The sequence below is a fragment of the Neobacillus oceani genome (assembly GCF_046237595.1).
GTDB lineage: Bacteria > Bacillota > Bacilli > Bacillales > Cytobacillaceae > Bacillus_D > Bacillus_D oceani.
Map to the genome: position 1 here is coordinate 4,148,198 of NZ_CP143543.1, position 57,671 is coordinate 4,205,868.

The window sequence follows — 57,671 nt, forward strand, 5'->3', positions numbered from 1 at the left end:
ATTGTTAACGAAATCCCTGGTACATCAAGTTTACACAGGGAATTTTTATTCAAAAAAAGCGATGACACACTTCGCAACTTTATTCACAAATTGTACATTGGAAAATCACTTTGGGGTGTTAGATACTACCTTTAGAGAGGTTAATATGGAAATAAAAGTAGATAGAAAATCAAACAGAAAAACGGAAAGGGTGAAACAGCGTGGCCTTTTGGAGAAAATCCAAACAGACAGAGACTAGCCCTGAGACAGAGACAAGGGAAGGGAATAAGAAAGTCGGCCTTATACGCAGATTATGGCGCAAATTTAGAAATATAGATTGGAAGAACCCGGTTAACCGCTGGAAGCTAGGCTTCGCCCTCTTGTTCGGGCTAATCGCGATGAGCGGAACGGCGTACGGGGCAATTGCCTTTACGTCAAATCCGGCTTTTTGCGCCAGCTGCCACGAGATGGCGCCGGAATACCAGACATTCAAAGCAAGCGCCCACAGCGAGATCAAATGTACGCAGTGCCACATCGAGCCTGGCGCGAAGAATATGGTCCTTCATAAGATCGAATCGTTGAAGGAAGTTTACTACCATGTTGTTGGTCCACCAGACCCGATTGTACAGACCAAACCGGTCATGAAGGTAAACTGCGGACAATGCCACTCGGATAACCGCCTCGTCACCGCAACCGGTGACCTGAAGGTGAACCATAACAAGCATATTAAAAAAGACATTCCTTGTATTACTTGCCACGCTGGAGTTGCGCACGCGAAAGTGGTCGACCGGGGAATCAACGGTTCCGAAACGTACGACCACTGGACAGAGAAAAACATTAAAAAACTGATGACGAAAGAATACACAAACCCGAACATGGGAACGTGCATTGATTGCCATGACAAGGTGAACAAAGGCCAAGAGCCTTGGAAGGAAATCGCCTACAGCCTGCCGGTCAACACCCACGGAGCTGAAAAGGGCAAAGACATTGGGTCCGAAACAGCAACCGCCGAGCCCCACGAAGCGGATGTAATCGGAGTACAGGGCAGCCATGAAGTAACCAAGAAAACACAGGATATCATCCTTCAGGCAATTGGAAAGCAAAAAGATGGCGTTAAGATTTCAATGGATTGCTTTACATGCCACAAGGAAGTCGCCATTCCAAAGAGCCACGAAAAAGTGAAATGGAACGAAAGCCATGGCGGCACCGCCTTTAAAGAGCTTAATGAATGTGTCAACTGCCACCAGGATTCAAAATGGATCCGCGACATTGCCAAGCAGGACATCCTGACCTTAATTAAGGATGACGGCGTTAAAGAAAAATACGTACCGGATATCACGGTCGTTAAAGACAAATCCCGTGCCAGCGCCTTCTGCTCCGCATGCCACGGAAACCGCCCGCCAGGCCACCTAGACAGCGATCAATGGCTCACAGCACACGCACCAAAAGCAGGAACCAAAGAAGCAAAAGCCCGTTGCTATGTATGCCACGACAAAGAAAAGCCTGCGGAAGGAACAAAGTCAACCGCGCCAACGGACGTATATTGCCAGTACTGCCACAGAACCGGCTTCAAGAGTGAAAAAGGCGTATAGCCATTAAATCATGTGCGGCCCTGGATTCAGATTACAGGGCCGCTCAAATAACCGTAATACTGAAACTGGAGGGACAGTCTTATGGAAGAAGAAAAGATTGATCAGGAACTCCCGGCCCCTCCCCGTTTTCGCAATACGTTTTTCAAAATCGCAACGTTAACCCTGCTGTTTCTGGTCCTTTTTTTCACCATAGGATTTGTAGGGCTCGAAACATCATCAAGCTCCGAATTCTGCTCATCCTGCCATGAAATGAAACCGGAGTACTACACCTGGAAGGCCTCCTCCCACGGTGAAGTGGATTGCGTAAACTGCCATATCGAACCTGGGGTCGAGAATTTAGCAAAAGCAAAAGGCAACGGACTCGTCGAACTTTACAAAAAACAGACACAAACATACACGGCACCGATTCGAATGCCAAAGGACATACCAGACAAGTCATGTGAACGATGTCACAATGTGTATAAACGTGACGTCACTCCATCCGGGGATCTCATCATCCCCCATGATAAGCATAAAAATGAAGGCATTGAGTGTATTCAATGCCATAGCGGGGTTGCTCATGCAAAGATAGCTGACCGGAAAATGACATTTAAAACGGATTATGCTAAATGGGACGAGTCAGTTGGTAAGTCAGCGATGGAAGATGTTTCATGGACTAAACCTGATATGGACACTTGTATGTCGTGTCACGAATCAAGAGAAATCACTCTTGAATGTGCAGCTTGTCATACTAGTGGAATGTATCCTGAATCTCATAAAAAAGCTGATTTCAAAACATCTAATCATGGAACCCTTGCTAAGAAAGATTTAAGTACTTGTAATAACTGTCATAAGTATATGTCAAAGGATGAAATAAAAGGGTTTGAAGAAGCGCCAGCGCATACACAGTATTTGAATAAAGGTAGCACAGCAAATTCTAAAATCAAACCACAAGATTATGCGAAAACTAACACTTACTGTCGTGATTGCCACTCAAAAAAACCTGAAAGTCATAAAAGAGGTTTTGTTAGTAAACATGGTGATTATGCAAAAAGCAACGAAACAAGGTGCTTGGCCTGTCATGATTATCAAAAAACAGGGACACATAGAATTACAAATACTACTTGTAACAGTTGTCATCCTTCCAGCCATGGTAATGACTTTAGAATAACCCACCCTGTTGATGTCCCAGTTGGTCAAAAATTAAACAACACTTGTTACCAATGCCATTCTAAAAGAACTTGTACGGCTTGCCATCGAAATTAATAGCAAGTAAGAAGGAGGGTTCTTATGCAAACAGAAACTGAAAACAATCAAAGCACTACTTCCCAAGAGCCTGTAACAAAAAATAACGAAAAAATCAAATTATGGAAGGCACTTCTAGCCCTTGTTCTTACCCTTGGTATCAGCCTTGGAGCAGGTTATATCATAAGTGATAAGTACTTATGGAAGGATATTGATACTGAACAGCTTCAAAAGAAACTGGATTACAGTTTACAGGAAGTAGATGCAAAACCTAATGATCCGGAGAAAAGGGTTCAATTAGGCTTTACTTATTTTTTAATGGAAAACTATGACAAGGCTTTAGAAGAATTTAAAACAGCTATAAGCCTTGATAAAAATTATTATCCTAGTTATCTCAATATGGCAATTGTTTATGATAAGCAGGATCAATCACAAAAATCTTTAGAAATGGCCAATAAAGCCACAAAACTCGCACCCAAAGATTATAAAGGCCATCTACTAAAAGGTATTAGTTACAGGAAATTAAAAATGTTTGATAAATCCACCGCTTCATTAGAAGAAGCGTTGGCACTAATGCCATCTAATGCTGATATTATTTATGAAATTGGCCAAGTAGCTGAGGCACAAGGGAATAAAAAAGAAGCAGAACAGATTTATAAAGATGCTTTAGCATTTGACCCATTATATAAGCCAGCGATAAAAGCCCTAGAAAGGGTATCTTCAAAAGAAAGTAAGTAATAAAACAAGGGGTGAATTTGCCTTGAAAAAGAAAACGTTATATAAGCTTATGGGAAGTATTGTCTTTCTCTCAACAATTCTTTTTGGTGCGATATATTATTTGGGGTTGCAATACAAGGTGGAAAAGATGGCAGCTGTGGTAGATCAGAATGGACCGCCAATCTTTACTCAACTTATCCACGGGGACTTTAGTAATCCTCTAGACAAACCCATGGATGCAGCCAGAATAGGTGAGTTTTTATATGTAACAGATACCAACCATAAACAAGTTCAGGTTTTTGATTTATCAGGAACATCGGTATTTCGTTTTGGTAAGCAAGGCGAATCAGAGGGTCAATTTATGTTCCCATATGGAATTTCCGGAGATAAAAATGAAAAGGTTTATGTAGCAGATTTATATACAGGTAAGATTTCAATTTTCGACTCAAAAGGGAAGTTCCTTAAGCATTTTGAAGAGCAAGATAAAAAAAATAAGGTAATTGAAGCTCCAGCAGGCTTAAGAATAATTGATGAAAAATTATATGTTACAGACATTAAAAAAAGTAAATTATTTGTTTTTACGTTAGATGGTAAAAAGGAAATGGAAATTGCAACTGGCGCTAACCCGGAAGACAAATTAGCAGCACCTAATGCTGTGGCTTTGGACGAAGAAAATATCTATGTTTCTGATTCCGGCAACCAGCGTGTAATAAAATATGATTTAAAAGGTAAGTATGTAGCAACTATTAATGGGTCTAAGGATGGAAAAGGAAATTCTATATTTGTTAATCCAAGAGGGGTTGGAGTGGATAATAGAGGAATCCTTTATGTTGTAAATAACTTGGCATCCAGTGTCTCTGGTTTTGATAGCGAAGGTACTCGGGTCTTTGAATTTGGAAGTATGGGTGAAGAGAATGAACAATTTTATTTACCCAACGGATTGAGTATTGACCAAAACGGAACAATTTATATTACGGACACAGTAAACCAACGAATAGCAGTATATCATTAAGTCATTATGCTCATAAAGGAGGTGATGCTCTTAATTTAGAAGATATAAGAATTAGAGTTTCATAGAAGTTAAAAAGCAGAAAGAGAAAAACAGGGAGGTTTTTCAATTGAGTAAGGCAAAATTAAGCTTTTCTTTCTTACTATCTTTAGTGTTAGTGGGAATGCTGAGCATCGTGGCCTTTGCCGCAGCTCCAACTGCTCCGACAGAGCTAAAATTCACATCGCCCACTAAAGATTCAGTAACATTAACTTGGAAACAAGTAGATGATGCAACTGGTTATAAGATTTACTGGGATGGTTCTACAACTGGAGAAGATGCCACAGGAACAACTTATACTAAAACCGGGCTTGAAAAAGCAATAACTTACAATGTAGAAGTTACTGCAGTAAATGCAGATGGGGAATCTCCTAAAACCGCTATGAAAGTTGTTTTGCATAACGGTACTGTTCCAACAAAAGATTTGACTAAACCTGATAATGACTTACCTAATGCTCATAAAACTGGTGAAGGAACTCTTATTAAAAACCCAGATCGTCAAATGAAAAATGATAAGACAACCAATGGAGCTCATAAACTTCACGGTTCTTATCAGAATAACACTAACTCCTGTGCAAGCTGTCACCAAACGCACACAGCTGCTTCTTCCAAAAGCTTGTTGTTTAAAAATGGTGCATACAATACTTGTACTGCATGTCACGACGGGACATTAGGATTCTATAATGTATTTGGAACTTCAAATGCAGAGGACATGGGTGCTGGTACATTTGGTGGTACACATGATGGCAATATGTCAGTCCATATGTCTACTGGTGCGTTAGAAATCAGTGCAGCGCCTGGTTCCAATTCAAAAGCGACTGGGGCGACTTGGACAGGTGAATTCACTTGTGCAAGTTGTCATGACCCACACGGATCTTTCTCTAGTCGCCTATTGAAAAACAGCCCGAACGGAATGTCTAGTGTTGAAAGAACAGCTGTAGTTGATGGGGCTGGAAAACCTAGTACTGTTTATGGGAATAAACTGATGAATGTCCCAGTTCAAAAAACCCCTCCGACTGGTACTATTAATGCCCAAAGCTTAAATGATTACTTCTTTAAGGATATTACAATTACAGAAGCTGACATTGCCCCTGGTGCCTATTATGAAAATACTGGCCTTAAAAAAGATGACCGTGTTCTTCAGCTACAAAGGTACCTTGGTGGTGCTTGGAAGAATGCGCCTGGTGTTTATTTGTCAAAAACTGGTGTGGACAACACCTCTTCCTGGCCTAAGATGTACGACGGTGCAACTCCAGTTACTGTAAGTAAGGATCAAGCAACTGCTGGAGATTATTGGTTCAACAATTCAAAAGCATATTTCAAAGTACCTGAAGGTAAAACTATCACTAAAATTAGTGATATTCAGAAAGCATATACTGTTGATCTATTCGAAGTAACGACAGATAAGTTAGGTCAAGCAATTCCTTCCGTTGGTGGAGTTCAACCTACAAGGACTTTAAATGGTTACCTGACAACAGGTGGGAAAGGTGTGCAATTTAACGAGTGGTGCGGATCTTGCCACGTTGATTACTTTACCCAGACAAAAGTTGATACTGGTATAGATAAGAACTACAATCACCATACCATGAGCGATAGCTATAACTGCGCTCGCTGTCACTATGCCCACGGAACTGATGCTAAAATCATGTCAGATGCACTCGGTAGAACCTATGAAACTCTACAAAATCCAGGAGGCTTCACAGCTGATCAGGCTAAGGAATATTTGAAGGATGTAAACGCATCTTCTGCTTTGAAACGCTATACTAACATGGCAGTATGTTATGGATGTCATACTTCTTCAAAATCTTCAGGGTTAATTAATAACAACGATTTTAATAATATCCATTCTCCAAATGGATTTATTACTGATAGCAATGAATTCAAAGGCAATAAATTAATACCAACACCATAACTAATTCACCAATAGCCCCACTGTTGTTGAATTGGGTGTCAAAAATATTGGTTAAAACAGCTCACGTTTGTGGGCTGTTTTTTACTCTTCTCTAAATATTTTCAATTGACAGTTCCCCAAGCAAAACAACATGAAATTTTCCTTGCTCTTAAATAGTTTTGTAGGATTTCGGAAAGCCAAACTAAAAAATAAAAAATAGATTACAAGAAATGGGATTTTCTCAAAGTATATATGCTGGCCCTTTTTTGAAGAGGTTCATATATGACTATTTTTTGTAAGACAAAAGGTAGTAATGTAAAAGATGAACCTTGATTTATCCCTACCATTCCGAATTTATTCATATATGAATATTCATTGAATTATTACCATATTCACTAGTGCCATCTCAACAATGGGATTATAATGTAAATGTAGACAATTCCAAGATTTTGCATCTTTTGAAGAAATGAGGGGTACTAAATGGATAATAAAGGACTCCTGCATAAAACTGCCTTCAACCTAATAACTATAATCGTTTTATGTATATTTTTGATCCTTCCGCCACAATTACCCAAAAGTTCAGTTGTCCTGGCTCAAACTCCACAAGGAACCGAACCCTTGGTTACTATTTTTACACCAAAAACCGATACTGTCATTAACACAAAGGAGATAACGGTTTCCGGCACTGTTGAAAATTTTGGTTCAGTTACATCTGTAAGTATTTTTAGCGAAAATGAATCCATCGGTGCAACGGATTCAATAATAGATAATACCTGGAAAGTTACAGTTCCTTTGAAAACCGGGGCAAATAATATTTATGCTATAGCAACGGGCTCAGAAGGAACGCTTTCTCCCCCTTCTCAAACAATCAAGGTTTTTGTTGATATAACTGAACCCAAGATTGAATTCTTAAATCAAAAAGAAGGCTCCTTTTCCAATACCAGTTCAATAGAAATGGCTACTGAACCAGGTTCAAGTGTCCAAATCTGCCTTGATTGTACAGAGAGCACAGATGGCGAACTAGAAGGCAATTGGATTCTGGTCCCAGAAAACCCGAGCAATTCTGGAACTTTTGTTTATCAGGATTCTCAAATGAGTCAAGGAAAACATACTGTATTCGCCAAGGCGATTGACCGGGCGGGCAATTTAGGGACTCCTGTAAGCATTAGCTTTATATTAGATACACTACGGCCGGTCATTTTACCGAGCAGTCTGGAACCTAAACCGAATATGTCGCAAGTCGCAGTCGATAAAAATACTACAAAATTTAAGTTTAAGATTTTGGATGCCAACGCAATTAACGAACTGGAATTACAGAAAAGCCTAACACTGACAAAAAGCGGATCCTCTACACCGATTCCGGTTATTTTCGTTGGTTACACGGAAGCTACTAAGGAAGTAATATTCGAACTTACTCAGCCTTTAAAAACAAGTACAAAATATCATATTTCAATTAATCCATCCGGTGTACTGGATCCTGCTGGGAATCGAGCTTTCCCACGAATATGGTCTTTTACGACGGAAAGTATTTCTTTTGCAGAAACTAATAGAAAAGTTTATGAGGTTGCTTATAATAATAAAACGATTCATCGTGAAAGCCCGCATGGAATCTTTTCAGGCAATTTCAATACATGCGCGAATTGTCATAGCACACATGCTGCCAGTAATCTAAAGCTTTTAGACCAGAAGAAAAACAGCGAAAATGATAATCGAGATTTAACAGTTGACCTATATTGTATGGCATGTCACGACGGAACGGTTGCGCCTTTACCGGAGAATAACCAAAGTACCCATTCGCATAATCCTGGAATTAGTATGGACGGAACATTAACGGGAAGTTCCTGTTCCAGCTGTCATAATCCACATTCCGAGTGGTCGACTGCCAATCCGAATCTAACTCAAGGGCATTTTATTTATAAACATGATGACATGGTGCCCCAGCCAGGAAAGCCATCGGTTGAAATAAGCAGCAAATCCCAGCTTTGTGAAACTTGCCATGATACCAAGACAGCCGAAAAACTTGGTGACCCAAGGGTAGAATACCAACTATTTGAATATAAAAATGCAAACACGGCAATAGGAGTTTATGAAGATTACGGCCTCTGCCTCCGATGCCATAATCCGGATTATCAAAGCATTAATAATGACACCGCCAAAGCTGCTAACATTGCCCAGTATTATAGTAATTTAACTCAACAGGTTAAGGCTGATTATGAAGAAATTAACGGAGAATCGTCCTTCATTAAAAGGACTATTTCTCCCGCTGAGCTTGTTTTTTCCGGACATACGATTAAAGCACTGGATGGAAGTCCATTGGCTGGCCATATACCTTGCGCGGACTGTCATGATACACACGGTTCTTCAAATATTAAGCAGCTTAAAACAACAATTGGACATGAAAACAAGCAGCCTTTTGCTGTTGAAACCGGCGATTGGACTCCGGCAGTAGAAAGAGATTTCTGCTTCAAATGCCATAATGGCATTACAGCTATATATGGAGTTAAAGGAAAAATACCTGATCCCGAAACGTCGGATGGTCATTTGAAATCAGAAGCGAACAAAGATATACCGTGTTCCAAGTGCCACGGAATAGGGAAAGATGCAAAAGAAAAAGCCATGAATGCCGCTCATGCACCGAGACAGGCTATGCCGGCCTTAAGTAAACTTGAGGTGAACAATCAGGATTTAAGCCCAATCTTTTCCCCTTACAGCCTTAACTATACGGTAAAGGTGGATAATTCAATTTCAACCATAACTATTATTGGAGAATCCAAGGATTCCAATGATACTGTCAGCGGGATCGGTAATAAGGCATTAAACGTGGGGTTAAACAATTTCACAGTGACGGTAAAATCACCAGAAGGAAAAGAAACATCTTATACAATAACTGTCAAACGCGCCGCTCCCAAGACATAAGTAAAAGCAACCCGACAAATTTCGGGTTGCTTTTATTCTTTTCCCGGGAAATATTTGCTGAAACTTGCCGTATTAGCTCTCTTTTTCCTACTTAGCGACATTAGTTGTAAAAGGAAATCCTACAGGTATGTCGATTTTTTCACACACAAAGTCTGCATACCAAAAAACCGAAAAGGTTCCTTCCCCTTTTCGGTTTTTCTATTTATCCAAGAAATATCGCCCCATACAAAAGGCTTCCGGCAATGACATAAGCCGGATGGACATTTATTTTTTCCATCAGGACAAGGCTGGCCGCTGCGAGGAATACCGTGTGCAAAAGGCCCGGCCCCTGGTAAGATTCAATAAAAAAGTCATATGCCATGACGGCTAGCAAAGCGGCGATGACCGGCCGGACGATGATGGTCATGCGTTTTACTTTTGGCGATTCCTTGTGTTTCATGAGCAGACTAAGCAGCCCAATCATCAGTACCAACGATGGGGCGACGCTGGCGAAAACTCCGACAGCCGCGCCTAGTGTGCCGCCCATCTCATAGCCTATGTAGCCAGCCATTTTGGTTGCGATTGGCCCAGGGAGCGCGTTCCCCATTGCGAGAACTTCGGAAAATTCGCTGGTTGTCATCCAGCCATAGCGGTCAACAACTTCGGTTTCAATCAATGGAATAGTCGATGGCCCGCCGCCGTATCCAAGAATTCCAGGAATGAAAAACGCCCAGAATATCTGCAGATAAATCACGGTGTACCTCCCTCCTTCTTGTCCCTTTTCAGCAAGGCACCGAGAAGCAGGGCAAAAATGATGATGGCCGGATGGACACCGAGTGCTTCAAGAAGGACAAAGCTTCCTACCAGCAACATAATCGTCCAGACGTTTCCAAGGGTTGAGCCTAGTGATTTTTTAATAAAATCCCATGTCATCGTCAAGAGCATGACGGCGACCACCGGGACGACCGCGCTAGCCGCCCCCTGGACCCATGGCTGATCCTTGAAAGCATTCAGCCCGGTTAGGAGCAGAATCATTAAAATGATGGTCGGGACGATCGTTGCCAAGACGGCATTCAGCATCCCTGTATATCCCGCAATCCGGTATCCGATGTAACCCGCGAGTTTTGTTGCGATTGGCCCCGGAAGTGCGTTTGCGAGGGCGAGGACATCGCCAAACTCCTCGCTGTCCATCCATTTGTAGCGGGACACGACTTCTTTTTGGACGAGAGGGATGGATGAAGGTCCCCCGCCGTATCCGAGCATGCCAACCCGGAAAAAGGCCATGAATAAATCAGCTTGTTTCATTCAACGTTCATCTCATTTCTGTTGTGTAGACGGTTCCTGTGTTTTCATGTATTCAAGAACATCGAGGTCGATGTAGCCTTCCTCCTGTTCCCGCATTTCAAAGTTTTCAGTGTGCAAATAGGCTGTTAGCGCTTTAAGTGTTTCCTGTTTACCGGCAATGTTTGTTTTAAAATAACCAAGGCGCCCTAAATGCTGAACAAGCTCGGTTTCAACGTCGCCTGTAATCGGTACGATCCGCTCCGGCTTGGAAGGTGCGAAATAAAGCTGCTGGAGGCCGTAAATACGGATCAGTTCCTTAATTGGTTCTGGATGGTCGTCGACCCGGAGATCAACGTAACGGTCATTGAAAGCGCCGTAACCTCCCCGCTCCTTGACGACGTAGAGAGCGGCGGACTGTTGGCCTCTGGAATCCCCTCCTGCCGCCTGGCCCGCGTCCAGTGCCGCCAAAAGGCGTTCGGCAAGGGTTCCCTTCGTCTCCATGAATGCCGCGGCCATTTGTGAAACGGTTGTTTCATCGACAAGTATGTTCCCCTGGGCCGCAAAATGGGGCCCAGTTACGCCCCCTGCCCACTTGTAGCACTGAGAGCCTGTAAAAGTCGCGGCATTGCCTTGGGCATCAATAAGGCCAACCTGGCGCATTTCCCGTTCCCTGTCTTCCTCAAGGATGATTTGCAGCGTTTCTTCCGCTGTTTTCCCAGCGGCCATAAGCTCGAGTGCCTTGGGGCCATACGTTGTGTTGGCGTACGACTGGGTTGCAACCGCGCCGACACCGGCTTTCGCCCACGGCACCACCGCGCCCACTCCGAGAAATTTTGATTGGACGGCTATCCCCCATTCTTTTTCAACTGGATCGAACCCGACAATGGAAAAGGTCATGTAAACGTCCCCCTTCGTATGTATTGTACATCTAATACCCTACATTTCGATACTCTAAATGAAAATCCTTTACATTTTTAAAAAGAGCTCCCGGTTACGGTTTTAGTTAAAAAATCCGGCTCCCGAAACGGGAACCGGATTGCATTTTTTAATGGGCTTCAATCAAACCGTAGCGGCCGTCGTGGCGCTTGTAAACTACGTTGGTTTGGTTCGTTTCAGCGTTCGTGAAGACGTAGAAGTTATGGCCAAGCATGTTCATCTGAAGGATGGCCTCTTCACTGTCCATTGGCTTTAGTTCAAATCGCTTTGTACGGACTACCTCAAGTTCTTCATCCTCGAACTCGGATGAATCGGATCCCTGTACAGTTGCGAACAGCGCGGCGAAATCGCCTTTTTCACGGAATTTACGGTTTACTTTCGTTTTATGCTTACGGATTTGGCGTTCCAATTTATCGGTAATCAAGTCGACCGCTGCATACATGTCTTCATGGCTCTCTTCGGCGCGGAGGACTAGATGCGGCATCGGAATGGTCACTTCCACTTTGGAAGTTTTGTCTTGGTAAACTTTTAGATTTACGTTTACATTTGAATCCGGGGCCTCAGTAAAGTACCTATCCAGTTTGGAAATCTTTTTTTCCACATACTCGCGAATTGCTGGAGTTACTTCAATGTTTTCACCACGAATGTTGTAATTCATAATGAAACTCCTCCTTTTGTTAAGACTATGTAAATATACTTCTCTCTTACCCTATGAGAATCCTGCTAAAACAGAACAAAAAGTTTGTCGAAAATTTTACAATTGCCCTAAGGATATAGTGACAACCTTCTTTTTTCACAAAAACATACGTTATTTTGCTTTACCAGTTGGTTTTGGAGCTTGTCGCAAAATGGAGATTCGTGTCATCCTCTGGCAATCGTTAGAGAGGATATTTCCCCAGCCCCCGCTTCCTTCAGCAGTTTAGCCGCATGGCGGAGAGTCGAACCCGTTGTGTAAATATCATCAATGAGAAGGATTTTTTTCGAGTTGAGTATTGGAGTTTCCACGAGGCGGAAAACCTGCGGGATATGGATCCGCGCTTCCCGGGATTTCTTCGATTGCTTTTCACCGTGGGTCCTTGCAAGCAAAAGCTCATATGGCAGCCCTGCTTCCCTTACGATCGCCTCCGCCTGGTTAAAGCCCCGCTCATACTGTCTTTCTGGGCTTAACGGGATTGGCACAACAATATCCGGCTTCCACTTTCTGATTTCCTTAGCGGCCAATTCGCTGAACGCCCTTGCCAGGATGTAATCACCCCGGTACTTAAACCGTGCAATGACTTCCTTTAGAAAATCATTGTATACGTAAAGCGAACGGTTCCGGGTAAGCAGCCCCGTCCACTCATCATCCTGTTCCCAGCGGTGGCAGTCACCGCAAAGCTCTCCGACCCTGAACCTCTCGTCGTATCCGGAAAACGGGCGCCCGCAAATGCCGCATTGGCTTCCGTCCACTCTTTGTAGGCGTTTCGTGCATGGCTCGCAAACTATGTATTCCTTCACTTGCGCAAATAGGTTAGTCCATGATTCCTCTTCATCGGTTTCATTCCCGCACAGCAGGCAGCGGTTTGTTGTAAAAAGCATTTAAGCCCTCCTCTATCAATTCCCGGGTTCATTTTCGTATTTCCGGAGCGGCCAATCGGCTGAAAGGCCATGCCAGGATTTTTGCGTAAGGATAAATTCCAGTAGCCAGTTATTAATCAAGCAGACCCTTGGCTTTCCCCTCCCTGTTCATCGCGAGTATTTGCTTTCGGGAATCGACCATCGCATTTGTTTTTCCAAAATGAAAGAATGTTACGACACCGGTTGGGTGCTTTGCGCTCCTTCCTGCCCGCCCGGCGATTTGGACGAGGGCGCTTTCGGCAAAAATGCGGTCCTCAGCACCAATGACTGCGACATCAATGTTTGCGAGTGTGACGCCGCGCTCAAGGATGGTGGTAGTCAGGAGGATGGGCGTTTCTCCGTTCCGCATTCTCTGAACCTTATCTTTTCGGTCAGGGTCCCCGGCGTGGACAGATTCGATTCCTTTATGAAGTTTTTGTAAAATCGGCAAAGCGGCCTGCATCAATTCGATATTCGGGAAAAAGATGAGTGCCTGCTTGCCTACCTTGATTCTTTCGTTGACCCATCTTGCGCATTCTTTTGGCAGCTGATTTTTTTGAAGCTGTTTCCGCCAGTTGCCGCACCAGGAAAATTCGGGGACGGGAAGAGGATGCCGATGGAACCTCGCCGGTATTGTTACGTATGGGCGTTTCCCGGACCGGCATTCCGCCTGCCACTTTGTGCTCGGGGTGGCGGTAAGATAAATGATGGAGGAGACCGGCTTTCTTGCCCTTTTAGCGGCATATTGGAGCGATTCATCCATTGTGTACGGGAATGCATCAACTTCATCAAGGATCATCGTTTCAAACGCATGGCGGAACCGGAGCAGCTGGTGGGTCGTCGCAATCGTCAGCTGGGCACATGTGTGGCGCTCCTCGGTTCCACCGTACAAGGAAGCGATTTTTATGGAAGGAAAGGCCTCCTTAAGGCGGGGAGTGAGTTCGAGGACGACGTCAGTCCTTGGGGTGGCGATACAGGCCCGTTTACCGCTTGCGATCGCTGCTTCAATCGCCGGAAACAGTACCTCAGTTTTCCCCGCTCCACAAACAGCCCAGACTAGGACACTAGTATTCTCGTGGACGGCTTCTGCAGCCCTGGTTGCTGCGACGAGCTGGCCATCGGAAAGAGTCCCATCCCAATCGAGAATTTTCCCAGTGGCTTGAAAAACTGATGGCGGTCCCGACCAGCCAATCAGCGGGGTGCAATCACTGATCCGCCCCATCATGATGCACTTCCTACAATACCTGCAAACTTCCCCGCACCGGGAACATGCAAATGATGCGAACAGCTGGGGATCCTTGTTCCCACACCGGAAGCAATGAGGTTTTTTTCTAATATATTCGATTCCTTTCGAATAAGTTAGGATGCCATTTTCATAGTGATCCTGGATTTCTTCAAGTGGCAGTTCGATATCGTCGAAGAGAAGCTGTTTTCCGGCGAGGAGTTCCTGTAGGTTTGGGTTCGGGGTAAAATCGGGGTTGAGCGGTGGATGCGGGATGGTTTGCAGTTGGGAGATCCGTTGGGTGCCAGGAGGAAAATGCGGCTGTTCTTCTTTTGGGTAGATAGGGACAATTTTGCCTTGTAAAATTTCAAATCTCATACTGCTCTTCCTCTCCAAAGTTCATATTGGCAGGTACCAATGAAGTAGGAGCAAAATAAACTCTCCCTTTCCCTTCCCCACTCCATGTCAGTTGGCTGTTTGTTAAAATGCGATATGCCACGCGCCTCGACTTAATCTCAAGAAAAGTGCGCAGCTGCTTATTTGTAATGGATGGACGAAAGATGAGAAAGTAATCCTTTAATTTCTGTAAGTGTGCATCCTGTGAACCATTGCCACAGTGGCAGCAAATCCACCTTGCATTCACAAACACCATTTTCCCGTTGCATTTTTGGCAAAGAACCCCTTTCAAAATATCCCTCTCCATTAAGCGGTAAATTTCTAATATATTCTGTTGTTCGGGGCTATGAAGTTTAAGAAGAAAATTGCAAACTTCTTCGATTTCAGAGGTTTGGATAACATCATCAGTATAATAGTCATCCAACTCAATGATTTTCTGGACAAGGCTGGAAGCATGGCAAACTCGCTTCTTCGTTTTTACGTCTGATTTTAAAATCGTTTTAGGGCTGGCAACAGAAACTATATAATCGAAAGGCAAATTGGGGATTAACTTTAATAAAATCGCTTTGAGCTGCAGGAGAATATTCTTCGCTTGGGTGATCGGGTCTTCAAAGGCCTCTTCCGTATCACCGTTAATCCGGATCAGTTGGTCAAATACACCATCAAAAAATAAGATTCCTTTAATATTTTTCGATTCAATTACTAGGCAATATCTCGTGGTTAAAATGAGGGAATCGATTTGAAAAAAGCTTCCTTGGAACGGGATTCGGAGGTCATTCAGAATGTAGTATTTGTTTTGATGGGGAAGTAATCGGAGGTAGTAATCAATCTGGGTTTCTCCCCAGTAACCTGCTTTTCGCCGATAATAGTCGTTTTCAATTACCGGATACGCTGGATTTTTAGGAGAAATGTTCCTGAGGAGGGCTTCATCCTTGAGGATGCGAAGGGGGATTGTTCTTTCTTTTACTTTCAAAAAATTCCACTCCTTTTTGGTTGTAATTTGGTGATTTCTCTATGAATGGTCGCTTTCCCTTCCTGAATTGCAGGGAATATTTGAACATTCTTTGAACACCGTTGGAAACAGCTGATTATACTGGGCGTATCTAGCAACTTGCTAGCGGTTTCTAGCTTTTATGAACCAGTTTTGGCAGTTTATGAACCGCGTTGAACGTTTTATGAACCAGTTACAGATTTTATGAACCAATCGAGCGGTTTTTTGAACCGGATTTCCTAATTTATGAACCGAGACCTGTTAATCTGACAAAGACTCATGAAAGTAAAAAATCCACCCAGCTCCACCTGGGTGGCTGGCGGTTGACTTACTTGCCACGCATCCTAATTTCAGTACCAACATGATAGCGGCCTCTAGCTTTTATGAACCAGTTTTGGCAGTTTATGAACCGCGTTGGACGGTTTATGAACCGGTTTCGGATTTTATGAACCAATCGAGCGGTTTTATGAACCGGATTCCCAATTTATGAACCGAGACCTGTTAATCTCACAAAGACTCCTGAAAGTGAACAAGCCACCCTGCTTCGCCAGGATGGCTGGAGGCTAGCTTACTTACCGCCGTTCCTTATTTTAGTATCAACATGATAACGGCATCTAGCTTTTATGAACCGCGTTGAACGTTTTATGAACCGGTTTCGAATTTTATGAACCAATTAAGCGGTTTTATGAACCGGATTCCCAATTTATGAACCGAGACCTGTTAATCTCACAAAGACTCATGAAAGTGAAAAAGCCACCCAGCTCCGCCTGGGTGGCTGGCGGTTGACTTACTTGCCGCGCTTCCTAATTTCAGTATAAACATGATAGCAGCCTCTAGCTTATATGAACCAGGTTTGGCAGTTTATGAACCGCGTTGAACGTTTTATGAACCGGTTTCGGATTTTATGAACCAATCAAGCGGTTTTTTGAACCGGATTCACAATTTATGAACCGAGACCTGTTATTCTCCAAATGACTCAAAAATAAAGAAGCCACCCTGCTTCACCCAGGGTGGCTACAAAACTACATACTAAAATCCCTATTTCTTGTACCAACCCATTCCCATCGCACCTTCTCCAAGATGGGTACCAATAACGGCGCCGAAATAACTGACCATGAACTCGACGTGGGGGAAGGCCGTTTCAAGTTCGGCTTTCCATTCGAGGGCTTCATCCTCGCGGTTGGCGTGGATGATAACTGCTCTGTATTGGCCGCCTTCAGCGACGGATTCGCCGAGCAGATCAACAATCCGGTTCATTGCCCGTTTTCGGGTTCGGATTTTTTCAAAAGGAACGATTTTTTTGTCCTCGAAATGTAAGAGCGGTTTGACCTGGAGCAGGCCACCGATGAACGCCTGGGCACTGGACAGGCGGCCGCCGCGCTGGAGATGGGAGAGGTCATCGACCATGAAATAGGCGCGGACGGATTGCTTCATTTCTCCAAGCCTGGCGAGAATGGCATCCGGTTCTTCGCTGCGCTGTGCCATTTCAGCCGCCTCAAGGACATAGAATCCCTGTACCATGCAGCTGATTTCTGAATCGAACGGGTAAAGCTTCGCCCCTTCGACCATACCGCCCGCTGTTACGGCACCCTGGTACGTACCGCTGATTCCGCTCGACAAATGGATACTGATGATCGCATCGTATTCACGGGCAAGCCGTTCATACAGCTCGACAAACTGTCCGATCGGCGGCTGGGAAGTCGTTGGTAATTCCTTTGTTTTGACCTCCTCGTAAAATTCGGCCGCTCCCAATTCGACCTCTTCCTGATACGCTTCTTCACCGAAAATGACATTCAACGGAACCATGTATATATTCAATTTTTCCCGCACGTCACGGGGTATGTAGGCTGTGCTATCTGTTACGACTGCCGTTTTCATTGTTTACCATCCTTATCCAATCTTCGTTGCTACCATTGTACCGAAACTACGGCCCGAATGCACCATTGAACAAAAGCGCAGCACCATGATTCTTTAAAACAACCAAACTATGCCAACAAACAAAATAGCAGACAAATAGCAACAACGCCCAACCTGCCAGGGAAAACGAAAAACTGTTTCATAACTGTTAAACGCACAACCTGCTCTCTGAAAAACTATAACCGCATCCTTGCACGATAATTGTTCGTTACGACAATGAATTGCTGTGCTGGATTGATTGGTTGCCCATTGTATTTCAGGTGTTTAATCCGGTTTGACGATGCATTTAGGACATTCCCGTTTGGATCGTATTTTGCCGGCTGGGTTACATCGATTTCATCCAAAAGAGAATTAAGTTCGTGAAAAATGGAGTTTCTTAGATTCCTATCAGTAACTTTTCCAAAAACCCTATCAATTCGACAATTTTCTAGTTGAATTGCCCAAGAAAACCACAAGCTTTAACCCTTATTTTTGTAAAAAAAGAACACGGGAATCCTCCCGTGTTCTTTGGCCCATGTAACTTGATGAACCTATGTATGTTGTGGCAGCCCACACCAGTCAGGGCATTCTTCTTTCTAAAATGGCTGTTACTGCCCGAACCGGCCGTTCGACTTTTACATCGCAGTAGCGCCCGAATCCGGCCGCTCAAAACCTTATTTAACTTCCACCCAGCCGTTTTTGATGGCTACAACGACTGCCTGGGTACGGTCGTTCACATTCATCTTTTGCAGGATGTTGCTTACATGGTTCTTGACTGTCTTTTCGCTAATGTAAAGGGCTTCACCGATGCCGCGGTTGCTTTTCCCATCAGCGAGCATTTGAAGCACTTCGCATTCCCTCCGCGTCAGGAGGTGGAGCGGGCGGCGGATTTCAGGCTGCTGGAGTGTTGCGGCCGCGCTTTCTTCACCGGATCCGACCAAGCGGCGATATTCGTTTACAAGGTTATGCGTTACCTTCGGATGGAGATAGGAGCCCCCGGCGGCAACGACCTTGACGGCCTCGATAAGCGCGTCGGCATCCATTTCCTTTAAAAGGTAGCCGCAGGCGCCTGTCTGAAGCGCATGCATCACATAATTCTCATCATCATGAATCGACAGGATGATAACCTTCGCATCCGGATAACGTTCCATCACGCGCCCCGTTGCCTCTACCCCGTTCAGGGTAGGCATATTGATGTCCATGATGACAACATCCGGATCAAATTCCCGGATCAAATCGAGGGCAGCAGTCCCGTCATCTCCTTCGGCAACAACCTGAAAAGACTTTTCAAACTCAAGGATCCTTTTTACACCTTCACGAAAAAGCTGATGGTCATCAATAATTACTATTCTCGTTTTCAATCCTATCGCCTCCTTGTAACTACTGCCTGCCACTTACTTCCCATCCGGAAATGGAACCTGGATAATGACCGCGGCTCCCTTCCCTGGCTTGGAGGAGATGGCAAATTGGCCTCCCAAAAGGTCGACTCTTTCCTTCATTCCCATTATGCCAAACGAATTGTACTTCCTTTTTTTCGGATCAAATCCTTTACCGTCATCTTTTACAACGACGGTAACAGCGTTCCCTGATATTTCGAGCTTTACCTGGATTTCAGTCGCCTCCGCATGCTTAAGCGCGTTTTGGACAGATTCCTGGATAAGCCTGAACAGCGCTACCTCGTAATTGGCGGGAAGGCGTCGCTCTTCTTTCAAGTTGAAAAATGTAATTTTTACTGTTTTGTAATAATCTTCAATGGTCCTCAAGTATTTTTTGAGGGTCGGTACGAGGCCGAGATCATCGAGAGCCATCGGGCGCAAATCGTAAATGATCCGGCGCACTTCGTAGAGTGAGGTCCTGACCATTTGCTTAAAGCTTTTTATTTCGGCAATAGCGGCCTCTATTCCGTCTTCACGGTAAACGCGCTCAATCAAATCGGAGCGCATCATGACATTTGCAAGCATTTGCGCGGGCCCGTCATGGATCTCCCGCGACAGCCTCTTCCGCTCTTCTTCCTGCGCCTCGATGATTTTTATGCCGAATTCCTGCTTGAGCTTTGCATCCTCAAGGATTTCGCCCATTTCCTTCAAGTCGCTCATCAAATAATTCATGACGACGGAAATTTGCGAAACAAGGTGGTCTGCCCGATCAATTGTTTCCCGGATGCTACACATCCTTCGTTGCAAATCTTTTTTCCGTTCACCGAGCTGCCGTTCCATCTGCCTGTTCAGGGTCAGTTCCATCTGCAGCTGGTGCGCCTTCTCGTAGGCTTCACGCACTTCATCCTCGGTATAATCCTTAAAGTGCATGCTCACTTCGGAAAGAACATCCCGCGCTTTGCGCACCTGTCCCTCGAGCCTGTCTCCCTCACATATCACCCTGGCGGTTAGTTCTTCAACCTCTGCCAGTTCGGATGTGAGCATTTCATGGTCGGTTCTCGATTGCTCGCCGATCCTGAAAATTTCATCCTTGCTCTTCCCGACGGATTCAATCATTCTTTCAAGAATGATATCTAATGTTTTCGTATCAAAATCCTTTATACCCATTGCCATTCTCCGCCCCACCTAAACTCCGTAACGGACTCGGCTGCCATTTGGCAGATTAAGCCCTTTTTCCCTAGTTTATCGTGAAAGATAAAATGAAACTATCTAAATTTGGCATAAATTTAGGTTTTCGCCAAAAATCGGCAATTCGATTCACGATTGATTTCTCTATCTAAATCCTTTAGCCTATAGGATGGGTGGCTAAACATTATTGTACTAGGATTTTTTAACTAAACTCAAAATTTTGGTTCCCTGAACTACTAAATTACACTATACAAACAGTAATAATTATAGCATGTTAAAATTTTTCAATGTTGAATATTTTAGTTTTTTTAGCTAAAAAGGACTATAGTAGAGGTTGGGAAATATTAAATAACGGGTAGTTAACAAGAAGGGAAGAAAGGAGCCCTGGAATGCTTGCTTTTTATCGTACTGTGAAACAAACTGGCACACATGAGATCGTCATCGAAAAATCACGGTTCATCGCGCATTGTGCCCGTGCCGAATCGGAAGCCGAGGCACAGGATTTCATCGCGGAAATCAAGCGGCTCCACCGGGACGCGACCCATAATTGCTCCGCCTACCTGATAGGCGAAAACGACCAAATCCAAAAAGCGAATGATGACGGGGAACCGAGCGGTACAGCCGGGGTTCCCATTCTAGAAGTTTTAAAAAAGAAGAACTTGAAGGACTCGGTCGTTGTTGTAACAAGGTACTTTGGAGGCATCAAGCTTGGCGCTGGCGGATTGATTCGCGCCTATGGCAAATCTGCTTCAGAAGGGCTCAATGCAACTGGGATTGTGGAGAGAACCCTTATGCAAAGCATGAAGGTTTCGGTCGACTATACTTGGATTGGGAAACTTGAAAACGAATTGAGGAGCTCGCCATACATCCTGAACGGTGTCGACTATGCGGAAAAAGCGATTTTTGACGTTTTTGTGAAGGAAAATGAAACAGGGGAGTTTACTGCCTGGATGACTGAGCTGACAAACGGCCAGGCTTCAATAACAAAAGGCGGCCTAAGCTATTTGGAAAAAGACTGGATTGAAAAATAATCCTATTTACTCTAGTTGGAAATTACTATAAAATAAAGTATTGCCGTAAGCTATTTATGTTTCATATTTCGACTTAAGTGAGGATAATTCCATGATTGAGAATACACGAATAAAAAGGAAGAAGAAACGGAAAATGCGGGTTTTCCGGATTATTGCTCTGCTGATGGCATCTCTTGTGATTGGAACCGTCTCCTTTTTTGCATATGAGATTTTTTATAGTACCCAAAAAGCTTCTAAGAAAATATACCATCAGCTTGAGGCTGATAAAAAAACCCCTGATGTCCAAGTTACAAAGGATCCATTCACTGTCCTGCTTGTTGGGCTCGAAACCCAAGGTGGCGGGGAGCGGTCGGATGTCCTTATGCTGGCGACTGTCAATCCGAGAACCGAAAAAATTTACATGCTAAGCATCCCGAGGGATACGAGGCTGTATATCGACGAGGTAGGCTATAAGACGAAAATTACGCATTCGTACGGGAATGGCGGAATTGAAACGACCATCAAGGCAGTCCAGAGCCTTCTGGACGTCCCAATCGATTACTATATTTCTACCAATTTTGATGGATTCGAGGATGTTGTCGATACGCTGAATGGCGTAAAAGTCGATGTTCCTTTTACATTCAAAGCGCAGTTGACCGGCAGCTTGAAGTGGAAGACATACTATAAGGGCGAGATGCAGCTAAACGGAAACGAAGCTCTTGCTTACGTCCGGATGAGGAAAACCGACCCGAACGGCGACCATGGCCGGAATCAGCGCCAGCAGCAGGTCATTAAGGCGATTATTGACAAAGGCACTTCGTTCACCTCAATTACTAAGATTGATAATTTGATAGACGATATGGGGGAAAACGTGAAAACAAACATCCCTCCATCCAAGTTTGCAAGCTTTGTGAAACTTTATTCCAAACTTAAAAACGCGCCAATCGAGAACCTCAAGATTGAGGGTACCGACAAGACGATCAACAATGGCTCCTATTTCATCCCGGACGAAGATTCACTTGCCGAACTCACCACACTGCTTACACAAGCGCGCGGTGAAGGTTCCGGAAGTTCTTCTTCGCTGGCAGGCTCAAGTTCGGCTAATTCCGCTGCGGCATCAGGCTATGATGGGGACAGCGGGAACGGGAATGAATAAGATCCGCCGGTTGCCCATTTCCACATAAAAATATCGTAAACAGGCTTCCGCCATTCGGGCGGGAGCTTTTTTTGTTTTTAAACAAACGGTAATTTATCCCAGTGAATCCAGTTCTTTTTTCGTTAAAAATCCCGTTGTATAGCAGGTTCAGCCGAAATTTTATTCTTTCCAATTTGACCAATAATCTCCCAAACTGCCAGAATAGAACTATATTCGCATTGGAATGTTTGACATATTCCGCTAAAATAGGTAATGAATCTGAATGTCGATGGAGGGATAACGATAACGTGAAAAAGTTTTTAGCCTCTTCTGTCCTTGCAACAACGGTTCTGTTCCCTGTCCTCGCTGGCGCAGAAGAGATGCGTTTGCCAACCAAGTTAACCACAGCTGAGAGAATCGAAATCCATAAGGGAGCTACCGTAAATTACCCGGTCGTTACTTTTATATCCTCTGGCCAAAAGGTTACAGTCATTGATCAATTTACAAATTCCTTTGGCCAATTATGGTACAGGGTGGACCTTGGAACAGTAAAAGGATGGGCACCTGCCACCAAATTCAAAACATTAACCGAAACAGAACCGCCCGCACCACCGGCTGCAGAGCTTCCAAGCGGAGCACCGGAGATTGGCGCAGATGTTTATTCATATCTCAACAACGCGGAAGTAAGGCGTGGTGCCTCGCTCTCCTACTCAGTCAATGCCTATCTTTCCTTTAATGCGAAAGTGCCTGTCCTGGCAACCTTCACATCCCAGTCAGGCGAGCTATGGCTAAGGGTTCAGGCAACTCCGACAGTTGCCGGCTGGATTCCCGCCTCACAGATGGGCACCGTCCAGGCATTGGACATGCCTTTGTATGTAAGTGTTGATACGGCTAATGTGCGCAGCGGCCCTTCAATGGCCAATGATGTGATGGAATCTTATCCTAAAGGTACAAAACTCAGTGCCCTGGAGCAGCAGGCGGATGCAGACGGAGATGTATGGTACAAAGTGCTGACCCCGTCAAACCAAAACTATTGGGTGCACGAGTCAGTCGTTTCACAGCAGCCTGTCTATGTTTCTCCGACAAGATACGTTGCCACAAGGAACACCTCCCTGTATTCCGGAGCCACCTTCGAATATAAAATTAAGCAAAAATTAGATTATTTAAGCACTGTTACATTTTTACAAGAGTTCACGAACTCCTTAGGGCAAACGTGGCTCAATGTCAAAACGCCAACAGGTGTCACTGGCTGGGTGCCTAAAAATGAACTTGTTTCATCAAAAAGTGAAATCACCTATGTATATGGGTTGAACAAAGCCCCTATCAGGCGAGGAGCTTCAACAAATTACTCCGTTTATGTTTATTTGAAAGAAAACGAGGCTGTGAATGTCCTGAACGAGCTGAACGGCTGGCTTAATGTCGAAACAGCTGCCGGTATTCGCGGGTGGGTGGACAAATCGCTTACCTCCCCTACGTCGCTTACAATCAAAAAGCTTTCAGCGCCAACCTTGGAAGTAAGGAATGGAGACCAATATCTCGTCTGGAAAAAGTCATCCAACTACAAATTCAAGTATTCAATATCCGGAAACCAGCTGAAACTTTCCGGCGGCCTGACGAATATTGAAACGCCTATGGACTATATACCAGGAATTGAATCGGTTACCGTTCAAAATTCCGGCGCTGGGGATAAGATTGCCGTTCTGACCTTTCAGCCAGGGCATACGTTCACCATTCGTAACAGCAAGAACGAAGTATCGATCAAAGTCATGCAAACAGGACTATTCGGCAAAAAAATCCTTATTGACCCCGGACATGGCGGTAAGGATCCAGGAGCAATCGGCCCTACGGGATTACGGGAAAAAGATGTTGTCCTTTCAACAGGCCTTCTGCTAAAAAGAGAATTGGAAAGCCAAGGGGCAATTGTATATATGACCCGTTCAACAGACGTATTCCTGGAGCTTCCACAAAGGACGGCCATCGCGAACGCATCTGATTACGATGCTTTTATAAGCCTGCATGCGAACGCGAATACTTCCCGGACTCCAAGAGGAACGGAAACGTATTACAATACGACGGTCAACTTCAATGGCGTAAAGAGCGCTACAATGGCAAGTGATATCCAAAGGAATCTCGTCTCGTCGATTGGAACGCCAAGCAGGGGCGTCAAGGAGCAGACATTTTATGTAAACCGCATGAACGAGCTACCAAGCATTCTCATCGAACTTGCCTTCATTTCGAACAAGACAGAGGAATCCCTTATGCGTTCCGATACGTTTAAGAAGAATTCAGCTATCGGTATCCGCAAAGGACTTGAAGTTTATTTCAGCAAACTTTAGGCCAAGCACGCGATAGAATAGATCGCAATTCTGCGGTTTTCATAGAATACTAGTCTTCCAGAGAAAATGATAGGGACAACGCTTTACTTTTACCCCTATCATTTTCTCTTAAACATGTATAAGGGGGTTTTTAACAAATGAAACGAACGAAAAAACTAATTGCGGCAGGAGCAATCGCACTTGGGATTGGCGCGGGGGCCGTCATTGTTACACCAATGGGAATGAACGCTTCCGGGAACGTTGTCCTTGCAAGCGTAGATTGGGTAACATCCCAGCTTAATCCTATCAATACGAAAATCAGTGGCCTTCAAACAAAAACAGCCGATCTTGAAGCAAAAATAGCAAAACAGCAGCAGGAGATTGAAAGCCTGAAAGCCCAAATCGGCAACCAGACACCGCCTCCAGCGCCTCCGCCTGCTGAAGGACAGCTGCCGTCAGTTGTGTATGCCAAGACCTCTGTCGACATCCGCTCTGGCGCATCGACCAAATATAAAATCCTTGCCTCCAAACCAGCTGGGAGTTCCTTGAAAGTAATCGGCTCGGTAACAGTTGCAACAGGACTATGGTACAGGATTGAAGTAACACCAACCATACTTGGATGGGTGTTCTCTGGGGAAGTTTCGACAACAAAGCCGGCTGTGACCGCTCCAACAACTGTTACAGTTAAATCGGAAGCAAATATCCGCAGGGGTGCTTCAACCATCTACACGGTTGTAGCAACCGTTAAAGCGGGAACAACTCTGAAATACTTGAACACGTTCACAAACTCAAACGGGGAAACCTGGTACAACGTAGAAACCTCCGCCGGAGTCCGGGGCTGGATGATCAGCACCCTTGGCGAGGTGAAGTAAGTTGAAAAAACTTTATCCGTTCCTTTGCCTTCTGCTTTTATTATCTGCTTTTCCGCAAACAGGAAAAGCGGCCGAGCCTGTTCAGTACCAAAATAAAGTCGATGTCTCGATCTTACTTGCGTCGAGCTTTCCAATAGTCTTGAATGGGACGTACCAGCTTGTTAACAAAGATACTGGAAAAGCCCAGGTTATTCCCCCGGGAACGACCATTTCGGTAAAAAAAGAAACGGCGGGCGTCACCGTTACGTACACCGGATTCAGCGGGACTTCCGCCAAGGGGTTCGATCTCCAGGAAGTTTCTTCAACCAAAAAAATTGCTTTTTTCACCTATGAAACCGACATGAGGCGCGGCGCCTCCACCAACTATGATGTCATCCATACCTTCAAGGCAAACGACACCGCCGATTTCCTTGAGGAGATTACAAACTCCCAAGGCCAGGTATGGTACAGGGTATCCGCGGCCGGAAAGACAGGCTGGGTGCCGTTTACGTATATAAATCTGATTGACGCTCCATCCGAGTCTCTTACGACAATCAATAACAAAACGACGTACCGTGGAAGCTTTTTCCTGAAGCCTAACGGAAACAAGGTTGAAGTCATGAACACGCTTGGCATGGAGGATTATCTAAAAGGGGTTGTTCCGAGCGAAATGCCGGCCTCCTGGCACATGGAAGCCCTAAAGGCGCAGGCAATCGTCGCGCGGACGTATGCGACCCGCATCCGCGCCCTGACCAACACGGCTGCAAGCCAGGTATACGGCGGCTATACAGCCGAGAATCCGAGGTCGAACGAGGCCATCAAGGAAACTGAAGGCCTTCTTGTAAAATACGACGGTAAAGTGGCGGAAACGTTCTTCTTTTCCACTAGTGGCGGAAAAACAGCGAACGTAGGAGATGTCTGGAGATCAAACCAATCCTACTATCCGTATCTCGTTTCCGTCGATGACCCATATGAAACATCGAAGTATTCTTCGTGGACAGAAACATTTCCAGCTTCCACCATCTTAAAATCGTTCGGTTACCCGGAAACGGCCACCCTTTACAACATCACCCTTTCAAAAACAGGGGCGAATGGCGAAGTACGAGGTGTTACGATTGAAACATCCGCTGGAACAATGACCAAAACAGGTAATGAATCAGACATTAGGAAGTTATTCCCCATTAAAAATTCAAGTGCCTATAATATGCTTTACTCAAACTGGTTTGATATCTCGGTTAAGAGGAAAACCGCGGCTATGTCAGTCCAAACAACGACAGGCACAACAGCCATCGAAACCCTTAAAGGCTACACAGTCAAGACACCTCAAGGCACCGTTACTCTGGATGGTTCGGGAGTATCAATCCAAACCTCCGGAGGCGTCGTTTCCAGCGAAGGAGACGGCATATCCGAAGTCATCGTGACCGGAAAAGGCTGGGGCCACCGCATCGGCATGAGCCAATACGGAGCCAAAGGATTCGCTGAAAAAGGCTACACAGCCGAACAAATCGTCACCCACTACTTCAAGGGAACGACTGTATCGAATTAATCTATTAGGTTTAATAAAAATTCCGCACCATTTAGTAGTGGGTGCGGAATTTTATTTATGTCCGAGTGGTTGGTTCGCGTTGGTTAATTTTTGGTTATGTCTTTGGTGATAGAGTGCGGATTTTGAATTGATAGGTTCACTCTTTTTCATGACGTTCTTGTTAGTGTTTTAAAAATCCTAGCGGGTTCAGGTTCATAAATAATGGATATTGGTTCATAAATTGAGGTTTCCGGTTCATTAATTCTGTTTGTGGTTCATAAAATTGCAATTACGGTTCATAAATACACAAATTCGGTTCATAAAAGCCGGGACAAGATCAAACATAAGTTCTGAAATTTCTAAATTAGAATCCACTTCCGGAACGATAATCTGCAGAACCCTCTTATGAGAACTCTTATCCATATAAATGCGTCTATAACCTCGCTTGGAATAGTCCCAGGTTCATAAATTTTGATAACGGTTCATAAAATCAGGTTTCCGGTTCATAAATTTTACTTACAGTTCATAAATAAGCAGTTCCGGTTCATAAAGTTACGATTCTGGTTCATAAAAGCTAGGATGCGATAGCAATCTGCTAGCTCAAAATTAGATAAAACTCTCCCGACCCCCACCTAAAAATCTCATCACCAGCAAAGTGAAAATCCCCCCACCCCAAAACAAAGTGCGGGGCAACTCTGCCCCGCACTGTACAACCTTATTTCTTCGCCGCGCCTTTTATTTGCTCCAAAAGGTCATCAACGATACTAATCCACGAATACTGGTCAACAGCAAGCTTCCTGCCGTTTTCGCTCATCTTGGTATATTTTGCTTCGTCAACTCTCATTAGTTCGCGAATTGCGGCTGCGATTCCTTCGGGATTTTCCGGCGGAGCGATTTTACCGCAATTGTATTCCTCAAGAATGGCGGCACTCTCACCGACGCCGCAATACAGGACCGGAACGCCGCAGGATATCGCAGGGAAGATTTTCGACGGGCGCGCCCCCTTGAACAAATCAATGTTCCTCAAGGAGACGATGCTATAATCCGCCGCCGAAAATAAGCGTGGCATCTCGGAGACCGGAACGGAGCCATAAAAAGTCACATTATCGAGTTTCAGGTCGTCCTTCATTTTATGAAGCTTATCCCGCTCCTGGCCGTCTCCGACAAAGAGGAAATGCGCATCTGGGTCGGTTTCCTTCAATAATGCCGCAGCCTCCAGAACGGAATCGAGCCCCTGGGCATAACCGAATGTTCCGGCATACATGAACACTTTTTTCCCTTCAGCGCCAATTTCCTTGAGCAGGCCTGAATCCTTTGGCATCGGCTTGAATGTATCGGTATTGACGCCGTTTGGAAGCAGGAATACGTCCTCCGGCTTCTTCCCTTTGTTAATCATATACTGGCGGATGCCTTCTGTCGCGGTCGCAATTTTCCACGACTTCCGGTACAAGAACATCTCGAGCCACTCAGCCATCCGGATGAAGTTTTTATTTTTCAAAATGCCAAGCTCGACGGCAGACTCCGGCCATATGTCAGCAACGTTGAATACAAACTTCGCCCGTTTGATTTTCGCGCCTAGATACCCGGTTATTCCGAGGAATAATGGCGGGGAGTTACAAATGATGACATCGGTCGGCCTCGCTTTGAAAATCGAATAAAACGCGCTGAACGTAAACGAAAAATACGATGCGAGCCGTTTCCAAAAGCTCCCCTTTGGCGATGGATAAATCCAAGAGCGATGGACCGGAATGCCATCCCAATTTTCAAATTTATAAAACATTCCCTTGTACTCGTCCGGGATGACTCCCTTTGGATGGTGCGGGAACGCGGTCAGGACTTCCGCCTGGAGGCCGCGCCGAATCAATTCCTTGCTTACCTCATACACCCGGATTTGCGGCGCTCCTGTTTCTGGTGGAAAGTGCTGGCATAGATAGATAACTTTCATGTTAAAAACTCCAATTTGTTGGGATAAAACAGCTGCCCTTATAAAGGACGGCAGCACTGTGTAACATCACAAGCAGGTAACTTTTAGATCAAAGCAAGTAGAAAGAAGCCACTAATGAATCACGTTGGTCTACTCAATCTTTAACGTCTTCCTGTATAGCTTAACCATATCAGCCGCATTTTGCGTCCAGTCGTAGTTTTCCCGGACATGCCGGATTCCATTAACAGACATTTCCTGTCTTGTTTCCGGCTCCCTGATCAGCTTCAAGAAGGCTTCCGACAGCTCTTTCGGGTTTTCTTTTGGTACGACATAGCCGGTCTTTCCTTCAATAACGACTTCCGGCAGGCCGCCCACGTTCGATACGACCGGCGGGACTCCACAAGCCATCGCCTCGACTGCCGCCACGCCAAAGCTTTCACTGTCTTCAGTTGACGGCACGGCGAAAATATTCATTTGATTGATATAAGCGGGAACTTCAGTGTTCGGAACGCGCCCGGTAAATTTCGTGACCGCACTGATTCCAAGGTCACGGGAAAGCTGTTCATATTCAGCCCGCTGCGGCCCGTCTCCGACGATGAGAAGCTTAGCGGAAGGGTAGGCCTCATAAACGACTGCAAACGCCCTTATAAGGTCTGCAATGCCGTATTTATCGGACAGGGCTTTTACTGTCCCAATTATGATGCTATCCTCGCCCTGCTCATCTGCAGGACGCTCCAAGGGCTTGAATTTTTCCAAATCGACCCCAAAAGGCGTCACGTAAATATGCTTATTTGTATATTTATTGGTCTCTACTGCCATGACATGGCTTGTGGAGCAGATTGTATCCGCCTTGCCAAGCGTGTATTCAACGATTTTCCTGTTGACGGAGCCCTGCTGCGGGAACTGGAATATATCGCGCCCCCAGACCGAAACATAGTAAGGCTTATAGCCGGCTAGCGCGCCAATGAAGCCATAGCTCGATACATAATGTGCGTGGAGGATGTCCGGCTTGAATTCCTTCAAAATCTTCCTCAGGCTGAACACACCGGAAAAGTACGATAGTTTTCCCGGAAGCAGCTTTGGAAGCTGGATAGTCTCCACTTCCTTAGCATTTTCCTCGGAATAATGGTCGGCAAACGTGACAACTTTCACATCAATGCCGTTATTTTTATAAAAAAGCGCCCATTTATGGGTATGGATCGACCTTCCTGGCGCAAGCAGAAGGATTTTCACAGTTTGCCACCTCCCGTCAGGCTTTCATGAACTTTCTCCACCCTGGCTTTCCAGGAATGGTTTCGGATGAACGTTTCTTTAATTTGTTCACGGTACTTCCCAGTTTCCCCGCTCATCTGGCTGATCGCGGCGGCCATTGAAGCTGCATTGTCCTCACAGATGAGGCCATAGCCGCCGCCCTCAATGATTTCCTCCTGAGCGCTGCAATTGGTCGCGAGCACAGGAAGGCCATTCGAGAGGTACTCGACGAGCTTGACGGGGACGGAGAAGTCGTTGTAGGTGCTTTTATAGCGCGGGATGAACGCGAAGTCCATTTCCAGGTACAGCTCATTCAGGTTTTCTCCGCTCACATGGCGTACCGCCACTTCCTGTCTTTCAAGCCGTTCCCTCTTGTCCGCCGGAAGATTTGCGAACTCATCCTCGCGGCACACAACAGTCAGGTCGCATACCTTCTTATCGGCATTCACTTTTTCAAGCGCGTCAAGCAGCAGGAAGAGCCCGTAATCTTCGTTGTTGATTCCGCCTACGTAAATCCCTTTGGACGGAACATCCGGAGCGCTGCCCTTAAAAGATGCAGGTATCCGGTCCGTTCCGCCAGGCGGCAGGGGAATTTTCGGAAGATTTATATCAACAAAGCGACCCATCGCATCGCTTGGCAAGAAGACAACCTTGCAGTATTTTTCGTAAAAACGCTCTTCCATCCTGTAAACAAATTGCATGAGCGCCTTTTTGGCTCCCTTTAATGGATAGAGTTCATCAAACTTCCAGTACACATCCCTGTAAAAGACCCCGACAGGGACATTTTTTTCACGTAAAAAAGACATCACAGCCGAATCGACAAATGGCCTCTTCGGAATATGGCCCGAATCGGTCAGCCAAAAAGGGATTGTCTGGTTTTCCATATAGCAGAACAGAAGATTGTCGAGCCGCCCTTCCGCCTTCCATTGCTCAAGCAACGCGGCCCGCTCCTTAGACTGGCCGGACAGGAGCAGGATGTCAATTCCGTGCTCCCTCCCCCATTCGAGGAAAGCCTCGTGCATTTTTCGCGGCCGGAGCTTCGAACCGCTGTTTGCATTTTTGGCAAGCTGGAAGGGATAGTAAAGCAGTACAGTTTTCATTGTTTCCTCCTAACGCCCTACTCTCGATCTTCTATGCCGGAGGAAGGCAAACAAATCGATCCGCAAGCGAATAAATACCATAATTCCGACAAACAGGACCGTAATCATAATCCAGATTGGATTAAATAGAAAATCGGCAAAGCCGCCCACAAGGGTCCGCGGGATGTTGACGGTAAAATAAATAAACAGGCACAGGAACACAGGGTTCTTCGGCAGCCTTAAAAATACAATATACAATGCCTGTACGAGGGTGGCAATATACACCGTCCCCGCTATTACACCAAGCATGCCAAAATTGGCGTATGCTTCGGCGATGAAAAGAGTATTCAACACGCCAGCCGTACCTTGTTCTACCTTTTCCGGGAAGACCCTTTCCATGACAAGCCTTGCGGAACGGACCTGATCGATATCAAACAGCCCGATAAGTGAGGATGGAAGGCTTCTTCCTTCGAGGAAAGGCCTTGCTTCATTGAATGTATCGAAGTGCAGGAAGGTCGGCGCAATCTGTGCGAAAATCATCCTGCCGATCGGTCCTGAATTATAGGACAGATACGCATCGATATTCGTCACGCCCTGAATTACGATGTACATGCCGACCAACAGAACAGCGCCGAGCGAGCCCCAAGCGAGAAGCCTGCCCCACGTAAATCGTAGCTTGCCGATATAAAGCATCAGCAGCATGAACATGATGATGTAAAAGAAAATAGGTGATTTTGCAAGGTCATAGACACTGATCAGGACGGCTCCGCAAAACAATACCGCAAAGAGCACCTGCCATTTCGGATCCTTTGTCCTCGCGGCGTACACATACGCCACAAGGGACAGCATTGGCGTAAGCGCGATTGCGAAAATATTCCTGATCAGCACATTGCCCCCAAAGTTCCGCTGAGCGCTAATCCGCAATTCCCCCGGTGATAGTCCGGAGCGGTTCAAAACAAGATCGAGAATCGGGATATGCGTCGTTTTCAGCATCGTATAGGCAATCGCTGCCAGCGATACGAGTGATAGCCCTAGGAAAATCAAGAAAAAATCTTTCCTCCCCGCGAATGGAAGTTCAACCTCCTTTTCCAGGTAGGCGTTATATTCCTTTTTCGCATCAAACCCGGCGAGCCTTCCGACCAAATACATGACAAGCGGGAACACAAGCATCACAAACGAAATCGCAAAAAAGCCGACGTACCGGTTGTAATCAAACACCATCCTGTTGATCATGTAATAATCGTCGAGGCCCATCGCAATCAACAGTGCCCCGATATAGCTGGAAATGAAAAACGAATAATAAAAAATAATTGAATTCATATTGGGCTTTAAAAGGCTCAGGCTCCCGCTTGCCCTTGTAAAGAAATAGATGGAGCCTGAAAGGACAACAAGCCAGATTAGGAGAAAGAGCATAGCCTGTCCACCTTACGATTCGGTTTCAATGATTTCAACGATTTTTTCGGACGCCATTCCGTCTCCAAATACATCCTTATATGATGGCTCCACATTCTTTTGGACAGCCTCAAGAATTTTATCGACGGAAGTCCCGGCGATGATATTCGCATCCTCTTCAAGCGTCTCGACCCACTCCGTCTGTTCGCGGACTGTAATGCACGGAACCTTCATGAAGTAGGCTTCCTTCTGGACGCCGCCTGAATCAGTAATAATTTTCTTCGCGTTCGAAACAAGTGTAAGCATGTCGAGATACCCAACTGGCTCGATCAGCTTCAGGTTTGGAATCGCGTTCACATCGATACCATAGGAGGCGAGTTTGTTTTTCGTCCTTGGGTGCAGCGGCCACACTTTGACCGTATCGATTTTCGAGAAGGCCTCAAGGATGTTTTGCATATTTTGTACGTCATCCGTATTTTCCGCGCGGTGGATGGTTATGAGATGATACTCCTTCTTCGAAAGCCCATTGTCCTCAAGGATCGTCGACTTTTCTTCGGCAATCGCGCGGTTGTACAAGACCGCGTCATACATGACATCGCCGATATTGAAGACGTTCCGTCTAATATTTTCGTTCTTAAGGTTTTCGACGGCTGTATCGGTCGGGCAGAACAGGAATTCCGACACATGGTCTGTCATGATCCTGTTGATTTCTTCCGGCATTTTCTTGTTAAAGCTGCGCAGGCCGGCCTCGATGTGGATGACCGGGATATGGAGCTTCGCGGCAACGAGCGCGCCCGCTAGTGTTGAGTTGGTATCACCGTAAACGAGCAGATAGTCCGGCTTTTCATCTAGGACGATTTCTTCAAGCTTCTCAAGCATTTCGCCTGTCTGCTTGCCGTGGCTGCCGGAACCGACTGCCAGGTGGTAATCAGGCTTCGGGATGTTCAATTCCTCAAAGAAAATATCGGACATGTTCGGGTCATAATGCTGTCCGGTATGGACGATGATCTCTGTATGCTTTTCACGCAGCACGCGGGATACAGGCGCAGCTTTAATGAATTGCGGGCGGGCGCCAAGTACTGTAATAATCTTCACGGATTTGCCTCCTTAAACAGGTGTTATTTTACTTTTACTATTATCGGAAGAACTTTTATTATACTTTTTACCCTTAGCGGGCAACGGCGTCTGCCGCCTTTTTCCTTAGGTCCTTGTCGACACGGCTAATGCCTATTGCCACCGCGACTGCAAGCCAAGCTAAGGCCTGGTACGCCCAGCTAAGGCCGTTTTCCTGGACATAGATAATGCCAATAACCGCAGCAAGCATGACGGTGAACAAAAACGACATTTTTCCGAACGATACAGGCACGTAATACTCCTTCTGGCTTTTCCGGAAAATGAAAATAACCGCAAGCATATAGGAGATAACGTAGGATGCCACCGCTCCCCAAATCGAAAAAGTTGGGATTAAGGCCACGTTAAGCACGACGTTCACCACTGCGATGATGCCGAATGCAAGGGAAATAAAGGATGTTTTTTTTGTGAAAAACAGCCCTGATGAAATGATCAGGTAATAAAAATTCAGGAACACAGCCGCCGACACAAGGGCGACATATTTATATGCCTCATAAAACTCGTCATCAAGAATCCGAATGACCCATGGCATTGCTGTGGCAATCGCCATGATACCAAAAATGCCAAGAAGCAAAAGGGCCATATAAATTTTTGAAAATAGAATCGGGCTTGACGGCTTGTCCTTTATGTTCATCGAATATGGGCGCCAAGCCATCTGTACGCCGCTTGTCAGCAAGGTTATAATCATGGCGAGCCTTGTTGCCGCGCCATAGATTCCAACCTCCGCCATTGATTGGAACGCCTGCAAGATAAAGACGCTCAAGTTGGCAATCACCCAAAACGCAAGTGACGCGGGTACTAGTGGAGCGGCGTATTTCAGCATATCTTTCATCATGCTCATGTCGATTTTCGGCTTCAAGTATTTCCAGCTCGTAGAGAGCATAAGCAGGAAGATAAGCCCAAACCCCGCAAACCTGCCCCAAAGGATACCCGCGGCAGACTGCATCATATATTTTAGGAAAAGGTAGGAAAAAACAGCCATCAATAACATTTTTGCAACTGTATAAATCACTACTTTTTTGGTCTTGAAATCAAAGCGCATGACCATAAGGACGACAATTGTCACTGTATCGACAAGGAGCGTGGCGATTGAAATGTACAATAGGTCAACGTGGGAACTGTCCCCTTTAAAGAGCATCGCGGAAATCTGCGGACCGGCGGTAATCACCGCAAGCGCGAGAACGCCGACAATTGCAAGGCGGAAGTACATCACATTCCTGACATGCTGGAGCCTTTTTTCCTTGTCTTTCGTCTCGAAGTAATAATACGACAATGCCGAGTCGGTTCCGAAAATAATCAGGAACGTCAGCATCGCTGTCCATTTATCAATGATTTCCAGATAACCGTACTTGGTTCTGGACAGGAAATGGGTATAAATCGGCAGCATGATGAACGCGATCAGCTTCGTACCCACATTCATAAATGCGTAAAGGAGCGAATCCGCTCCTAAACGCTTAAATTGGGCCAGCACCCTATAACAGCTCCCGTTCATCCACGGAACGGACAAACTTGGCCGGAACACCCTTTATAAGAGCTTTCGGCTCGGTATCCTTCGTCACAAGGGCGCCGGCAGCCACGAATGTTTCTTCCTCAATTGTAATGCCAGGCAGAATGATCGATGCCCCACCGACCCTTGCGCCCTTTTTAACGTAAGCGCCTTTGATTTTATCAAAACGCTCTTCTGTCCTGCCCATGAAATTATCATTTGTCGTCGTAACACAAGGGGCAATAAACACATGGTCCTCAAGCGTTGTGTAAGCAGTGATATAGGAATTGGACTGGATTTTCGTCCGGGTGCCGATTTTAACATAGTTTTCAACGGTAACACCACGGCCAACGATAACCGCTTCGCCAATTTCGACATTTTCCCTGACGCTCGCAAGGTCCGCTATCAATGTGCCAGAGCCGATTTTCGCTCCCCTGTACACAACACAGTTGGCGCCAATCGTCACATCATTCGCAAGTTCAAGGGGCGGCAATGTTCCGGTAAGCTTGACTGTGCTTGTTTTCCCCGGTTTTGGCGGCTTGCCGAGCACAGCCCCATCAGCAACGGTTGTATTTTCACCAACGACTGTACCTTCGTGGATCGTCACACGGTTGCCGATAACAGCGCCGGAACCAATGCGGACATCTTTTTCAATGACAGTAAAGTGACCGACTGAAACATCAGAGCCTAGGACTGCAGAAGGATCGATATAATTCATGAAAGTATCTCCCTTTTTGAATGATATGTAGGCAAGGGCCGGTTTTCCCCGGCCCCTACGGCTTTCTATATTAGGCTTTTCGCCCCTTTTCGTTTTTAGGTACCTGTTCAAATATGTTCACAATTTTTTACAGCTTTACGTATCTGTTCGGCTTTTCAACATCCTTCAACGCGTTACGGGTATCGAAAATAACCTTGCTTTCTTTTGCAATCATATCGTAGTCAAAGTCGGAGTGGTCGGTAGCGATCAGGACCAAATCGGATTCCTGAAGCAATTCCTTCGTCAACTCGACCGTTTCCATCTTCATTTCGCAAGAACGGAAGCTTGCTACATACGGGTCAACGACTTTGAAGTCCGCGCCATGGTGGTTCAGAAGCTCGATAATCTTCAAAACTGGCGATTCGCGGACATCATCAATGTCCTTCTTATACGCGACACCGAGTACGGCGACCTTCGCGTTGCGGAGCGCCTTTCCTTCATCATTGAGGATTTGCATCATCCGGTTGATGACATATTCAGGCATTGTATTGTTGATTTCCCCCGCAAGCTCGATTAAACGAGTATGGTAGTTGTACTCACGAGCCTTCCATGTCAAATAGAATGGGTCGATTGGAATACAGTGGCCGCCAAGCCCTGGGCCTGGATAGAACGCCATGAAGCCATATGGCTTTGTTTTAGCGGCATCAATCACTTCCCACACATCAATGCCCATCTTGTCGCAAAGGATTGCCATTTCATTGGCAAGCGCGATGTTGATATGGCGGAATGTATTTTCGAAAATTTTCTCCATTTCCGCGATTGCCGGAGAAGAAACTTCATGGACATCTCCTTCAAGCACATTCCGGTAGAGGGCCGCGGCAACTTTTGTACAGTTTGGCGTGATGCCGCCGACAACTTTTGGCGTATTCTTTGTTTTAAACTGCTTATTGCCCGGATCGACCCGTTCAGGAGAGTAGGCGATGAATACTGTTTCCCCTGTAACAAGGCCACTGGATTCAAGCGCAGGCTTTACAATCTCTTCGGTTGTGCCCGGGTAAGTTGTCGATTCAAGGACAACGAGCATCCCTTCATGGGCGTATTTCGCAATTTCATTTGAGGAGCTTTTCACGTAGGAAGTATCAGGCTGCTGGTAAATGTCAAGCGGCGTTGGAACACAGATGGCCACAGCATCCACTTCCTTGATACGAGCGTAATCAGTAGTTGCCTGAAGCTGGCCATTGTCGATCATTTCTTTCAATTCAGCGTCAACAACGTCGCCAATATAGTTAATTCCCATATTAACTTGATCAACACGTGCTGCCTGGACATCGAAACCGATGACCTTATAGCCTGCCTTCGCTTTTTCAACCGCTAGCGGCAAGCCAACATAGCCAAGACCGACAACCCCGATAACTGCTTCCTTATTTTCAATCTTTTTGATTAGATTTTCATATGAACCCATTGGTTTCTTCTCCTTTACTTTGCGAATCACTGGACTGGCTGTTTCTTTGAAAATTGCAGCCGGTTTTGAGTTTCCTACCCGGCAATCACCCATCTTATGCTGAGGCGCAATTTTTTGTTAGTTTATCATTTAATCATTGTGGAATTCAAACCATCGCCTTTTTGGCTTCCAGCAATTACTTGTATTCCACGGTCAATCTCCCCTTATGGAAGGCTCGGTTTATATCAACTGAGAAGGATTTAATCGAGAAATGAGCCTTTTTCCTTATAAAACTTTCTTGCATCCGACAGGTATTTCATGAGGGTCAATAGGGCTACTGTCAGGATAAGCCCGAGAATGATTCCAATCGCAAGGCTTTCCGGGATATAGGATTTTGCCTTGTGGACCTCGGCCGGAAGAATTTGCGGGTAAGAGAAGAGATCGATATCGCCTCCCATTTTATGAGCTCTTTCAGAAGCCCTTGTTAGTTCATCTTCGGATTTGCCGATTAATTCCATGTAATCTTTCTCACGGGTTATGTCCAGATTTTGGTCTGTCAGTTTCTCGTTGTAGAGCGCTAAATTTGAATCAAGAACATCTACCCTTCTTTTAAGCCAAGAAAGCTGTTTAGACGTAATATCAATCCTTAACTGGGCGTTCTTTGCAAGGTCAGCGAAGTACTGCTTTGTCACCTGATCGAGCACTTGCTCCGCCTCAGTTTTGGACTTTGCTTTGACTGTAAACTTCACCTTGTCTCTTTCAGGAACGTTAATAGCTAGCCCCTTTACATCCTGATACTTAGCCTCAATAACGTCCGGGTCTGTAAGTTCCTTTTGATTAACATTGCCTGTAAAGACTGTCCCTTCGGCTATATAGCCACGGCTATCGGCTTTCAGAATATAGACCGCCGCCGCTATTAAGACTGCTGTAGCAAGCGGGATAATGACAAAAAGCCATTTTCTTTTCCAAAAATACAACAAGTATTCATATAAAGTGTATTTCTTTTCTTCCGCCAATTCGGCACCATCCTCTACAACGTTCTTAGAAAGTTGCCATTGCGTTTTGGCGCAAAGGCAAGCAAAGAAAACGCCCCCGAGTTTGGCGACGTTTTCCAGTCATTATTTATTGTAAAATTCAGCAATTTTTGAAACGACATACTCCTGCTGTTCCTGCTTTAACTCTGGGAACATCGGAAGTGAAAGCGCTTCATTCGCCACCTTTTCAGCAAGCGGCAAATCACCTTCATTATAGCCAAGGTTTTTAAAGACAGGCTGTACATGAAGCGGCAGCGGATAGTAGATCATCGTCGCAACTCCTTGCTCTTTCAGGTATGACTGAAGCTCATCGCGGTTTTCGGCACGAATGGTGTATTGATGGAACACATGGTAGTTCCCTTCGGCTTCAACCGGCACCTGCACATGGCCGCCAACCTTTTCCTGTAAAAGCCTTGTGTATTCAGCGGCTTTTTCACGGCGAAGTTCGCCCCATTTTGGAAGGTGTGGGAATTTCACGTTCAGGATTGCCGCCTGCATCTCATCAAGCCGGCTGTTGTAGCCTAGGACATGGTGATAATATTTCGGCTTACTTCCATGAACCCGGATGACACGCATTTTTTCAGCCGTATCATCGTTGTTGGTAACGATCATGCCGGCATCTCCGTACGCGCCAAGGTTTTTCGTAGGGAAAAAGCTGTACGTTGCGGCATCGCCCAGTTCACCGACCGAATGACCGTTTTGCTTTGCCCCGATTGCCTGGGCAGCGTCTTCAACAATAAAAAGATTGTGCTTCTTCGCGATTTCCGCCAATTTCTCCATATCTGCCATTTGGCCGTACAGGTGGACAGGAATGATGGCTTTTGTTTTATCTGTAATCGCTTCCTCGACTTTTACCGGATCGATATTGAAGGTTACCGGGTCGATATCAACGTATACAGGCGTCGCTCCGGCACGGACAATCGCTCCGCCGGTCGCAAAGAAAGTGAATGGGGTTGTAATGACTTCATCCCCGGGACCAACCCCCAATGCCTGCAGGGCTATATGTATCGCATCACTGCCGTTCGCGCATCCTACCGCATGGGCGACATTGCTGAATTGGGCAACATCTTGTTCTAGTTTCTTCACATTGCTGCCCAGAATGAACTGCGAGGAGCTCATCACTTGATCCAGCACGTCCATAATTTCAGAACGAAGGCCCTGATATTGTTCACTAAGATCGAGCATAGGCACTTTCATAGGTAAACCTCCAATAGTGTAAAATCGGCATGTTTTTTTATAAAAACATGTCTTAGTTTAACATATTTTCCGTATTAAAAACCGCCATACTTTGACAAAAAAAGCATAACTTTTTCGACATGGTCCATAACTTGGAAAAAAATAATCGGAAACACACTTATTTTTGCATAAAACAAAGCAAAAGGGAAATAATTTCTTACTAGAAAATCAACTGGATTGTGGAAAAATGCCACGACTCTAAGGCTCCCGGTTATATCCATGCATCCGTCGCTTCTTTCTAGTCCTTTTCGCAAGGAATGCATTCCCTTCTTCATTGCACATAAAAGGCCCGGCTGCCGCCGGGCCCGGACAGGCTTGCAAGTTTCTGGAAGCCTTGGTATTTAGTTTATTCATGCAAAACCATTTAGCCTTATGCCTTTGCATAAAAGCTGGTATTGCAGGCAATCATAAGAAAAAGTTAGTAGCGCCTTCCGCCAACCGGCCTTTTTTGGGTCAGCTTTTTGAAAAGGCCAAGAATGGGCTTGTACTTCACATGGACAATGCCAATTAGTTCGGCAATTACTTCCGTAATAACGAGAAGGCCGAAAATAATGAAGATCGAACCCCAGAGCGTTGATTCGGACAGCAGAACAGCGGCCGCGCTGAACAAAATGCCAAATGCATAAATGGCAAGGACCGTATTGCGATGGGACAGTCCCAACTCAAGCAGCCTATGGTGAAGGTGCGATTTATCCGGTGCCGAAATCGGTTTTTTATTCACAATCCGGCGGATAATGGCAAACGTGGTATCAAATACCGGAACCCCGAGTATAATAATCGGGACAAGGAAACTGAACAGCGTAACACTTTTATAAAGCCCAAGCAGCGACAAAATCGATATGGAGTAGCCGAGGAACAAGGCTCCCGTATCTCCCATAAATATTTTTGCCGGATGGAAATTATAAAACAGGAATCCAATGATGCTTCCCAACAGGATAAGCGAAAGCGTGAAAATAAGTGCCTTTCCGGCAAAAGCGGCCAAAATGGCGATTGTAGCTATCCCGATTGCAGAAACCCCAGCCGAAAGTCCGTCAAGCCCGTCAATCAGGTTGATGGCATTTGTAATAGCAACAATCCAGAAAATGGTCACAGGATAACTCCAAAGACCCAATTCAAAGCTGCCGATATACGGAATCGTAACGAGATCGATTTTCAGCCCGCTTGCAAGAATAAGCGAAGCAACGATGAGCTGGCCGGCGAATTTCGTTTTTGCGGAAAGTTCAAATTTATCGTCAAGAATTCCAATCAGAATGATTAGGATTGCTCCTACGCTGATTGTATTAACTTTTTGTTCGTATAGGCCGCCAACTAAATAGCCGGCAATTACTCCAAGGAATATGGCAAGCCCGCCAAGGCGGGGCATAATTTTCTGATGGACTTTTCTTTCGTTCGGCTTGTCGATTGCTCCAAACCAAACGGCGAATTTAATGACAAGTGGCGTGAGTACCAGGACAGTTATCAATGCAGCAAAAAAAGCCAGGATAGCTTGTGTGTACATTCATCATCACCTTTTGTAGGTTTGTTTTAGTCTTCCTCAACCAATCCTATCGTATCACATCTCACCGGTTAAGCAATGATTTTTTAATTGGGATGTATCATCATGGTAACCGCTTGGCAAACTAAAAAAGAAAATAGTCTGCCTGCTCCCTTATCATTACCCGCCCTCCCCAATCCAAAACTGTGCCCCCTTCTCCTTATTACGACGTTATTTGCCCGGTAAAAGTTTCAACAGGAACCGGGAGTCCCTTCTTATGCTTGGGAAATTATCCCTATGTCCGTTTTCGACCATTTCCTTCCTATGTATGGTATAATGCGTCTAGACCATCCTATACCTACACAGGAGAGAAAAGTATGCTAGCTAAGGTTAAAATGCTATTCAGCGACAGCAGCAGGGAAATTAGGCGTTTGTCGAAAATCGTCGATAAAATTAACGAACTTGAACAACACTTCGAAAGCCTCAGTGATGAGGAATTAAAAAACAAAACTCAATTTTTTATGGAAGAGCTGGAAAAAGGAAAAACACTTGAAGATATAAAGGTAGAGGCTTTTGCCGTAGTCCGGGAAGCATCCAAGCGCGTCCTGGGTCTTCGGCATTTTGACGTCCAGTTAATCGGCGGGCTCGTCCTTCATGAAGGAAGCATCGCCGAAATGCAGACAGGCGAAGGAAAAACGCTGGTCGCAACGTTGCCAAGTTATCTTCACGGCCTTGAAAACAAGGGCGTTCATATCATTACAGCAAATGAATATCTGGCCAAGCGGGACTTCGAACAAATGGGCAAAATCCACGAATTCCTAGGATTAAAGGTCGGTTTGAATATTTCCGAAATGCCGCCCGAAGCCAAGCGCGATGCCTATGCCGCCCATATTACGTATGGAACGGGTACTGAGTTTGGTTTTGATTATCTGCGCGATAACATGGTGTTCAATATTAACGACAAGGTACAGCGTCCGCTCTATTATGCGATTGTCGATGAAATTGACAGCATCCTGATTGATGAGGCACGGACTCCGCTCATTATTGCCAACAAATCAAGCCACGGGCCCGAGTTATTTTACATTACAGCTGAGTTGATGAAAACCTTCGAAGCCGATTCCGACTATGAACTCTTCTCGGAAACAAAGCAAATCTATCTGAAAGACAATGGTGCTACTAAGGTCGAGAAGGCATTTGGCATCGCGAACCTTTATGATGCCGAGCACCAGGACCTTTTGCATAATGTTGTCCAGTCATTAAAAGCTGCGTTCATTATGAAGAAGGATGTCGATTATATCGTCAAGGATGGAAAAATAGCACTGATCGACAAATTTACTGGCCGAATAATGGAGGGAAGGACTTTCAGCGAAGGACTTCATCAGGCGCTTGAAGCCAAAGAAGGCCTTGAAATTACGGAAGAAAACGAATCACAGGCGACCATCACCATCCAGAACTATTTCCGGATGTATGCCAAGCTATGCGGAATGACCGGGAGCGCGACCCCTTCAAAGGAAGAGTTCCTTGAAACTTACGACCTGAACGTTGTCTCGGTGCCTCCGAACCGGCCAGTCCAAAGGGTCGACATGGATGACCTCATATACAGGGATAAAAAATCAAAAATCCGGCGTATCATCGAAGAAGTACAAACAGTCCATGCAACCGGCATGCCGATCCTGATTGGGACTACTTCGATAGAACAGTCGGAAAACCTATCAAAGCATTTGAAAGAAAAAAGGATCAAGCACCGGATCCTGAATGCGAAAACAGAGGAAGATGAGGCCGCGATCATCCAGACAGCTGGTCAAAAAGGCCAGATTATGATTGCCACCAATATGGCCGGCCGCGGAACCGATATTACCCTTGGCCCCGGTGTCAAGGAACTGGGCGGCCTTCATATCATCGGAACCGAGAGGCACGAAAGCTTCCGAATCGACATGCAGCTGAGGGGGCGGTCGGGTCGCCAAGGCGATCCGGGTTCCTCCATTTTCATTATATCCCTTGAGGATGACCTTTTCGTCTATTATGACGAGGAGGAAATGGAACGCTATCTGAAGAAGGTTAAAACGGATGAAAACGGACTTGTCCTGTCACCGGACCCGCATAAATTCGTACTCAAGGTCCAGCAGACAGTTGAATACGCCCACCACTCTTCGAGGAAGCATATCCTGAAGCTTGACAATGTCCTGGATAGCCAGAGTAAAATTATATATTCAATGCGCGACCGGGTCCTTAAGTCTGACCCAAAAGACATTTTCCCTGAATTAACTGGGTATATCAAAAACTATATTTCTGCGATTGTTGAAAAATACTGTAAAGATAACAATGAGGAAAATGACGGCAGGCGGAACTTAACAGGTCTTATCGAGGAACTTGGGTTTGTCTTTATCAATTTTGATATTAAGGTTGAAGATATTGAAGATCTTTCCCGTGTTGAAATTTTAAACAGGATGATGGATGAATACGGAATCCTTGAGAAAGAAATTCTTTCGCTGCAGGATGACGAGAATCTGGGCAAACAGCTGAAAATTTTCCTTTTGCAAATGATTGACATGAACTGGATTCAGCATCTTGTATTGATGACGCAATACAAGGACGGTGTCGGTGTGAGAGGGTACAGCCAGGAAGACCCATACCGCTTGTTTGAATTTGACGCGCTCCGTGAATTTAATCAACTCTTGTTTTCAATTGAATCTGGTGTAACCATCCGTTTTATTGAATATATCAAGAGCCAAAACAGGTCTTAGAGCGGAATAAAGCTAGGAGGAAAAAAAGTGGCTTTAGATAATAATAAGTTCGAAATAGAAAATGAAGATAAAAGTGTGTCGAATCAGGCTTCCCAGGCGGATGGCCACGTTAAAACGACGCTGGTTTTCCACCCGGATTGGGAACTTACAAATTCGGAACGTTATATTTATATGTTCCAACATCAACAACTCCCTTTGTTGAAACCAAACCAGGTCTCTATAGACGGAATAAAACTATTAAACTTCAATGAAGGATATGTAGTAGTCGCCTTTCTCCGAAACACGCTTGATAAACCAATACGCTTTGAAGCAATTAATCTCGTCCTCCTTGATGGAGAGGGACAAGTGGTGGCAAAAAGGAATTTCGAACTTGAGACTCTTGGTGAAATTCCCGCCCGTACGTGTATTCCTTGGAGATTCCTATTTGAAGAAGGGGATAAGCTTGGTGAGGTAAATCCGGATAAGGAGTGGAAGATTGAATTTGAGCTTATCCAATCTCGGGAAGATAAACCCCATGAACTTGATCTCGCCCCTAGCTGGGAAGCACAACTAGATCCAAGTCAGAAGGAACATCTTAAGAAGATTGTCGACGATCTGCCTAAACTTGAACCAAACCAAGTAAACATAATGGGCTTTCAAGCTGAATATTCTAATGAAGGCCAACTTGGGGTAACAGTCATGATAAGGAATGGAAGTAAAAACCCCCTACAATTAGAGCAGATTCCATTGGCAATAGTGGATGCGGCTGGAGATATTATCGCGAAGGGCGGCTTTAAACTTAATGATTTTAAGGTAAAGGCAAATGCAACACGCCCATGGACTTTTGTATTTCCAAAAGAACTTCTTAAAAAAGAAAATCCTGATATGTCCAGCTGGAAGGTAATTATGCCTACTCAAGAGCAATAATATTCCCTGCCCCTTTTGAAAAAGAGGGGCAGTTTTTCACTAAATCTCCAAAATAAAACCTCCTAGAAATTGTCCTAGGAGGTTTTATTTTCTATTTAATTACCCGCCGGCTTAAATTCAATATGGGTTGCAATATTCGTGATGTAAAGCTGCGATCCAAGGTTGAATTGCCCTCCGTACAGTGAGTCGCTTCCATATACACGGTATGTTTCACCAGGATTGAGCACCCTTACTTCCTTTAGCTTACCGTTTTCGTCACGCTGCCAAAGGTTGACTTTCTTCTTTATGTAGACTTTCCCGATTTGCCCATCCTTTATAGGAGCGGGCTGAATGTATCTTCTCGCACCAAGGTACCTTTTCTTGTAATAGCTTTCATTCAAGCTGGAGATTGCTATTCCCTTTGGTGATGCATGAATGAATTTATTGTCCCCGAGATAGATTCCAGAATGGGATGGACCAGCTTTATAAGTAGTAAAGAACACTAGGTCGCCGGGAACCCTATCAGCCGGATCGATTTTTTCACCCTGGGCAAATTGGTCCGCGCTTGTCCGTGGAAGGTCAACACCAAATTCACTATATACATAAGAGACATAACCCGAACAATCGAACCCTGATGGTGTCGTGCCTCCCCATTTATATGGAACACCCACAAATTTTTGGGCATAGTCCGTCAAATCCACAATTTCTGCAGCATCGGCCTTTTCAGTGCCTGCAGTTATAAAAGCTATGATAAGCATCAAAATGAATGGCAAACTTCTAACCTTCTTCATCAGCAACCCCCGAAAAGTATATCTTTGTCGATTTTGTGAATATTATGTAATTTCTTACAACATATGTTCATTTTAGTATAAGAGGATGCCAGAGTCTATTTCACTAGTTTTACAAATCTCGCTTTTATGTTACATTTTTGTTACAAAAGGTTTAAATGGTGTCGAAATCGGGGAGATGTGTAAGTTAGGCAATAAAAAAAGGCAAGCCCGCTAAACGAGCCCGCCGTGTGTTCAGCTGAATTCCGGCCAGTTTTTCTGGAATTCATCGCCTTCGATTTTTTCGATTGTACGGTATTTAAAGGGGAGCAGTTCCCCTTCAGGTTTTTCAATAAATTCCTTTGCCAGTTCAAACGGAATCAAATCAAATTGGTCTTTGTTTTCCGCAATAAAGTATACGCCTAAAATTTGTCCCTTTTGTTTCAGGTCCAAATTCAGGAATGCAGGATAGTAGGATAGGTCACTCGATTCGAGTACGGCTTTGGCTGTAATGGTTCCATCGTCCTCTATTTCAATCGCATCATTACTAATTTTGTCGAGCGCTTTTACAGCCCATCCCTGTTTTTTATATCCCCCAATAATTTTCGGAGGGTTTTCCTTCAATTGTTCCAAAAGCTCATTTTGACCGTTTAAGTGTTCCATTGCTTAAAATACTCCCTCCAGCTCCCTCAGATAGTGGATACAATAATTAGAGATTTATAGTAAATATGCTTTTTCAGCATAATCAATATTAACAAAATTGTAAACATATCATCTTATTATTAACATAATCGTTTGTAATCTGCAAACATCTGTTTCTAATCCCTTTTACTCAGGATAATCAATTGGATATACGGGCGCAAGTTAAATTATAGGTAAATAGTTTAGCAGTGATATCAAACCAAATGCCTCTGCAAATCTTGCAGAGGCATTTGATTGTTGCTTTTTTTTGCATTAATAAACCGCGGTAATATCATCCACAAAGATTTGGCCTTTGTTTTTGTTCAGGTCATTTGTCTCCATATAGCGGACTGGCATTTCAATTCTGTAAGGAGCCTTCAGTCCTGCCGGCATTTCCGCTTCAACGTATTTCCAGCCAGTCCAGTCAAGATTGTTAGTAAAATCGAGCTGGATTTCGGTGCCGGCCGCATCTCTCAACTGCGAACGCAGCCAGTGGCCTTTTGCGTCCCCGTACACCCACATACCGATTTTTACCGGTACTCCCGGAATTTCAATTGATGCAGGCGGAGTTGCATAAACCCCGGAGGTTCCCGTTGTTCCAATAAAGTCATACGCTACCTTCAGAGACTGGGTTCCGGTTTTGATATACACTTTTTCCGGAGCAATCGACACAGAATTGAAGCGCGCACCGCTTGCTTTCCATCCTGAAAGGCTGCCTTCAAAGTTTTCGACAACGATGGAGCCTGGATTGCCGACAATGACATTGAACTTGGCAGATACTGTTCCGTATGAAACGGTCACTGTGGCCGAACCATCCTCATTCCCGGCCTTAAAGAGTCCGTTTTCCACCGTTCCGATTGGTGAAGAGAGCGTGTATTGGAATACAGCCGGATCCTCTACAATTTTTTTGCCCGCAAGATATCCAGATGCCGGAACCGAGAATGATCCATTTTTATCAACAATAACTGTTGGATTTGCAAGCTTAATGCTATCGAGTGTATTGACGATTTCCGCGTTGACACTTGCTTTGAATGTTCCGGTAGAAGCGGTAATCGTGCCTTTTCCAGCTGTCTTCCCGGCTGTAAATGACCCATCGCTGTTGAACGTTCCAAGTGTCGAAGTCCAGGCCAGTGGATCTGTTACAGTAATTGGGTTATTGTTCTTATCCAGCCCACGAACAGAAATGTTAAGGTTTTTATAGGTTGCACCCGCAAAAAGCTTCAGATCGTTTGCGGATAGAAGCAATGTATGAAGCGGGCCTGCTTTCCACAAACCGACAATAAGCAGGGAATTGGCGACATTTCGCTCTATCCCATCTGATGGCGAGTTGACAACGGTCGCATCCGCATTTCCCGGTTCACGAGCAACCATCGTAGATGAACCGCCACCGTCAAATGTCATCGCTTCGACCGCACCAAGATCTTTCATCACTTTGGCGGTTTCAGTCAGTGTGACACCCGCACTTACGGTTTGCCTTCCGTCTATGACAATAACGAAAACGGATCCGTCCTTCTTAATGCCAATAGCCGTTCTCGGTGCCGCGCCTGTTACACTAATCGTTTGCGCGACGCCGTTTTTAACAAGGTAATACCTGCCGCCGATCGCCTGTTCAACCTTGTCCCAGGCCGGATTGTTATATGCGAGATTAATCTCGACTACATCGCCGGCAACAAGGCTTTTCAGGTACTCACTTCCTTTTGCATGCCCCGAAAGAACCAACTCACCTGGAACCAACGGTGCGCTGCCCTTGCCGACGACAACTTCTTTTACAACTGCCTTGACCGTACCATTTCCGTTCAGCTTGCCCTCAATATTGGTCAGAACCACTTCGGTACCCAGTTCATTCGTCATCGTCGTTGAAGCGAAATAGGGGGTGTAGAGAACAAGATGGTCCGCAAAACGACGCTTATTGACCGAATCAATCAAATAGGGATTCTGTCCATTCACAGTCATACTTAGCGTAATATCAGGATTTCCAATAATTGCTTTTCCTTCAGGGGAAACCCCAAAAATTGTCCGTTCATTTTCCGGAGTCTTATTCGTCGTAACAATCTCTCCGTTATGGACAGTCAAGTCTGTTGGCGAGCCATTTGAATCGAAGTAATCACCATTCACGCCACCGATGATAAAATGCTCGTCAGCCTGCTTTCGAGCGGCCATTGAGCTTACAGTTTCAAAACCTATCATTTGGTCCTTTGCCAGCGTTGTTTCGAATTTGATTTGCGATGCCTGCTGGTCGACTCCGAGAACATAGATTTGCTGTTTTCCGCGGGAGCTATCTACCGAAAGCTTCGACTGGGTTACCCCCGGCGCAAGAACTTTCGACTGCTCATCCGTCACCGTCCCGATGGAAAGCTTTGTTCCATATAGTTCAGGATTTACCAGCTTCAGTTTGTGGAGTGACGGAGTTCTGTACTCTACGTACCCTGCCATTTTTGTAACAAAATACGAGCCGCCAACCCCGTACTGGCCGCCGAATTCCGAACTGAACTGATAGACACGATACCTTTCGCCAGGTTTTAGGACTCGGACGAATGTGAGTTTATTATTTTCTTTTTTCCATAAGTTGATAGGCTTAAGGATATCTACCCTGCCAATCTGTCCTTTTACAAGCTGCGCCCCGTCCCAGCTGACATATGGAGTGGTGGTCGCGGCTTGTCCGCTTTCGGTGGAAAATGGAGCTGTAACAATTGACAACAATAACACGATACAAATAAAAACCTTATTTCTCATCTGTCTCTCCCTTCATCTCTCAAACCTTACTATACTAGTATACGACAAATCTTTCCACCAGCGCCTTCATTTCTACAAAATTGGAAAAATAGTACCAGTTAAAAATGTCTTTCATTGTTATTATAGGTAATATGGATTAGGAATATAGAAAATTATCCCTCATACAAAGCAAGGAGGCCTCCGCCCAAAAAAGTACCCGGAAAGGAATCCAGTCCGGGTATTGGAATCATTTTACTTAGTACAGCAAAGCAAAATTAATAAGGTTTATAAAAGTTTTGAGTGAAATAAGGGCGCATCGTTCCTGTCTGAAATTGAACCCCGGTCCCCAAATATGAATATTTTCCACTCAAAATATTCTTTCGGTGGCCGAGCGAATTCATTAGCGCCTCATGGGCAAAAATACTGCTCGTATACCCCATTGCGATGTTTTCACCGGCAGCTTGGTACACAATTCCGGTTGCCTTCATCCGGTCAAATGGGTCCTGTCCGCGCGGGTTCGTGTGGCTGAAGAAACTATTTGCCGCCATATCGAACGAGTGGCTCCTAGATGAAAGCCTAGCTTTCTCACTCCAAGCTAAAGCAGGAAGGCCATTCCCAACACGGTCTGCATTCACAAGGTCAAATAACTGAAGCTCGAACGCTTGCTGCAATGCAGCGGAAGGTTGTGAAAAGAAACCGGCCTTCCTATTCTCCACATCTTTAGAAACAATCTGTAAAGCGGTAACTTTTCCGTAGTTATGAATATCGTAAAATACGGTTATATAAAAATCATTCTTATAGAAGGTTTGCTGTTCATTATCATTTCGAACAGAATAGTTTATATTTCCCTTTGTAATTCCTTCCACAGGGTTTCCGAGCGCGGCTTTGACAGCATCGCGGGCCATTCCCACTCTTACATTCTCGAATTGAAAAGCGGTGTCCATGGTGTATAGCGCGCCAATTTTATCATTTACATAGCTGACCATATAATAATTCCTGTACCCTTTATGATAGGTGTACCAGGAAGTTCCATATTCATTTAAACTAATACGTCTTTCCGGTCCAAGTTTGTCCACAATGGCGTGCCTTGTATCCGTTAATTCGACCGGAGTCTTGCTTTCGGCAACCGCTGCCTTTTTGCAATCGAGCTGGCCAAGCTTCGTTTTCGATGGTGTTTCGTATTTTACCCTGGCATCACGGTCAACAAAGTAGCCTCCACCGACGCTCAGCATACCAGGCTTAAAGGCATAAATCCTATAGGTCTCACCTGCTTTTAGCATTCTGGAAAACTGCCTGCTCTCACCATTTAATTTAAAAAGCGGTGTCTCTCTTAGAATTGTCAGTCTTCCAATCTGGCCAAGTTTCAGCTCAGCGCCATCCCATTGAACGACTATGCTTGCCGAAATTCCAGTACACAATTCAGCGGCCTCTCCCTTTTCGGCCGGCGTAAAATAAATAAAGGCGGCGCTGAGCATGAAAGTGGATGCAGCCACCTTAAGCAACTTTGTAAATAAGTTCATTCCCATTCCCCTTTTTCTTTTTTGTACCACCTCATTTTAGTAGGTTGTCCCTCTTCCGTATAGAGGGACTTTAGTCATTTTTTGGGTAAATGGACCTGGCATTTTTTGAACTTTTCGTGAAACCATTATAAAAATTAAATCCATTTTTGGTATTTAATTGAAATTATTAATTTTTTCTCTTGAAACCGGATTACATGATTCGAAACTTTATTCCTGATTATTCGCCGGTAAGCGCTAGCTTTTATGAACCGGATTTTGCTATTTATGAACCTTGCTCGATCTTTTATGAACCGATTTTGAAATTTATGAACCGATTCCCCTGTTTTATGAACGTAATAGTATGACAGGGACGTTACACAAACCTATTTACATGCAACTTCCCCATATTATGAAGGACTGGAAATTTCACGAATCTAATCTGGAGTTCGTTCACCTTTTAATAACCGTATCCACCCCAGGAAGCTTTTTCTCCATATCACTTCTGGCTCAAAAAACAGGCCATCCCTGGCGCCGGGATGGCCATTTGTCAATTTGAATTGGTGAGCCTTTACTTGAATTCTACCTTCAACGTGTACGGGTTTAAAGTCGAGTTTCCGAATGCGTCCCTGACTTTAATATGATACGTTCCTTTTTTCAAAGAGAAATTCAGGACTTCCGCGTCGCCTTCCGGATAATAATCCGCCTGTGCGACCAGTTTCCCATCCTTATAAAGGGAGATGATACTGTCAACTTCGATTCCGGCGGCAAATTCAATCTTCCCTTTCGAATCTTTAGCCAGCTTCAGCTCATACCAATCTTCATCTCCAAAAGGAACTCCGGCGTTCAGGTAACCGGTAGCCTTCAATCCATTCTTTCCATTTGCCGCAAGCTGAAGCGGTTTTGAAGGAATGTTGTTCTTCACAACAGACCCCTTGTCTTCATCCACTGTATTCACAGGGGCTACTTTCAATTGATACGGAAGAAGGGAAAGAGGAACCGGGCCGTCAACATAGCCGCTTACAAGAAGAATATAATTCTTGTTCTTACCAGCTTTGAATGAACCATACGTATTGCCGGAAAAAGCGCCGCGGTCAATGTACTGGGCCTTCCTTGTTTCTTCTTCATCAAGCTTCCGGTTTTTGTTGGTGTCTTCTACGACAACCACCATCCCAAAAATCGGGTTAACCAGCTCTTTCGGATACTTGCTATAAACCGCAGGATCAACTGCTTTCGTTCCGAATGTAACGCCGTATATTGCATCCGCCTTCGATTCGAAATAAAAATTATCCTGATCGAACGGCATTGCAAAATTCCCTTCCACTGTCCCGGCCGGCAGGTTGCGTACATTTTCCGGCTTATCATTGTCTTCGTACTGGTCCTCCGGGTTTTCAAACAATAGTTTTGATGTAAACTGGTATGGATCAAATGACATTTCACCAGTGTAATAATTCGAGTTCACTTTAATGTAGTACGTTTCGCCTTTTCGCAGCCCTGTATAAAGGGATGAATCCATCCTGATCCCCGCCCAGTCCCATGTCATATTTGAACCAATCTGGGCAAGGTATTTAAATGGTTTACCGTTATAATCCTTTAGCTCGATAATCTTGTAAATACTTATTATCGGCACTGTAAAGCCTTTTTCAGAAAAAGCAAACTGGAAAATGCCTGTTTCAGAAGGAGTTGTCTGGAACCAGTCCTCATCTTCCATCATTTGCAGGTAGCCGCCAGCCTGGTCGCCAACCCCATATGGCTTGGAACCCTCCTTGATCATCCTTAGGAATTCGTCCTCTCCGTCTTCAGATGTGCCAGGATCCATTTCCTTTTTTTGTTCGTCTAGGTTTCCGCCTGTTTCCTCTTTACCGCCGCCCATAAACGGGAACATATCCTCATCTCCCGGGAAGACTTTACCTTCCACTTTCAGCTTATATGGAACAAGCGAAGGCTCAGCAACCTGATCTTTGGCCATCAGCCCGGGGTTGAAAAAGAAATCGTACATCATAAAATAGTTGGGATCAATTTTGTTCGAAACTTTGATAATATACGTCATTTCAGGTACGGCGGAAAAGTTCAAGCTTTCCCCGGCACCGTGTCCGCCCCTGTTGCTGTATAGCATTGGGTCAGCCTTCATCTCTCCCGATGCCAACGCATCAAGGATCCTTTTTTGCTCTTCTGCAGGCAGCTTATCAAAATCAGGCGGGAAGAACATATCAGCGGGATAGAGGCTTATGCTCGTATCCGTGCCGGGCACTCCCGAAAGCTCAATCCTCACAGCCTGAGGTTCTTTAACGGAAAACTTGTAATAGTCATCATCACCATCTTTGCCAATTAAGTACATTGGTTTGCTGCCGCTATCATATGGAAGTTCGATTGCAATCGGTTTATCTAGGGAAGATTCATCCTCCGGCAAATCGTCGGGCTTTTGAACGGTAAGATTAAATTTTGCGCTTTCCCTTGCTGAATCATCATAGCTTCCATTCACTTCTTTTACCCCGAAAAGGACGGTCCCACTGAACGGAGCTTCGAAGAATTTTCCCTCCTTAACTCCTTCACGTACTTTATTGACATCAATCATCATTTTTTCCGAAGCGGAATACATGTGGATCATCAATTTATAATCAAAATGCGATCCTCCATCAAGAATGAACTGGAGATTGTCGCCTTTCTTCACCTCTGCCTTATACCATTTCTCCTCATAGGCGGCGGTAATATTACCCGATAGCTTTGTCTCCTTGCCGAGTGAAACAGGCTGAGATTTCTCCAGCAATTCCTTGTCGGTATAGGTTTTCTTTATAATATCGGGGAGTTTTTTCATGTCGAACTGCAGTGCTGCAACAGGGTTAATAAGCCCGTTTCCATATTTAACGTCAAACCCCTTCTCGCCAAGGTCCTCGGCAGTATGCTCAAGAATATACTCGACCTGGTAGGGAGTCAGCATCGGATATTTTGATAACAGTAGTGAAGCAACTCCCGCGACCATTGGGGCAGCCATCGAGGTGCCAGTCAGTTTTCGGTAGCTCGATTTTCGTTCATATTCATAAATCGTACTGTAAATATCCTCTCCTGGAGCAACCACATCAACCGAAGGGCCGTAGGACGATGACATAGAAAGCTTTTTCTGGCTGTTGACATTCCCTACAGATATAACACCTTCATAGGCCGCCGGGTAGCTTAGCATATCATTTCCCGTATTACCCGCTGCCGCAATAACGACAATGTTTTTCTCAAGTGCTTTTTTAACTGCATCCTCAATCAATGGGGAAGGCATCGAACCGCCAAGGCTCATATTAATAACCTTCGCTCCTTTGTTTATCGCATAAAGAATGCCCTCGGCGATCGCAAAATCGGACGCCCCCCAAGCCCGGTCAAAAACGTCGATTGGCAAAATTTTTGCATTGGGGTTAACGCCGTATCCGCCAATCCCGTTATCCTTTGCAGCCGCGATAATCCCTGCTACATGCGTCCCATGGAAGTCTGGCGAGCCTTGGTTCATTGGCGACACTGTGTTATAGCTCGGGAGCAATTTCCCTTTTAAATCAGGATGGTTCGGGTCAATCCCCTGGTCGATGACCGCAACCGTAACCTGGTATTTCCCCGCAAGAGACTGTGCCTTAGCAAGATTAAGCATACCCACGTGATACTGGCTCGCCGCTTTTGGGTCTTCAATCCCAAGTGGCCTGTACAAAGCGCTTGGCATAACCGCAGCCACTTTCGTGTTTTCCCTGTACCTGGTGATTACGTTGTCTAAATCTTTTTTATTTCTTACCTTTACAACCGCATAATCCAAGCCTTCGATTTGTTTAACCGGCGTCCCACCTGCATAACGGTGTTCACTCAGGGTCAATGGCTTTTTGAATCTGATGATGAGTGTATCGTCGCTTAGCGCCTTCTCCCCATCTTGTTGCATCTTCATTTGCGCCTGGCTGACATAGCCGGTCGGGCTGGACGCAAAATCATTGTACTTCACTGTTGTCGCATGGACCGGGCCAGTAAGCAGGCTTGCCGCTACAAGGGTTGTACCCACTGCCACAAGGCCAGATTTCCTAAACCAGTTTTTCATAGGACCCCCACTTTCTCATCTTTTCTTGCCATAAAAAGAAATGGAGAATGGGCATCCCGTTCAAGAGTCCCATTCTGGTTAAAAACCTCTCCATTTCCATAGTTTACTATTTATATAGACTCCGCGAAACGGTAAATAGTTTCATTAATTAAATATTTATTTTTGAAACCCGAAAGGACCTCTGCCATTAACAAAAAACAAAAAAAGGAACCTCCCAAGCAAATGGGACGGTCCCTTTAATAAGATAATTAATTGGCTCTTAAAAGAGCTAGTTTATACTTGGACGGAGTTTCGTAGCGAGTGTTTGCGCCATTGTCACTGATGAAGTAGCCAGCCCCAACGCCGTATGTTCCGTTATAGCTGTATACACGGTAACGTTCGCCTGCCTTTAGCTCACGGACGACTACCGCATTGCCATCAGCATCAAACTTCATTAGGTTAACCGTGCGAAGAATAGAAATCCGGCCAATCTGGTTCCTCTTCATGAGGGTACCGTCCCAATATACAACCGGAACAGGCCTGTTCAGCAGTTCTTCTTCTCTCTCTGCTTCTTCAACTGTCTTGGCTACGATACGCCCTTCAACCTTCCTGTTCAGGACGCCCCGCTTGCCGATGTAATTGATAAGCGCTTCATCAAGGGCAGGAAACTCATTTACAATCGGGCTGTCCTTGAAGCTTGTATATTCGTCGCCGCCCGCTGCCATGAAGTCATTTGTCGCAACAAGGTATTCTTTATTCATATCCATTGGCTGGCCGTTGACCTTCATTGAATGGACACGATCGCCTTTTTCACGAGTAGTATCGATTGCAAAAGACATTCCGCCAATATGCGGGAATGCGCCTTTTGGCTCCGGGTAAGAATCTACGCCATTTTCAATACCCGCCTTAAGCTGGGCGCCAGTCAACTTCTTCGTTACAATGTAGTTTCCGAACGGAAGTACTGTAATAACATGGCCTTTTGTAATTTTGCCTACAGGAATAGACGCTCGTATACCGCCGCCATTCGTGATGGCGATTTCGGCACCGGTTACATCAATCATTGCATCCGTGATCAGGTTGCCAAGGTTTGTTTCACCCGCACGCACTTGGGCACGCTCACCGTCCAGAACAACTCCCGTTTCTCCAATTACCTCGGAAAGGATTTCTTTCTGGCTATCCTTTACGTTTTTAATAACATCCAAGATTGCAGGATCCGGCGTAACTTCTTTCGCCTGTTCCTTCGTTATCAGGCGGGCCTTTTTATCAACAAGCTTATTCCCTTCAAAAGTAAGTTCAACAACTCCAAGGTTTTTCGTATATTCACCCGCGCTTACAATCAGGGTGTCATCGCATTCCTTCAAGCCTTCAACAAGTGTCGAGTGGCTGTGTCCGTCAACGATCAGGTCAATTCCAGGGGCTCCCTTGGCAACCTTGATTGAAGTGTCGGTGCTTGAAGCGTCAATACCGAGGTGCGTAACCGCAACAATAACATCGACGTTTTTCGATTTCAGCTCAGCAACCATCGCCTTTGCTTCCGCTACCGGATCTGTGAACTGAAGGCCTTCAACGTTTTTCGGGTGAGTCTTATAATGTGTTTCAGGGGTTGACAGGCCGAAAATCCCAACCTTTATCCCATCAATTTCTTTAATTTCATATGGCTTCAGAATAAGGGAATTATCAGCTTTCTTGCGTACGTTAGCTGACATTACCGGGAAATTGACTTTCTTCGTCAAATCCAACAGGGTCTGATAACCATAGTTGAAATCATGGTTACCGGCCGCCATTCCATCATAGCCGACTGCATTCAAAACCTTAGCAACGCTATCGCCATTTTCCAAAGTGGCAAAGGTTGTTCCGTGGAATGTATCCCCAGCATCTAGCAGCAGGGTGTTTGGGTTTTGTGCCTCGAATTGCTTAACGAGAGTCGAGATTTTCGCAAATCCCATCCCGTCCGAGGATGTCTCCTCGACCCGGCCGTGCGAGTCGTTCGTGTGAAGAATGGTAATTTTCTTCGATGCTGCCTGAGCTGTTTCAGCCGGAGCCGCAAAATTCAATCCAAACCCTGAGCCGACTACCACTGCTGAAACAAGGGCGATTAGCCCTTTTTTCATGTTTCTCATTCTGCTCCCCCTAACAAGTATGTATTCTCAAACAATCTAATTATAGCGAAAAATGAGTGGAAAGTCCCTCTTTTTTTGTAAATCTTAACACTATTCCGACAAAAATCCCCATTTATTAAAATTGTAAATTTCCTGTAAATTTATTGGCTGATTTCTGCTATAATAACTTATTATATAGGGCTATTGGTCTAATAGCTGGAGGAGTGTAGCTGTTGTTAACCATTTTTAAAAAGTATTCTTCTATGATTCTATTGTGCCTGCTGCTCGCTCTGCCATGGACCGGGAAAACCCTCCTTTTTGTAAAAGAAACCGCCCTGGAGCCCAGATACGCGCTTATTTATCTATCATCCCTTGGTTTTGCAGCAATCGTTGCGAGCCTTTTATTGATAAAACGCAAGTTTATTGCAATCGCTTCTGCCAGTGCTTTATACGCATTGGCCAGCCTATTGCTGTACGCCGATGTCATGTACCAGCGATACTACAATGCGATTATCCGTATCGAGCTCTTAGCTCAGGTCGGGCAGTTAAAGGATATCCGGTCGTCAATCATTTCATTGATTAGCGGGTGGGATATCCTATACTGGATTGACGTCCCTTTGGCAGCAGTCGCCTTTTTCCTTTTTGTAAAAAAAACCCGGCCAGTTCAGTGGAAAAAGCAAGGACTGGCCTTCCTGTCGGCGGGCTTGGCTATCATTCTCACAATCTCGTTGTCTGCCTTTAAATTTACGTACTCCGATCAGTATAAAATTTCACGCGGCGGCATTATTCCAGCCCATCTATATGATATTGGCTGGAACGTCTATAAAAAAGCGTATTTCAAACAGGCCCTCGTGCAAAAGAAAAGCATTGAAGAAATCCGGGAGACGTTCAAAAGCAGGCAGGAAATTCAAAAGTCATCCCCCTATTTCGGAAAGTTCAGCGGGAAAAATATCATCATGGTACAGGCTGAATCACTGAACACGTTCCCTATCGGATTGCTCGTTGAAGGAGAGGAAGTAACCCCGAACCTAAACAA

At 45.1% G+C, this 57,671-nt stretch carries 41 protein-coding genes and 1 pseudogene (1 of these 42 cut by a window edge); 14 read left to right on the plus strand and 28 right to left on the minus strand.

The window, feature by feature from the left end; all coding sequences use genetic code 11:
- Window positions 1–200 precede the first annotated feature (200 nt).
- The 6 genes from V1499_RS21015 (at window position 201) to V1499_RS21040 (ending at window position 9,367) form a co-directional block, all read left to right on the plus strand.
- Window positions 201–1,571, plus strand: a complete 1,371-nt coding sequence (locus V1499_RS21015; protein WP_409272293.1) for a cytochrome c3 family protein — start codon at window positions 201–203, stop codon at window positions 1,569–1,571.
- 81 nt (window positions 1,572–1,652) lie between these two features.
- Window positions 1,653–2,816, plus strand: a complete 1,164-nt coding sequence (locus tag V1499_RS21020; RefSeq protein WP_409272294.1) for a NapC/NirT family cytochrome c — start codon at window positions 1,653–1,655, stop codon at window positions 2,814–2,816.
- 24 nt (window positions 2,817–2,840) lie between these two features.
- Entirely contained in the window at window positions 2,841–3,533 is a 693-nt protein-coding gene (locus V1499_RS21025; protein WP_409272296.1) for a tetratricopeptide repeat protein, read from the plus strand.
- A gap of 22 nt (window positions 3,534–3,555) precedes the next feature.
- Complete coding sequence (locus tag V1499_RS21030) at window positions 3,556–4,524, plus strand: 6-bladed beta-propeller (protein ID WP_409272298.1); 969 nt, start codon at window positions 3,556–3,558, stop codon at window positions 4,522–4,524.
- A 106-nt stretch (window positions 4,525–4,630) separates the two neighbouring features.
- On the plus strand, window positions 4,631–6,472 hold the full coding sequence (locus tag V1499_RS21035; RefSeq protein WP_409272300.1) for a cytochrome c3 family protein: 1,842 nt from the start codon (window positions 4,631–4,633) through the stop codon (window positions 6,470–6,472).
- Between the two features lie 459 nt (window positions 6,473–6,931).
- Entirely contained in the window at window positions 6,932–9,367 is a 2,436-nt protein-coding gene (locus tag V1499_RS21040; protein ID WP_409272302.1) for a multiheme c-type cytochrome, read from the plus strand.
- A 202-nt stretch (window positions 9,368–9,569) separates the two neighbouring features.
- On the opposite strand, the gene V1499_RS21045 is transcribed toward V1499_RS21040, so the two are convergent.
- From V1499_RS21045 to V1499_RS21095, 11 genes and pseudogenes are all read right to left on the minus strand, one after another.
- The gene (locus tag V1499_RS21045; RefSeq protein WP_409272304.1) at window positions 9,570–10,100 is read right to left on the minus strand and encodes a chromate transporter; all 531 of its coding nucleotides are present in this window, start codon (window positions 10,098–10,100) and stop codon (window positions 9,570–9,572) included.
- Complete coding sequence (locus V1499_RS21050) at window positions 10,097–10,651, minus strand: chromate transporter (RefSeq protein ID WP_409272306.1); 555 nt, start codon at window positions 10,649–10,651, stop codon at window positions 10,097–10,099. The genes V1499_RS21045 and V1499_RS21050 overlap by 4 nt, the downstream gene beginning before the upstream one ends.
- 12 nt (window positions 10,652–10,663) lie before the next feature.
- A complete protein-coding gene (locus V1499_RS21055) occupies window positions 10,664–11,527 on the minus strand; it encodes a DUF1028 domain-containing protein (protein ID WP_409272308.1) in 864 nt (287 codons plus the stop codon).
- A 148-nt stretch (window positions 11,528–11,675) separates the two neighbouring features.
- On the minus strand, window positions 11,676–12,224 hold the full coding sequence (gene hpf / locus V1499_RS21060; RefSeq protein ID WP_409272310.1) for a ribosome hibernation-promoting factor, HPF/YfiA family: 549 nt from the start codon (window positions 12,222–12,224) through the stop codon (window positions 11,676–11,678).
- 203 nt (window positions 12,225–12,427) lie between these two features.
- On the minus strand, window positions 12,428–13,144 hold the full coding sequence (locus V1499_RS21065; protein WP_409272311.1) for a ComF family protein: 717 nt from the start codon (window positions 13,142–13,144) through the stop codon (window positions 12,428–12,430).
- Window positions 13,145–13,256: 112 nt separating this feature from the next.
- Window positions 13,257–14,762 carry a DEAD/DEAH box helicase gene (locus tag V1499_RS21070; RefSeq protein ID WP_409272313.1) on the minus strand — a complete coding sequence of 502 codons (1,506 nt, stop codon included), beginning with the start codon at window positions 14,760–14,762 and terminating at the stop codon, window positions 13,257–13,259.
- The gene (locus V1499_RS21075; RefSeq protein WP_409272314.1) at window positions 14,752–15,753 is read right to left on the minus strand and encodes a nuclease-related domain-containing protein; all 1,002 of its coding nucleotides are present in this window, start codon (window positions 15,751–15,753) and stop codon (window positions 14,752–14,754) included. Before V1499_RS21075 ends, V1499_RS21070 begins: the two co-directional genes overlap by 11 nt.
- Before the next feature lie 1,056 nt (window positions 15,754–16,809).
- Window positions 16,810–17,649, minus strand: a complete 840-nt coding sequence (locus V1499_RS21080; protein ID WP_409272316.1) for a DegV family protein — start codon at window positions 17,647–17,649, stop codon at window positions 16,810–16,812.
- A 230-nt stretch (window positions 17,650–17,879) separates the two neighbouring features.
- Window positions 17,880–18,023, minus strand: a pseudogene (locus tag V1499_RS21085) (5'-nucleotidase C-terminal domain-containing protein); the annotation flags it as partial.
- 318 nt (window positions 18,024–18,341) lie between these two features.
- Window positions 18,342–19,028, minus strand: a complete 687-nt coding sequence (locus V1499_RS21090) for a response regulator (protein WP_409272317.1) — start codon at window positions 19,026–19,028, stop codon at window positions 18,342–18,344.
- A 33-nt stretch (window positions 19,029–19,061) separates the two neighbouring features.
- Window positions 19,062–20,210 (minus strand): sensor histidine kinase, encoded by a 1,149-nt coding sequence (locus V1499_RS21095; protein ID WP_409276359.1) that lies wholly within the window; start codon window positions 20,208–20,210, stop codon window positions 19,062–19,064.
- Window positions 20,211–20,620: 410 nt separating this feature from the next.
- On the opposite strand from V1499_RS21095, the gene V1499_RS21100 reads away from it, so the two are divergent.
- From V1499_RS21100 to V1499_RS21120, 5 genes are all read left to right on the plus strand, one after another.
- Window positions 20,621–21,262, plus strand: coding sequence for a YigZ family protein (locus tag V1499_RS21100; RefSeq protein ID WP_409272318.1), 642 nt, complete (start codon window positions 20,621–20,623; stop codon window positions 21,260–21,262).
- A 91-nt stretch (window positions 21,263–21,353) separates the two neighbouring features.
- The gene (locus V1499_RS21105; protein WP_409272320.1) at window positions 21,354–22,397 is read left to right on the plus strand and encodes an LCP family protein; all 1,044 of its coding nucleotides are present in this window, start codon (window positions 21,354–21,356) and stop codon (window positions 22,395–22,397) included.
- A gap of 287 nt (window positions 22,398–22,684) precedes the next feature.
- Window positions 22,685–24,712 carry an N-acetylmuramoyl-L-alanine amidase gene (locus tag V1499_RS21110; RefSeq protein ID WP_409272322.1) on the plus strand — a complete coding sequence of 676 codons (2,028 nt, stop codon included), beginning with the start codon at window positions 22,685–22,687 and terminating at the stop codon, window positions 24,710–24,712.
- Between the two features lie 137 nt (window positions 24,713–24,849).
- On the plus strand, window positions 24,850–25,563 hold the full coding sequence (locus V1499_RS21115) for an SH3 domain-containing protein (protein ID WP_409272324.1): 714 nt from the start codon (window positions 24,850–24,852) through the stop codon (window positions 25,561–25,563).
- A 1-nt stretch (window position 25,564) separates the two neighbouring features.
- A complete protein-coding gene (locus V1499_RS21120; protein ID WP_409272326.1) occupies window positions 25,565–27,088 on the plus strand; it encodes a SpoIID/LytB domain-containing protein in 1,524 nt (507 codons plus the stop codon).
- 694 nt (window positions 27,089–27,782) lie between these two features.
- On the opposite strand, the gene V1499_RS21125 is transcribed toward V1499_RS21120, so the two are convergent.
- From V1499_RS21125 to V1499_RS21175, 11 genes are all read right to left on the minus strand, one after another.
- The gene (locus V1499_RS21125; RefSeq protein ID WP_409272328.1) at window positions 27,783–29,012 is read right to left on the minus strand and encodes a glycosyltransferase family 4 protein; all 1,230 of its coding nucleotides are present in this window, start codon (window positions 29,010–29,012) and stop codon (window positions 27,783–27,785) included.
- A gap of 129 nt (window positions 29,013–29,141) precedes the next feature.
- Window positions 29,142–30,224, minus strand: a complete 1,083-nt coding sequence (locus tag V1499_RS21130; RefSeq protein WP_409272330.1) for a glycosyltransferase — start codon at window positions 30,222–30,224, stop codon at window positions 29,142–29,144.
- Window positions 30,221–31,342 (minus strand): glycosyltransferase, encoded by a 1,122-nt coding sequence (locus V1499_RS21135; protein WP_409272331.1) that lies wholly within the window; start codon window positions 31,340–31,342, stop codon window positions 30,221–30,223. The genes V1499_RS21130 and V1499_RS21135 overlap by 4 nt, the downstream gene beginning before the upstream one ends.
- A 9-nt stretch (window positions 31,343–31,351) precedes the next feature.
- On the minus strand, window positions 31,352–32,734 hold the full coding sequence (locus tag V1499_RS21140; protein ID WP_409272333.1) for an O-antigen polymerase: 1,383 nt from the start codon (window positions 32,732–32,734) through the stop codon (window positions 31,352–31,354).
- A 12-nt stretch (window positions 32,735–32,746) separates the two neighbouring features.
- Complete coding sequence (wecB, locus tag V1499_RS21145; protein WP_409272335.1) at window positions 32,747–33,808, minus strand: non-hydrolyzing UDP-N-acetylglucosamine 2-epimerase; 1,062 nt, start codon at window positions 33,806–33,808, stop codon at window positions 32,747–32,749.
- A gap of 73 nt (window positions 33,809–33,881) precedes the next feature.
- Window positions 33,882–35,315: a lipopolysaccharide biosynthesis protein gene (locus tag V1499_RS21150; RefSeq protein ID WP_409272336.1), complete on the minus strand. Its 1,434-nt coding sequence runs from the start codon at window positions 35,313–35,315 to the stop codon at window positions 33,882–33,884.
- A 1-nt stretch (window position 35,316) separates the two neighbouring features.
- Window positions 35,317–36,048, minus strand: coding sequence for a DapH/DapD/GlmU-related protein (locus V1499_RS21155; RefSeq protein WP_409272338.1), 732 nt, complete (start codon window positions 36,046–36,048; stop codon window positions 35,317–35,319).
- 127 nt (window positions 36,049–36,175) lie between these two features.
- A complete protein-coding gene (locus V1499_RS21160) occupies window positions 36,176–37,489 on the minus strand; it encodes a nucleotide sugar dehydrogenase (protein WP_409272339.1) in 1,314 nt (437 codons plus the stop codon).
- A 239-nt stretch (window positions 37,490–37,728) separates the two neighbouring features.
- Window positions 37,729–38,484, minus strand: a complete 756-nt coding sequence (locus V1499_RS21165) for a hypothetical protein (RefSeq protein ID WP_409272340.1) — start codon at window positions 38,482–38,484, stop codon at window positions 37,729–37,731.
- A gap of 102 nt (window positions 38,485–38,586) precedes the next feature.
- A complete protein-coding gene (locus tag V1499_RS21170; RefSeq protein WP_409272342.1) occupies window positions 38,587–39,699 on the minus strand; it encodes a DegT/DnrJ/EryC1/StrS family aminotransferase in 1,113 nt (370 codons plus the stop codon).
- Window positions 39,700–40,156: 457 nt separating this feature from the next.
- Window positions 40,157–41,236: a glycosyltransferase family 4 protein gene (locus V1499_RS21175; RefSeq protein WP_409272344.1), complete on the minus strand. Its 1,080-nt coding sequence runs from the start codon at window positions 41,234–41,236 to the stop codon at window positions 40,157–40,159.
- A 353-nt stretch (window positions 41,237–41,589) separates the two neighbouring features.
- Here V1499_RS21175 and secA2 point away from each other — a divergent pair, with 353 nt between their 5' ends.
- Entirely contained in the window at window positions 41,590–43,956 is a 2,367-nt protein-coding gene (secA2, locus tag V1499_RS21180; protein WP_409272345.1) for an accessory Sec system translocase SecA2, read from the plus strand.
- Between the two features lie 27 nt (window positions 43,957–43,983).
- Window positions 43,984–44,862: an accessory Sec system S-layer assembly protein gene (locus V1499_RS21185; RefSeq protein ID WP_409272347.1), complete on the plus strand. Its 879-nt coding sequence runs from the start codon at window positions 43,984–43,986 to the stop codon at window positions 44,860–44,862.
- A gap of 95 nt (window positions 44,863–44,957) precedes the next feature.
- Here V1499_RS21185 and V1499_RS21190 read toward each other — a convergent pair whose 3' ends face one another.
- From V1499_RS21190 to V1499_RS21215, 6 genes are all read right to left on the minus strand, one after another.
- Window positions 44,958–45,632, minus strand: coding sequence for a C40 family peptidase (locus V1499_RS21190; protein ID WP_409272349.1), 675 nt, complete (start codon window positions 45,630–45,632; stop codon window positions 44,958–44,960).
- 231 nt (window positions 45,633–45,863) lie between these two features.
- The gene (locus V1499_RS21195; protein ID WP_409272351.1) at window positions 45,864–46,271 is read right to left on the minus strand and encodes a hypothetical protein; all 408 of its coding nucleotides are present in this window, start codon (window positions 46,269–46,271) and stop codon (window positions 45,864–45,866) included.
- A gap of 291 nt (window positions 46,272–46,562) precedes the next feature.
- Window positions 46,563–49,022 (minus strand): phosphodiester glycosidase family protein, encoded by a 2,460-nt coding sequence (locus tag V1499_RS21200; RefSeq protein WP_409272353.1) that lies wholly within the window; start codon window positions 49,020–49,022, stop codon window positions 46,563–46,565.
- A 254-nt stretch (window positions 49,023–49,276) separates the two neighbouring features.
- Window positions 49,277–50,521 (minus strand): CAP-associated domain-containing protein, encoded by a 1,245-nt coding sequence (locus V1499_RS21205; protein WP_409272354.1) that lies wholly within the window; start codon window positions 50,519–50,521, stop codon window positions 49,277–49,279.
- 547 nt (window positions 50,522–51,068) lie between these two features.
- Window positions 51,069–54,557, minus strand: a complete 3,489-nt coding sequence (locus V1499_RS21210; protein ID WP_409272355.1) for a S8 family peptidase — start codon at window positions 54,555–54,557, stop codon at window positions 51,069–51,071.
- 248 nt (window positions 54,558–54,805) lie between these two features.
- Window positions 54,806–56,656 carry a bifunctional metallophosphatase/5'-nucleotidase gene (locus V1499_RS21215; protein ID WP_409272357.1) on the minus strand — a complete coding sequence of 617 codons (1,851 nt, stop codon included), beginning with the start codon at window positions 56,654–56,656 and terminating at the stop codon, window positions 54,806–54,808.
- Between the two features lie 212 nt (window positions 56,657–56,868).
- Here V1499_RS21215 and V1499_RS21220 point away from each other — a divergent pair, with 212 nt between their 5' ends.
- Window positions 56,869–57,671: the beginning of an LTA synthase family protein gene (locus V1499_RS21220; protein WP_409272359.1), read on the plus strand. Its footprint extends 1,084 nt past the window's final position; the window shows 803 of its 1,887 coding nt (coding positions 1–803); the start codon lies at window positions 56,869–56,871; its stop codon lies off the right edge, out of view.

What these genes read in the sequence shown, in the direction of transcription:
- V1499_RS21020 (WP_409272294.1), top strand. Translation starts at nt 1,653, where the DNA reads ATGGAAGAAGAAAAGATTGATCAGGAACTCCCGGCCCCTCCCCGTTTT.
- V1499_RS21025 (WP_409272296.1), top strand. Translation starts at nt 2,841, where the DNA reads ATGCAAACAGAAACTGAAAACAATCAAAGCACTACTTCCCAAGAGCCT.
- V1499_RS21040 (WP_409272302.1), top strand. Translation starts at nt 6,932, where the DNA reads ATGGATAATAAAGGACTCCTGCATAAAACTGCCTTCAACCTAATAACT.
- V1499_RS21050 (WP_409272306.1), bottom strand. Translation starts at nt 10,651, where the DNA reads ATGAAACAAGCTGATTTATTCATGGCCTTTTTCCGGGTTGGCATGCTC.
- V1499_RS21055 (WP_409272308.1), bottom strand. Translation starts at nt 11,527, where the DNA reads ATGACCTTTTCCATTGTCGGGTTCGATCCAGTTGAAAAAGAATGGGGG.
- hpf (WP_409272310.1), bottom strand. Translation starts at nt 12,224, where the DNA reads ATGAATTACAACATTCGTGGTGAAAACATTGAAGTAACTCCAGCAATT.
- V1499_RS21065 (WP_409272311.1), bottom strand. Translation starts at nt 13,144, where the DNA reads ATGCTTTTTACAACAAACCGCTGCCTGCTGTGCGGGAATGAAACCGAT.
- V1499_RS21070 (WP_409272313.1), bottom strand. Translation starts at nt 14,762, where the DNA reads ATGAGATTTGAAATTTTACAAGGCAAAATTGTCCCTATCTACCCAAAA.
- V1499_RS21080 (WP_409272316.1), bottom strand. Translation starts at nt 17,649, where the DNA reads ATGAAAACGGCAGTCGTAACAGATAGCACAGCCTACATACCCCGTGAC.
- V1499_RS21095 (WP_409276359.1), bottom strand. Translation starts at nt 20,210, where the DNA reads ATGGGTATAAAGGATTTTGATACGAAAACATTAGATATCATTCTTGAA.
- V1499_RS21100 (WP_409272318.1), top strand. Translation starts at nt 20,621, where the DNA reads ATGCTTGCTTTTTATCGTACTGTGAAACAAACTGGCACACATGAGATC.
- V1499_RS21105 (WP_409272320.1), top strand. Translation starts at nt 21,354, where the DNA reads ATGATTGAGAATACACGAATAAAAAGGAAGAAGAAACGGAAAATGCGG.
- V1499_RS21115 (WP_409272324.1), top strand. Translation starts at nt 24,850, where the DNA reads ATGAAACGAACGAAAAAACTAATTGCGGCAGGAGCAATCGCACTTGGG.
- V1499_RS21125 (WP_409272328.1), bottom strand. Translation starts at nt 29,012, where the DNA reads ATGAAAGTTATCTATCTATGCCAGCACTTTCCACCAGAAACAGGAGCG.
- V1499_RS21135 (WP_409272331.1), bottom strand. Translation starts at nt 31,342, where the DNA reads ATGAAAACTGTACTGCTTTACTATCCCTTCCAGCTTGCCAAAAATGCA.
- V1499_RS21140 (WP_409272333.1), bottom strand. Translation starts at nt 32,734, where the DNA reads ATGCTCTTTCTCCTAATCTGGCTTGTTGTCCTTTCAGGCTCCATCTAT.
- V1499_RS21155 (WP_409272338.1), bottom strand. Translation starts at nt 36,048, where the DNA reads ATGAATTATATCGATCCTTCTGCAGTCCTAGGCTCTGATGTTTCAGTC.
- V1499_RS21160 (WP_409272339.1), bottom strand. Translation starts at nt 37,489, where the DNA reads ATGGGTTCATATGAAAATCTAATCAAAAAGATTGAAAATAAGGAAGCA.
- V1499_RS21170 (WP_409272342.1), bottom strand. Translation starts at nt 39,699, where the DNA reads ATGAAAGTGCCTATGCTCGATCTTAGTGAACAATATCAGGGCCTTCGT.
- V1499_RS21175 (WP_409272344.1), bottom strand. Translation starts at nt 41,236, where the DNA reads ATGTACACACAAGCTATCCTGGCTTTTTTTGCTGCATTGATAACTGTC.
- secA2 (WP_409272345.1), top strand. Translation starts at nt 41,590, where the DNA reads ATGCTAGCTAAGGTTAAAATGCTATTCAGCGACAGCAGCAGGGAAATT.
- V1499_RS21190 (WP_409272349.1), bottom strand. Translation starts at nt 45,632, where the DNA reads ATGAAGAAGGTTAGAAGTTTGCCATTCATTTTGATGCTTATCATAGCT.
- V1499_RS21195 (WP_409272351.1), bottom strand. Translation starts at nt 46,271, where the DNA reads ATGGAACACTTAAACGGTCAAAATGAGCTTTTGGAACAATTGAAGGAA.
- V1499_RS21200 (WP_409272353.1), bottom strand. Translation starts at nt 49,022, where the DNA reads ATGAGAAATAAGGTTTTTATTTGTATCGTGTTATTGTTGTCAATTGTT.
- V1499_RS21205 (WP_409272354.1), bottom strand. Translation starts at nt 50,521, where the DNA reads ATGAACTTATTTACAAAGTTGCTTAAGGTGGCTGCATCCACTTTCATG.
- V1499_RS21210 (WP_409272355.1), bottom strand. Translation starts at nt 54,557, where the DNA reads ATGAAAAACTGGTTTAGGAAATCTGGCCTTGTGGCAGTGGGTACAACC.
- V1499_RS21215 (WP_409272357.1), bottom strand. Translation starts at nt 56,656, where the DNA reads ATGAGAAACATGAAAAAAGGGCTAATCGCCCTTGTTTCAGCAGTGGTA.